The organism is Alkalihalobacillus phoenicis (assembly GCF_047302405.1).
Taxonomy (GTDB): Bacteria; Bacillota; Bacilli; order Bacillales; family Bacillaceae_D; genus Alkalihalobacillus.
This window is the reverse complement of the sequence record NZ_CP154853.1, coordinates 4,036,999-4,094,669: the sequence shown is the minus strand read 5'-3', so window position 1 is coordinate 4,094,669 and position 57,671 is coordinate 4,036,999. Positions and strand designations below refer to the sequence as shown.

At 41.0% G+C, this 57,671-nt stretch carries 40 protein-coding genes, 1 tRNA gene, 6 rRNA genes, 1 other RNA gene and 2 other annotated features (1 of these 50 running past the window's edge); of the genes, 42 read left to right on the top strand and 6 right to left on the bottom strand.

From position 1 onward, the window contains the following. The 6 genes from gyrA to AA0017_RS19265 all read left to right on the top strand — a co-directional run. A protein-coding gene (gyrA, locus tag AA0017_RS19290) for a DNA gyrase subunit A (protein WP_413377081.1) crosses the window boundary here: on the top strand, positions 1-1,511 show its 3' portion. The gene continues 1,033 nt to the left of window position 1, outside the view; only the last 1,511 of its 2,544 coding nucleotides appear in the window; its start codon lies beyond the left edge, outside the window; it ends in the stop codon at positions 1,509-1,511. Between the two features lie 251 nt (positions 1,512-1,762). Then, complete coding sequence (locus AA0017_RS19285) at positions 1,763-3,340, top strand: glutathione ABC transporter substrate-binding protein (protein WP_413377079.1); 1,578 nt, start codon at positions 1,763-1,765, stop codon at positions 3,338-3,340. 1,447 nt (positions 3,341-4,787) lie between these two features. After that, positions 4,788-6,338 (top strand): 16S ribosomal RNA (locus AA0017_RS19280). Between the two features lie 534 nt (positions 6,339-6,872). Beyond that, positions 6,873-9,813, top strand: a 23S ribosomal RNA gene (locus AA0017_RS19275). Between the two features lie 59 nt (positions 9,814-9,872). Beyond that, positions 9,873-9,988, top strand: a 5S ribosomal RNA gene (rrf, locus tag AA0017_RS19270). Together the 16S, 23S and 5S rRNA genes form the textbook arrangement of a ribosomal RNA operon. A 436-nt stretch (positions 9,989-10,424) precedes the next feature. After that, positions 10,425-10,556 carry a hypothetical protein gene (locus tag AA0017_RS19265; protein ID WP_413377077.1) on the top strand — a complete coding sequence of 44 codons (132 nt, stop codon included), beginning with the start codon at positions 10,425-10,427 and terminating at the stop codon, positions 10,554-10,556. A gap of 503 nt (positions 10,557-11,059) precedes the next feature. Here the strand turns inward: AA0017_RS19265 and AA0017_RS19260 are convergent. Then, positions 11,060-12,016, bottom strand: a complete 957-nt coding sequence (locus tag AA0017_RS19260) for a YaaC family protein (protein ID WP_413377075.1) — start codon at positions 12,014-12,016, stop codon at positions 11,060-11,062. Positions 12,017-12,146: 130 nt separating this feature from the next. On the opposite strand from AA0017_RS19260, the gene guaB reads away from it, so the two are divergent. From guaB to serS, 3 genes are all read left to right on the top strand, one after another. Continuing rightward, the gene (gene guaB / locus AA0017_RS19255) at positions 12,147-13,604 is read left to right on the top strand and encodes an IMP dehydrogenase (protein WP_413377073.1); all 1,458 of its coding nucleotides are present in this window, start codon (positions 12,147-12,149) and stop codon (positions 13,602-13,604) included. 161 nt (positions 13,605-13,765) lie between these two features. Continuing rightward, complete coding sequence (locus AA0017_RS19250) at positions 13,766-15,064, top strand: D-alanyl-D-alanine carboxypeptidase family protein (protein ID WP_413382723.1); 1,299 nt, start codon at positions 13,766-13,768, stop codon at positions 15,062-15,064. A 178-nt stretch (positions 15,065-15,242) separates the two neighbouring features. After that, positions 15,243-15,468 (top strand) — a binding site (T-box leader). A 104-nt stretch (positions 15,469-15,572) separates the two neighbouring features. Then, entirely contained in the window at positions 15,573-16,850 is a 1,278-nt protein-coding gene (gene serS / locus AA0017_RS19245; RefSeq protein ID WP_413377071.1) for a serine--tRNA ligase, read from the top strand. Between the two features lie 141 nt (positions 16,851-16,991). Here serS and AA0017_RS19240 read toward each other — a convergent pair whose 3' ends face one another. From AA0017_RS19240 to nikC, 4 genes are read right to left on the bottom strand one after another with little or no spacing between them, the layout of a single operon-like run. After that, positions 16,992-18,005: an ABC transporter ATP-binding protein gene (locus AA0017_RS19240; RefSeq protein WP_413377069.1), complete on the bottom strand. Its 1,014-nt coding sequence runs from the start codon at positions 18,003-18,005 to the stop codon at positions 16,992-16,994. Continuing rightward, complete coding sequence (locus tag AA0017_RS19235) at positions 17,986-19,008, bottom strand: ABC transporter ATP-binding protein (protein ID WP_413377067.1); 1,023 nt, start codon at positions 19,006-19,008, stop codon at positions 17,986-17,988. The genes AA0017_RS19240 and AA0017_RS19235 overlap by 20 nt, the downstream gene beginning before the upstream one ends. 28 nt (positions 19,009-19,036) lie before the next feature. Beyond that, a complete protein-coding gene (locus AA0017_RS19230) occupies positions 19,037-19,957 on the bottom strand; it encodes an ABC transporter permease (RefSeq protein ID WP_413377065.1) in 921 nt (306 codons plus the stop codon). Between the two features lie 15 nt (positions 19,958-19,972). Then, positions 19,973-20,869 carry a nickel transporter permease gene (gene nikC, locus AA0017_RS19225; RefSeq protein WP_413377063.1) on the bottom strand — a complete coding sequence of 299 codons (897 nt, stop codon included), beginning with the start codon at positions 20,867-20,869 and terminating at the stop codon, positions 19,973-19,975. Between the two features lie 330 nt (positions 20,870-21,199). Between nikC and AA0017_RS19220 the strand changes: the two genes are divergently transcribed. The 22 genes from AA0017_RS19220 to rsmI all read left to right on the top strand — a co-directional run bounded on the left by AA0017_RS19220 (position 21,200) and on the right by rsmI (position 41,659). After that, a complete protein-coding gene (locus AA0017_RS19220) occupies positions 21,200-22,804 on the top strand; it encodes a glutathione ABC transporter substrate-binding protein (RefSeq protein ID WP_413377061.1) in 1,605 nt (534 codons plus the stop codon). Between the two features lie 268 nt (positions 22,805-23,072). Further along, positions 23,073-23,165 (top strand) — tRNA-Ser (locus tag AA0017_RS19215). A 169-nt stretch (positions 23,166-23,334) separates the two neighbouring features. Continuing rightward, positions 23,335-23,817, top strand: coding sequence for a tRNA adenosine(34) deaminase TadA (gene tadA, locus AA0017_RS19210; protein WP_413377059.1), 483 nt, complete (start codon positions 23,335-23,337; stop codon positions 23,815-23,817). Between the two features lie 110 nt (positions 23,818-23,927). After that, an RNA gene (gene ffs / locus AA0017_RS19205) (signal recognition particle sRNA large type) lies at positions 23,928-24,193 on the top strand. 450 nt (positions 24,194-24,643) lie between these two features. Then, positions 24,644-26,326 carry a DNA polymerase III subunit gamma/tau gene (gene dnaX / locus AA0017_RS19200; RefSeq protein WP_413377057.1) on the top strand — a complete coding sequence of 561 codons (1,683 nt, stop codon included), beginning with the start codon at positions 24,644-24,646 and terminating at the stop codon, positions 26,324-26,326. Between the two features lie 24 nt (positions 26,327-26,350). Next, entirely contained in the window at positions 26,351-26,662 is a 312-nt protein-coding gene (locus AA0017_RS19195) for a YbaB/EbfC family nucleoid-associated protein (protein WP_413377055.1), read from the top strand. Between the two features lie 11 nt (positions 26,663-26,673). Beyond that, entirely contained in the window at positions 26,674-27,270 is a 597-nt protein-coding gene (recR, locus tag AA0017_RS19190; protein ID WP_003324331.1) for a recombination mediator RecR, read from the top strand. A gap of 15 nt (positions 27,271-27,285) precedes the next feature. Continuing rightward, positions 27,286-27,507 (top strand): YaaL family protein, encoded by a 222-nt coding sequence (locus AA0017_RS19185; RefSeq protein WP_413377052.1) that lies wholly within the window; start codon positions 27,286-27,288, stop codon positions 27,505-27,507. A gap of 66 nt (positions 27,508-27,573) precedes the next feature. Beyond that, the gene (locus AA0017_RS19180) at positions 27,574-27,837 is read left to right on the top strand and encodes a pro-sigmaK processing inhibitor BofA family protein (protein WP_413377050.1); all 264 of its coding nucleotides are present in this window, start codon (positions 27,574-27,576) and stop codon (positions 27,835-27,837) included. 386 nt (positions 27,838-28,223) lie between these two features. Then, positions 28,224-29,774, top strand: a 16S ribosomal RNA gene (locus AA0017_RS19175). 533 nt (positions 29,775-30,307) lie between these two features. Continuing rightward, positions 30,308-33,246, top strand: a 23S ribosomal RNA gene (locus AA0017_RS19170). A gap of 59 nt (positions 33,247-33,305) precedes the next feature. Then, positions 33,306-33,421: ribosomal RNA gene (gene rrf / locus AA0017_RS19165) — 5S ribosomal RNA — on the top strand. A gap of 949 nt (positions 33,422-34,370) precedes the next feature. Further along, on the top strand, positions 34,371-34,577 hold the full coding sequence (locus AA0017_RS19160; protein WP_413377048.1) for a sigma factor G inhibitor Gin: 207 nt from the start codon (positions 34,371-34,373) through the stop codon (positions 34,575-34,577). A gap of 392 nt (positions 34,578-34,969) precedes the next feature. Next, positions 34,970-36,400 (top strand): aminotransferase class I/II-fold pyridoxal phosphate-dependent enzyme, encoded by a 1,431-nt coding sequence (locus tag AA0017_RS19155; protein WP_413377046.1) that lies wholly within the window; start codon positions 34,970-34,972, stop codon positions 36,398-36,400. Then, complete coding sequence (gene tmk / locus AA0017_RS19150; RefSeq protein WP_413377044.1) at positions 36,400-37,053, top strand: dTMP kinase; 654 nt, start codon at positions 36,400-36,402, stop codon at positions 37,051-37,053. Before AA0017_RS19155 ends, tmk begins: the two co-directional genes overlap by 1 nt. Positions 37,054-37,055: 2 nt before the next feature. Beyond that, positions 37,056-37,385 (top strand): cyclic-di-AMP receptor, encoded by a 330-nt coding sequence (locus tag AA0017_RS19145; protein WP_413377042.1) that lies wholly within the window; start codon positions 37,056-37,058, stop codon positions 37,383-37,385. A gap of 11 nt (positions 37,386-37,396) precedes the next feature. Further along, entirely contained in the window at positions 37,397-38,392 is a 996-nt protein-coding gene (holB, locus tag AA0017_RS19140) for a DNA polymerase III subunit delta' (protein WP_413377040.1), read from the top strand. A gap of 4 nt (positions 38,393-38,396) precedes the next feature. Next, entirely contained in the window at positions 38,397-39,221 is an 825-nt protein-coding gene (locus AA0017_RS19135; protein ID WP_413377038.1) for a stage 0 sporulation family protein, read from the top strand. Between the two features lie 15 nt (positions 39,222-39,236). Further along, the gene (yabA, locus tag AA0017_RS19130) at positions 39,237-39,578 is read left to right on the top strand and encodes a DNA replication initiation control protein YabA (RefSeq protein ID WP_413377037.1); all 342 of its coding nucleotides are present in this window, start codon (positions 39,237-39,239) and stop codon (positions 39,576-39,578) included. 215 nt (positions 39,579-39,793) lie between these two features. Continuing rightward, complete coding sequence (locus AA0017_RS19125; protein ID WP_413377035.1) at positions 39,794-40,534, top strand: tRNA1(Val) (adenine(37)-N6)-methyltransferase; 741 nt, start codon at positions 39,794-39,796, stop codon at positions 40,532-40,534. Further along, positions 40,531-40,812 (top strand): GIY-YIG nuclease family protein, encoded by a 282-nt coding sequence (locus AA0017_RS19120; RefSeq protein ID WP_413377033.1) that lies wholly within the window; start codon positions 40,531-40,533, stop codon positions 40,810-40,812. Before AA0017_RS19125 ends, AA0017_RS19120 begins: the two co-directional genes overlap by 4 nt. After that, the gene (gene rsmI, locus AA0017_RS19115) at positions 40,790-41,659 is read left to right on the top strand and encodes a 16S rRNA (cytidine(1402)-2'-O)-methyltransferase (protein ID WP_413377031.1); all 870 of its coding nucleotides are present in this window, start codon (positions 40,790-40,792) and stop codon (positions 41,657-41,659) included. Before AA0017_RS19120 ends, rsmI begins: the two co-directional genes overlap by 23 nt. A 115-nt stretch (positions 41,660-41,774) precedes the next feature. Here the strand turns inward: rsmI and AA0017_RS19110 are convergent, their stop codons facing one another. After that, complete coding sequence (locus tag AA0017_RS19110; protein ID WP_003320844.1) at positions 41,775-42,062, bottom strand: AbrB/MazE/SpoVT family DNA-binding domain-containing protein; 288 nt, start codon at positions 42,060-42,062, stop codon at positions 41,775-41,777. 206 nt (positions 42,063-42,268) lie between these two features. Between AA0017_RS19110 and AA0017_RS19105 the strand changes: the two genes are divergently transcribed. The 11 genes from AA0017_RS19105 to AA0017_RS19055 all read left to right on the top strand — a co-directional run bounded on the left by AA0017_RS19105 (position 42,269) and on the right by AA0017_RS19055 (position 56,437). Next, the gene (locus AA0017_RS19105) at positions 42,269-43,234 is read left to right on the top strand and encodes a DNA double-strand break repair nuclease NurA (protein WP_413377028.1); all 966 of its coding nucleotides are present in this window, start codon (positions 42,269-42,271) and stop codon (positions 43,232-43,234) included. Between the two features lie 14 nt (positions 43,235-43,248). Further along, positions 43,249-45,081: an ATP-binding protein gene (locus tag AA0017_RS19100; protein ID WP_413377027.1), complete on the top strand. Its 1,833-nt coding sequence runs from the start codon at positions 43,249-43,251 to the stop codon at positions 45,079-45,081. Positions 45,082-45,496: 415 nt separating this feature from the next. Further along, positions 45,497-45,756, top strand: a binding site (T-box leader). 55 nt (positions 45,757-45,811) lie between these two features. Continuing rightward, entirely contained in the window at positions 45,812-47,806 is a 1,995-nt protein-coding gene (gene metG / locus AA0017_RS19095; protein WP_413377025.1) for a methionine--tRNA ligase, read from the top strand. Between the two features lie 99 nt (positions 47,807-47,905). Then, positions 47,906-48,673: a TatD family hydrolase gene (locus AA0017_RS19090; protein WP_413377023.1), complete on the top strand. Its 768-nt coding sequence runs from the start codon at positions 47,906-47,908 to the stop codon at positions 48,671-48,673. Between the two features lie 353 nt (positions 48,674-49,026). Beyond that, on the top strand, positions 49,027-50,286 hold the full coding sequence (locus AA0017_RS19085; protein ID WP_413377021.1) for a ubiquitin-like domain-containing protein: 1,260 nt from the start codon (positions 49,027-49,029) through the stop codon (positions 50,284-50,286). A gap of 192 nt (positions 50,287-50,478) precedes the next feature. Further along, positions 50,479-50,940: an IS200/IS605 family transposase gene (gene tnpA / locus AA0017_RS19080; protein ID WP_413382362.1), complete on the top strand. Its 462-nt coding sequence runs from the start codon at positions 50,479-50,481 to the stop codon at positions 50,938-50,940. A gap of 1,284 nt (positions 50,941-52,224) precedes the next feature. Then, positions 52,225-52,782, top strand: coding sequence for a ribonuclease M5 (gene rnmV / locus AA0017_RS19075; RefSeq protein WP_413377019.1), 558 nt, complete (start codon positions 52,225-52,227; stop codon positions 52,780-52,782). Then, entirely contained in the window at positions 52,779-53,654 is an 876-nt protein-coding gene (gene rsmA / locus AA0017_RS19070) for a 16S rRNA (adenine(1518)-N(6)/adenine(1519)-N(6))-dimethyltransferase RsmA (protein WP_413377017.1), read from the top strand. The genes rnmV and rsmA overlap by 4 nt, the downstream gene beginning before the upstream one ends. 941 nt (positions 53,655-54,595) lie before the next feature. Beyond that, positions 54,596-55,465 (top strand): sporulation peptidase YabG, encoded by an 870-nt coding sequence (gene yabG / locus AA0017_RS19065; protein ID WP_413377015.1) that lies wholly within the window; start codon positions 54,596-54,598, stop codon positions 55,463-55,465. 413 nt (positions 55,466-55,878) lie between these two features. Continuing rightward, positions 55,879-56,142 (top strand): biofilm formation stimulator Veg, encoded by a 264-nt coding sequence (gene veg / locus AA0017_RS19060; RefSeq protein ID WP_413377013.1) that lies wholly within the window; start codon positions 55,879-55,881, stop codon positions 56,140-56,142. A gap of 109 nt (positions 56,143-56,251) precedes the next feature. Then, on the top strand, positions 56,252-56,437 hold the full coding sequence (locus tag AA0017_RS19055) for a small, acid-soluble spore protein, alpha/beta type (protein WP_413377012.1): 186 nt from the start codon (positions 56,252-56,254) through the stop codon (positions 56,435-56,437). The last annotated feature ends 1,234 nt before the right edge of the window (positions 56,438-57,671 follow it).

Below are 57,671 nucleotides of genomic sequence, written 5' to 3'. Positions count from 1 at the left end.
ATTTAAAAGAGTGTTTGGAAGAGTATTTGAAGCATCAAGTTGAAGTTATTCGCCGCCGGACTTCGTTTGAATTAAGAAAAGCAGAAGCGAGAGCTCATATTCTTGAAGGTTTACGAATTGCTCTTGACCATATTGATGAGATTATTAGCTTAATTCGTGCTTCGCAAACAACTGATCTTGCCCGTAATGGTCTAATGGAGAATTTTCAATTAAGTTATGAGCAAGCTCAAGCGATTCTTGATATGAGACTTCAACGTTTAACAGGCTTAGAAAGAGATAAAATTGAAAGTGAATACCAAGAGTTATTAGCCCGAATTGCTGAATTAAAGGCGATTTTAGCTGATGGTGAAAAGGTATTAGAAATCATTCGTGAGGAGCTTTTAGAAATAAAAGCGAAATACAATGATGAGCGTCGTACAATTATCTCGATGAATGAGGACCAGTTTGAGGATGAAGACTTAATCCCACGTCAAAATATCGTGATTACACTCACTCATAACGGATATATTAAGAGATTACCGATTTCTACATATCGTAGTCAAAAACGTGGAGGTAAAGGGATTCAAGGGATGGGTACTAATGATAATGATTTCGTTTCCCATCTGTTCACAACGAATACCCACCATACGATTTTGTTCTTCTCTAATAAAGGGAAAGTGTATCGTTTGAAAGGATATGAAATTCCTGAATTAGGAAGAACGGCAAAAGGGATTCCGATTATTAATCTCCTGCAAATAGATTCTGATGAATATATTAGTACCGTTATTCCTATTGAAGAGTTTAAAGACGATGAGTTTTTATTCTTCTTAACAAAACATGGTATTGCGAAAAGAACCCAGCTATCATCATTTGCAAATATCCGTAAAGGTGGATTATTTGCAATCAACTTACGTGGTGAGGATGAACTTCATGGCGTTCGTTTAACAAATGGCGAAAGAGAAATCATTATCGGAACAAAAAATGGAATGGCGATTCGTTTCCATGAAGAAGATGTTCGATTAATGGGACGTACTGCTGGTGGAGTAAAAGGGATTTCTTTAAAAGATGATGATTATGTTGTTGGAATGGATATTATTGAAGAGGGACATCAAGTCTTAATTGTTACTGAAAAAGGATATGGTAAACGAACACCGATTGAGGAATACCGTATTCAAAACCGTGGTGGTAAAGGAATTAAGACTTCGAACATTACTGATAAAAATGGGTCGCTCGTCGCCTTAAAAATTGTATCTGATGACCATGATATTATGATTATTACGGTTAGTGGTGTCATTATCCGTACACAAGTCGAAGGGATTTCCATAACTGGACGTAATACTCAAGGGGTTAAAGTGATTCGAATTGATGAGGGTGAAGAGGTTGCAACTGTAGCCCGAGTTGAAATCGAAGACGAGGAAATTAATGATTTAGAAGATGAAGTTGAATCCAATGTGGAATCAATGGAGCAAGAAGAATTAAGTGAAGAAGTAGAGACTGTCAAGGAATCTGATGAAGAAACCGATGAGTCATAATGTAAGACACATATCTAAAGAAAAGTTGGATGGGAAACCATTCAGCTTTTTTTGATTCTATTAAATCAGTAAGCGACTTAGAATGCGTATGTAATAGTTAATAAAGCCGAGTATATTTCAAATAATCTAAGAAGCATAGAATATTGACCAATCTCAATAATGCACTTATACTATGTATGTAACTAAACATACCTTTTTACTAGGGATAAGAGATATATGTATAAACATTACAAAACCAATGGGAGGTTAAGATGAAAAAGTTAGCATTTATTTCATTTATATTTATTTTAATCACTTTAGTTGCTTGTTCAGGACAATCGAATGAGTCAGAGGGAAATACAGCGACAGAACAAGCAAGTGGAGGAGATTTAGTTGTTGATTTAACTTCTGCACCAGTCTCATTGGATCCACATGCCGCAAATGATGGGAACTCATTATATGTTATGAGTGCGATCTATGATACGCTTGTTTTTCTCGATAAAGATTTAACATTAAAACCAGGTTTAGCAGAAAGTTATGAACAAATTGAAGATACGGTATGGGAACTAAAGTTACGCCAAGGGATTGAGTTTCACGACGGAACACCATTTAATGCAGAAGTCGTAAAAGTGAACTTCGATCGTATATTCGACAAAGATGTCGCATCCCCTGTCGGTTTTCTTTTTGATATGGTAACAAATGTAGAAGTAATTGATGAGTATACTGTACACATTGAAACAGAATTTCCTTTTGTAGCGTTACCAGCTCATTTAGCACATCCGGCAGGACATATGATTAGTAAAGAAGCGATTGAAGCTGATTATGAGGCAATGGAAAATGGAGCACCGCCTTTTGCTTATGTAAATGAAAATCCAATTGGTACAGGTTATTTTAAATATGAATCAAGTGTTCCAGGAGAAAATGTTACGTTAACTAAAAATGAAGACTACTGGGATATTGAAGCGAATGTTGATAAGGTTACATTTAAAGTTGTTCCCGAGGATCTGACAAGAATTGCTGAATTACAAACAGAAGAGGCCGATATTATTTATCCGGTAAATCCAAATGATATCAATCAATTAGAGAATACGGATGGTACGGTGGTTCAGCAATCAGATAGTTCAAATTTAACGTATATTGGCTTTAATTTAGAGGTAGAACCATTTAATGATAAACGGGTAAGGCATGCCATCACAATGGCCATTGATAAAGAAGAATTAATTGATGGGATTGTAGATGGAGTGGCTTTACCGGCACAAGGGTTTTTAGCTCCGACCGTTTATGGATATTCAGATGACATTACTCCACTAACTTATAATGTTGAAGAAGCCAAAAGTTTATTAGAAGAAGCTGGTTATGCTGATGGTTTCCAAGCAACGATTTTAACAACTGATTTGCGTTCTAATATTAACATTGCTGAATATGCTCAAGCACAATTAGCTCCACTTGGCATTGATTTATCGATTCAAATTGCTGAACAAGGTGCTTATCTTGATGCAACAGCAAAAGGAAATCATCAATTATTTGTTGGAAGTTGGGGAACTGTTACTCTTGATGCGGATTATGGGCTATATGGGATGTTTCATTCGTCTAATGTTGGAGCACCAGGTAACCGCTCATTTATCCAAAATGATGATGTGGACGCTCTATTAGAAGCAGGGAGAAAGGAAATGGACGAAGCTACACGTTTAGAATTATATAAAGAAGTGCAACAGTTACTTGTGGATGAAGCACCACTTGTACCAGTGTACCACTCTATTTTATTAACTGGCTTACGTGACAATGTAGAAGGTTATTTCCAATATCCAAGTAGTTTCTTATTTTTACGTGATGTAGAATTAAAAGAATAGATAGTTGTTTTCGAAAAAGTCACCAGCCGATTTAAGAGGAGCTGGTGACTTTTTTATGTGACTAGACAATCGGTAGGGAGATTCTGAGCTGTTAAGATGAATACAAGTGGTTAATAGAAAGGGAGTTAGTCTCTTGCTAGGAGTAAGTATTTAAAGAAATAACTCTCCTTGTAAAAGCTCATTGAAGATGGAAAGTCCATTTAGTTTTTAGTCCTATACAACAGCTTGTGAAAATGAGATGGAGAATGGTTTTGATTTTTAATTACTCACCTTTCGCATCGAGAAAATCCGTTCAACTAGTTGGCAGAGCGAAAGGGAAGCTCTTAAACAAATGCCCTTGACACGTTTGAAAAGCGAGAACGCACTATTACACCAAACGGATAAACTGTGCATTAAGAAAAAATAGACAATGCTCTTCTTCGGCGGTCGCTCCCAAACAGACACTCCGCGTCCTGCAGGAACCTCATGAGCCTCCTCAGCACGCTTGCGGGGTCTCCGTGTCTGTTTGTCCGCTAGATACTGGAATCGAATCTAGGTTCCTTTTTCTCATTGAATAAAAAAACAGTCATGACTTCAACGTACATTAGCTTGAGAATGATTTTTCTCTTTCCATGACTAAATCCGTTACAGTTGTAAACAAATCATTGTTGATGCTCTGTACATTAGCTAGATGATCGAGCTTGTTTATCCTGTCTTTTGATGACTACAGACTTAGGAAAAAATAGGTGGCAACTACCTATTTAGTTCCATAACCAACAAAGTGAAGAAGAAGGTCCTTCTGCGTTAGAAATAGCTGATTTGGAAAAAGCAATATCATCAAGCCTCTCCCCTACACTTAGCGGACAAAACCATACGGAGACTCCCGCAGGAATAAACTGTGGAGCGAGACCCCACAGGTGTACCGAGGAGGCTCGCCAGGTTCCTGCAGGACGCGGAGTATGGTTTTGGTAGCGACTAGCCGAAGAGCTTCATTTTAGTGAACAGATTTCTTCAACAGCCTACGAAGAGATGTGTTCAGACTGTCAACGATTGAACCGTCCATGTAAAGTCAATTTGAGTATGGTATCGCCCTAAAATCAATCTCTATCAACGGTTAAGAGTCAATTATACGCTGCGAAAGTTGAGTTAATTATTTATTTTTAATAAAACTGTTGCAATGTAATAAGATACTATGGTATATTATTTCTTGTCGCTAAGACGCACAGCAAAAACAACTCATTAAACAAAATATTTTAATGAAAAAAAGTTGTTGACTTGAATGAGTCGAAGTGATATATTAGATAAGTCGCCAATGAGCGAAACAAGTTCTTTGAAAACTGAACAAAAGCCAAGCGAATTAAAGAGATACAAGGTATCTCGTCAATGTTAGTCATTGAGAAATCAATGCAAATGGAACTTCAGTGAAAACTGAAGCTAGCCAGCAAAAATGAGCGAATCAGCTTATCCTTTAACGGAGAGTTTGATCCTGGCTCAGGACGAACGCTGGCGGCGTGCCTAATACATGCAAGTCGAGCGAACCAAAGGGAGCTTGCTCCCAGAGGTTAGCGGCGGACGGGTGAGTAACACGTGGGCAACCTGCCCTGTAGACTGGGATAACATCGAGAAATCGGTGCTAATACCGGATAATCAAAGGAATCACATGGTTCCTTTGTAAAAGATGGCTCCGGCTATCACTACGGGATGGGCCCGCGGCGCATTAGCTAGTTGGTAAGGTAATGGCTTACCAAGGCGACGATGCGTAGCCGACCTGAGAGGGTGATCGGCCACACTGGGACTGAGACACGGCCCAGACTCCTACGGGAGGCAGCAGTAGGGAATCTTCCGCAATGGACGAAAGTCTGACGGAGCAACGCCGCGTGAGTGATGAAGGTTTTCGGATCGTAAAGCTCTGTTGTTAGGGAAGAACAAGTGCCGTTCGAATAGGTCGGCACCTTGACGGTACCTAACCAGAAAGCCACGGCTAACTACGTGCCAGCAGCCGCGGTAATACGTAGGTGGCAAGCGTTGTCCGGAATTATTGGGCGTAAAGCGCGCGCAGGCGGTCTTTTAAGTCTGATGTGAAATATCGGGGCTCAACCCCGAGGGGTCATTGGAAACTGGGAGACTTGAGTACAGAAGAGGAGAGTGGAATTCCACGTGTAGCGGTGAAATGCGTAGATATGTGGAGGAACACCAGTGGCGAAGGCGACTCTCTGGTCTGTAACTGACGCTGAGGCGCGAAAGCGTGGGGAGCAAACAGGATTAGATACCCTGGTAGTCCACGCCGTAAACGATGAGTGCTAGGTGTTAGGGGTTTCGATGCCCTTAGTGCCGAAGTTAACACATTAAGCACTCCGCCTGGGGAGTACGGCCGCAAGGCTGAAACTCAAAGGAATTGACGGGGGCCCGCACAAGCAGTGGAGCATGTGGTTTAATTCGAAGCAACGCGAAGAACCTTACCAGGTCTTGACATCCTTTGACCACTCTAGAGATAGAGCTTTCCCCTTCGGGGGACAAAGTGACAGGTGGTGCATGGTTGTCGTCAGCTCGTGTCGTGAGATGTTGGGTTAAGTCCCGCAACGAGCGCAACCCTTGATCTTAGTTGCCAGCATTAAGTTGGGCACTCTAAGGTGACTGCCGGTGACAAACCGGAGGAAGGTGGGGATGACGTCAAATCATCATGCCCCTTATGACCTGGGCTACACACGTGCTACAATGGATGGTACAAAGGGCAGCAAAACCGCGAGGTCGAGCCAATCCCATAAAGCCATTCTCAGTTCGGATTGTAGGCTGCAACTCGCCTACATGAAGCCGGAATTGCTAGTAATCGCGGATCAGCATGCCGCGGTGAATACGTTCCCGGGCCTTGTACACACCGCCCGTCACACCACGAGAGTTTGTAACACCCGAAGTCGGTGGGGTAACCTTTTGGAGCCAGCCGCCTAAGGTGGGACAGATGATTGGGGTGAAGTCGTAACAAGGTAGCCGTATCGGAAGGTGCGGCTGGATCACCTCCTTTCTATGGAGTATTTAACTCTAGTCGAACTTATACATCTTTGATGTGTAAGGCGCTTCGGTCTTTTTGTTCAGTTTTGAAAGAGCTAATCTTTCAAATTTAAAACAGCTAAGACGTTTGAGAATATCGAACATCTAAGTCTGTTGGCAAGAAGCAACAAGGAGTTCAAGGACATGAAATTCTGGTGACTCGGAGCGTGCTTTAGCACGTGAGAATCGGAAGAAGGAAATGGACGAAGAAATCCGCCGTTGATTCGCAGCCAAGTGGTTCTTTGAAAACTAGATAATAACGATAAACATGATTAATTCATCGGAGTCTATAACGATAGACGAACGAGAATGTCAAGAATTCATATCAAACCTTTGATAATACGACCAAAGAGATTCGAGCAATCGAAAATCGGAAGTCAAATTTGGTCAAAAGCAACAAGGAGATCGAGGAAACGAAGCTTCGAAAGAATGGAGCGTACATCCGTACGTGACATGACTGAGAAGGTGAAGTGGACGAAGAAATCCGCCGTTGATTTGCAGCCGAAATGGTTAAGTTAGAAAGGGCGCACGGTGAATGCCTTGGCACTAGGAGCCGAAGAAGGACGCGACGAACGGCGAAACGCCTCGGGGAGCTGTAAGTAAGCTTTGAACCGGGGATATCCGAATGGGGGAACCCACCATCTTTAATAGGATGGTATCCATATCTGAATACATAGGGTATGAGAAGGCAGACCTGGGGAACTGAAACATCTAAGTACCCAGAGGAAGAGAAAGCAAATGCGATTTCCTGAGTAGCGGCGAGCGAAACGGAAACAGCCCAAACCAAGAGGCTTGCCTCTTGGGGTTGTAGGACACTCTATACGGAGTCAAAAAGAAACGAAGTAGGTGAAGCGACCTGGAAAGGTCCGTCGAAGAGGGTAACAACCCCGTAGCCGAAACTTCGTTTCCTCCAGAGTGGATCCTGAGTACGGCGGGACACGTGAAACCCCGTCGGAATCCGGGAGGACCATCTCCCAAGGCTAAATACTCCCTAGTGACCGATAGTGAACCAGTACCGTGAGGGAAAGGTGAAAAGCACCCCGGAAGGGGAGTGAAAGAGATCCTGAAACCGTGTGCCTACAACTAGTTGGAGCCCGTTAATGGGTGACAGCGTGCCTTTTGTAGAATGAACCGGCGAGTTACGATGTCGTGCAAGGTTAAGCTGATAAAGCGGAGCCGTAGCGAAAGCGAGTCTGAATAGGGCGAATGAGTACGCCGTCGTAGACCCGAAACCGTGTGATCTACCCATGTCCAGGGTGAAGTTCAGGTAACACTGAATGGAGGCCCGAACCCACGCATGTTGAAAAATGCGGGGATGAGGTGTGGGTAGGGGTGAAATGCCAATCGAACTCGGAAATAGCTGGTTCTCCCCGAAATAGCTTTAGGGCTAGCCTCGAGGTGAGAGTATTGGAGGTAGAGCACTGATTGGACTAGGGGTCCCCACAGGATTACCGAATTCAGTCAAACTCCGAATGCCAATTACTTATCCTCGGGAGTCAGACTGCGAGTGCTAAGATCCGTAGTCAAGAGGGAAACAGCCCAGACCATCAGCTAAGGTCCCCAAGTATACGTTAAGTGGAAAAGGATGTGGAGTTGCTTAGACAACCAGGATGTTGGCTTAGAAGCAGCCACCATTTAAAGAGTGCGTAATAGCTCACTGGTCGAGTGACTCTGCGCCGAAAATGTACCGGGGCTAAACGTATCACCGAAGCTATGGATTTACACCTTCAGGTGTAAGTGGTAGGGGAGCGTTCTAAATGCAGCGAAGTCAGATCGTGAGGACTGGTGGAGCGTTTAGAAGTGAGAATGCCGGTATGAGTAGCGAAAAGAGGGGTGAGAATCCCCTCCGTCGAAAGCCCAAGGTTTCCTGAGGAAGGCTCGTCCGCTCAGGGTTAGTCGGGACCTAAGCCGAGGCTGAAAAGCGTAGGCGATGGACAACAGGTTGAAATTCCTGTACCACCTCCTCACCGTTTGAGTAATGGGGGGACGCAGAAAGATAGGGTAAGCGCACTGATGGATATGTGCGTCCAAGCAGTTAGGCTGAGAAGTAGGCAAATCCGCTTCTCGCGAAGGCTGAGCTGTGATGGCGAGGGAAATTTAGTACCGAAGTTCCTGATTCTACACTGCCAAGAAAAGCCTCTAGCGAGGTGAGAGGTGCCCGTACCGTAAACCGACACAGGTAGGCGAGAAGAGAATTCTAAGACGCTCGGGAGAACTCTCGTTAAGGAACTCGGCAAAATGACCCCGTAACTTCGGGAGAAGGGGTGCTCTATTAAGGTGAATAGCCTGAGAGAGCCGCAGTGAAAAGATCCAAGCGACTGTTTAGCAAAAACACAGGTCTCTGCGAAGCCGCAAGGCGAAGTATAGGGGCTGACACCTGCCCGGTGCTGGAAGGTTAAGAGGAGGGGTTATCCCTTACGGGAGAAGCTCTGAATTGAAGCCCCAGTAAACGGCGGCCGTAACTATAACGGTCCTAAGGTAGCGAAATTCCTTGTCGGGTAAGTTCCGACCCGCACGAATGGTGTAACGATTTGGATACTGTCTCAACGAGAGACCCGGTGAAATTATAGTACCTGTGAAGATGCAGGTTACCCGCGACAGGACGGAAAGACCCCATGGAGCTTTACTGTAGCTTGATATTGGATGTTGGTACAGTTTGTACAGGATAGGTAGGAGCCTTGGAAGCCGGAGCGCTAGCTTCGGTGGAGGCGTCGGTGGGATACTACCCTGACTGTGCTGACATTCTAACCTCGGACCGTGATCCGGTTCAGGGACAGTGTCAGGTGGGCAGTTTGACTGGGGCGGTCGCCTCCTAAACAGTAACGGAGGCGCCCAAAGGTTCCCTCAGAATGGTTGGAAATCATTCGTAGAGTGCAAAGGCAAAAGGGAGCTTGACTGCGAGACCTACAAGTCGAGCAGGGACGAAAGTCGGGCTTAGTGATCCGGTGGTTCCGCATGGAAGGGCCATCGCTCAACGGATAAAAGCTACCCTGGGGATAACAGGCTTATCTCCCCCAAGAGTCCACATCGACGGGGAGGTTTGGCACCTCGATGTCGGCTCATCGCATCCTGGGGCTGAAGTAGGTCCCAAGGGTTGGGCTGTTCGCCCATTAAAGCGGTACGCGAGCTGGGTTCAGAACGTCGTGAGACAGTTCGGTCCCTATCCGTCGCGGGCGCAGGAAATTTGAGAGGAGCTGTCCTTAGTACGAGAGGACCGGGATGGACACACCGCTGGTGTACCAGTTGTTCCGCCAGGAGCATCGCTGGGTAGCTACGTGTGGAAGGGATAAGTGCTGAAAGCATCTAAGCATGAAGCCCCCCTCAAGATGAGATTTCCCATGGAGTTAATCCAGTAAGACCCCTTAGAGATGATGAGGTTGATAGGTCTGGTGTGGAAGCGTGGCGACACGTGGAGCTGACAGATACTAATCGGTCGAGGACTTATCCATTATTATTCTTGACATCATGTTTTATCAATTATCTAGTTTTGAGAGAACCCTCTCAACAGTTTGGTGGCGATAGCGAAGAGGTCACACCCGTTCCCATGCCGAACACGGCCGTTAAGCTCTTCAGCGCCGATGGTAGTTGGGGGTTTCCCCCTGCAAGAGTAGGACGTTGCCAGGCGATAAAACACATTCCAGTAGGGATGTGTTTTTTAGTATGCATAAAGAGAACGCTCGGGCGCTGAAGAGCTCTGGCCCGAGAGGGCAGCATCTGCGGAGGATAGGCTTCTCAAAGAAACCCTCATGAAAACCATCATGGAAAAAGCCTCATGAATCAACCAGGAGTCGGGTGTGAGACGAATCGGTTGTCTTCGTGTCACCTCGTGAGAAGCCTCGAAGAAAAAGCGACATGTCCTGCTTCCCTGAAGAAGAGAATCGAAGAGACAGTAGGACGTTGCCAAGAGATAAAGCACATTCCAATTAGGGATGTGTTTTTTTAAGGTGATTAGGAATATATAATGTTTTATTGACTTGATAGGATAAAACCGTATTTGAATAAACATAAGATGAACAAAACAGGACAAACTGTATATGAAAAAAGAAAGGAGATGACTAATATGACAAAAAAATATAATAAAGGAAGCCGTAATCAAAATGCTCCACAATTACATGGGCAAACACCTATTAGTGGAGACAACAGTAAAGGAGTTAAAAGAAATAAAGATCAGAGTTCTAAAACCGAAGAGTAGTTTAAGTAATTGTTCAACGTGAAAGGTCTCAACAAATGGATAAGTAGAAATAAAACCGACTCGCTCTTCTTTATGCGGCACGTTAGCTTTAATTGAGAAGCTATTACGTGTCGCTTCTATATATTTACGGGGGCAGTTTATTATTTGCTACGGAAATAGACTTGCTTTCTGTGGCCCGGTGGTAAGCCTCCTCGAACTTACGAAAGACCACTGAAAAAATTTCATTACGATACGTGGATCCAGATGAAGTTTTGTTACCAATAAAAAACACTAAAACGGAGCCAGTGGAAGACTCGCAGAATGCTTAGGGTATGGAGGTGGTGGAGTAAGCCAAACCATCCAACCCAATTCTAAATAACAGGACTTTTCAGTACCTCTTTTTGTACTGCAGGTCTCACCTTTGCCTTTGATCAGTCTAAGCATAGTTCTTCCGCTAAGGTTGTACATTATTCGCATTTTTGTTGAACATTTTAGCTTTTTCCAACTCCTTTATTCATAAAAGGTTAAGGTAACAAAAGCTCTTGAAACAACTGTATCGATTTTTGAGGGACGATATCAAGGAAAGCTAAAATAAAGGGTAAGTCGTTTCCATCAAAGGTTGAGAGTAAATCACTCCACCATTCCGTTTCATATCGACAGATCATACTTAAATTATAAAGAAGTAAATAATGAGAAGCGATTTCGGGGAATGGAAGATACTTGTCCTTTTCTGTAAAAAGAAAATAATTCTTGTTTAAGTTTTTTAGAAATGGTGTTCGGCTTTTCTTTTTTATAACATTAGAAGGAATTTTTAAAAATTCTTTTGTTTCTGTCATGTTTATATGACGTATATTTCCGAAGGAATCTTTTATATTATTTTCAAGAAATTGAGTAAAACGATTTGCTGTCATATGGTAGGAGTCTAGTATATCAATTGGAATCAAAATATGAGCTTTGTCTTTTTTTAAAGGAAATGCTTCTTTTTTTTCGCTAAGTGTTTCAAAAAGGGGATGAAGATCGGCAATTTGTATTAAAAGATCTTTCATCAAAAGTTTCTCTCCTTCAACATGTTTCATGTGAAACAATTGAAAAAGAAAGTGGCTAAACAAGCCATTTCGTTGAATTTTGACTTCATCATCTAAAAAGCGGTAAGTTGTTTTCTTTCTTTTTCGTGTTGTGACTCCATGGGCTAATACTTGGCTATTCGCTGGGTATTGATCATCTTTTGTTAAAATAACGGCTTTCATCAATTGAATAAAACCGTAAAATAAGAGAAGGGGTTTTATTTCTAAAGGTGCAGCTTGAGCTTGTTGGTAGTATAAACAACCATGCTTTAAATGTGAAATAAAGGAATAGCAAGTAGAATAGCTTCTTTTATCAGGATAAGCAATGCCTGCCTTTTGATAATGTTTGGTTAAAATCTCACGTGAATATTCGGTAGAGAGATAGGGTAAAAAAGGATGAGTAGCTTCCATATTCATGACAAAACCTCTTTTGTTAGTAAATTCAGAAAAGTTATATTAATTTTCTGATCTTGACAGTAGTTTACCCAGTTGATAAGCTACTAATAATATTTTACGTAAAAACCTGTAGGGGAAGGGGAATTTAATCATGTGGGAGACTAAATTTGAAAAAGAAGGTTTAACTTTTGATGATGTATTGCTAACACCAGCGAAGTCGGAAATTTTACCTCGAGATGTTTCTGTTAAAACAAAACTATCAGATAATTTGCAATTAAATATTCCAATTATTAGTGCGGGTATGGACACTGTAACAGAGGCAAAAATGGCGATTGCAATCGCACGAGAAGGTGGACTTGGAATCATCCACAAAAATATGTCGATTGAAGAGCAAGCGGAACATGTTGATCGCGTAAAACGTTCAGAAAGTGGAGTTATTACAAATCCATTTTATCTTACTCCAGATCGCCAAGTTTTTGATGCAGAGCATTTAATGGGCAAATATCGTATTTCCGGTGTGCCTATTGTAGATGAAAATCAAAAGCTGGTAGGCATCCTGACGAATCGTGATTTACGTTTTATTGAAGATTATTCGATTCGAATTGATGAAGTAATGACGAAGGCAAATTTAGTGACTGCTCCTGTAGGAACGACTCTTCAAGAAGCGGAAAAAATTCTACAACAGTATAAAATTGAAAAACTTCCACTTGTTGATGATGATGGAATTTTAAAAGGACTTATTACGATTAAAGACATTGAAAAAGTTATCGAATTCCCTAACTCGGCTAAGGATGCTCAAGGACGACTTGTTGTGGGTGCAGCTATAGGCGTTAGTGCAGATGCTGATACACGGATTGCGGCATTAGTAGAAGCTGGCGTGGATGCCATTGTCATCGATACGGCTCACGGTCATTCTAAAGGGGTTTTAGATAAAGTACGAGCTGTACGTACCCAGTATCCTGATTTAACGATTATCGCTGGTAATGTGGCTACAGCGGAAGCGACAAAGGATTTAATTGAAGCAGGGGCAAGTGTTGTGAAAGTAGGAATTGGACCTGGTTCTATCTGTACGACACGTATTGTGGCTGGAATTGGAGTTCCACAAGTAACAGCTGTCTATGAGTGTGCAACGGAAGCACGAAAACATGGGATTCCAATTATCGCCGATGGTGGGATTAAATACTCTGGAGATATTTCAAAAGCACTAGCGGCTGGTGGGCATGCTGTTATGTTAGGAAGTCTTTTAGCGGGTGTTTCTGAAAGTCCTGGTGAAAGAGAAATCTACCAAGGACGTCAGTTTAAAGTATATCGTGGAATGGGGTCTCTTGGAGCAATGGAAAAGGGAAGTAAGGATCGTTATTTCCAAGAAGATGCTCAAAAGTTAGTTCCAGAAGGTATAGAAGGGCGTATTCCTTATAAAGGGCCATTAAGTGATACGATTCATCAGTTAATTGGTGGTTTAAGAGCAGGTATGGGTTATTGTGGAACTGCGACATTAAATGAACTACGTGACAATAGTCAATTCATTCGTATCACAGGGGCTGGTTTACGTGAAAGCCATCCACATGATGTTCAAATTACTAAAGAAGCACCAAACTATTCTTTATAATAGAAAAAATGGACTATAAAAAGTTATTAAATTGTAAAATAGATAGGGTGATCTCTATCTATTTTTTTATGCTTGGATATGGTAAGATTAAGTTTATGTGAAACGTTTGTGGAGGTGTAGTTGTGAACAAAAATGCAACAAGAAGATGGTTTACAGCATTAATGGCTGTAATCCTAGTCGTAACGATGTTTGGACAAGCAAAACCTGCGGAGGCTGCAGTAGATTTAGAGGCAGAGACCGCCATTTTAGTAGATGCGAAAACTGGAAAAATCCTATTCCAGAAAGATATAGATAAGGTTTTACCAATTGCTAGTATGACAAAAATGATGAGTGAATATCTCATTTTAGAAGCACTCGATGAAGGGAAAATTACAAAAGATCAAGAGGTACCAATTTCTGATCATGTACGTGCCCTTTCCTTACATGTTAATTTATCTAATGTTCCATTACGTCAGGATTATCATTATACGGTTGAACACTTGTATGAATCGGTTGCTATTTATTCAGCTAATGCTTCAACGATTGCTCTGGCTGAACTTATCGCTGGTTCAGAAACAGCTTTTGTTCAAATGATGAATGATAAGGCGGAAGAACTTGGTTTAGAAGATTATGAGTTTGTCAATTCATCAGGATTAAATAATCGAGACCTTGCAGGAAATCATCCAGAAGGAACGGATGCTGAGGCTGAGAATATGATGTCTGCTCGTGCAACTGCGCAGCTTGCTTATGCCTTAATTCGAGATTATCCAGAAGTATTAGAGACGGCGAGTATTCCTGTAAAAGAATTCGATGCAGGACCGGATGAATCAGTAACGATGCAAAATTGGAACTGGATGCTCCCATCAATTGTCCCACAGCATGATTATGAAGGTATTGATGGATTAAAAACAGGTTTTACGACTGCTGCAGGGAACTCCTTTACAGGGACGGCTAAACGAGGAGATATGCGTTTGATTTCAGTTGTCATGAGAACTGAAACGCGCGATGATCGTTTTAATGAAACGGCAAAATTATTAGATTATGGTTTTAATAATTTTAGTTATACAGAAGTAGTGCCAGCAGGCTTTATTCCTGAAGGGGAAGAGCTTGTACCTGTTGTATCAGGGAAAGAGAAGGAAGTAAAAGTATCAAGCACAGAAGCGTTAGAAATAGTTGTTCGTAATGGTGAGGAAGAATTGTACGAGCCTGTATTAAGTTTAAACGCTGAATATTTAAATGAAGATAACAAACTTGTTGCTCCATTTGAAGCGGGTGAAAAGGTAGGAGTGTTAACACTAAACTATGCAGGTGAGAATGAGGAAGACTATTTATTTGCAGATGAGAGTGTTTCTGTTCCAGTAACAACTGATGAAGCTGTTGAAAAGGCAGGATGGTTCTCAATGATGATGAGAAGTATCGGTGGATTTTTCTCAGGAATTTGGAACTCTGCTGTTGATATGGTCCAAGGTTGGTTAAGTTAAGCTTACTTACTGCAGTCAATTAAGATGACTTGAAGCGAACGGTGCAGTATTATATTGAAGGTAATTGGTTAGACTAGTTAATATTAAAGGGACAAATTAATTATTAACATGAATTGACATTTGTTCTGGTCTGCATTACTATCTTAATATGGTTTTAAAAAAATGATTTCATATATATGAAAAAACGTTGATAGGAAATAGTACAAGGATTATTTTGTTCAGAGAGTCGGTGGATGCTGTGAACCGATCAAAATGTCTTTGGAATCCATCCTGGAGTAAGCTGGTGGAAAGTGGAGTTTTAACTAAAACCAGTTCGGTTTATCCGTTATCATTACTTAAGCTGGCATTTTGATTAATTCTAAATGCAATCTGGGTGGCAACGCGGGTGTAAGCTCGTCCCTTCTTCTTTTATTAGAAGAAGGTTTTTTTTCGTTTATAAGGAAAGGTTTTTCATTTTTAAATTGTGCCTTTCACAAAATAAGAACCCATTAAAAGGAGGATATAAGAGATGTTAGATATTAAAAGATTGAGAAATGATTTTATTGTGATAAAAGAAAAGTTACAGACAAGAGGAGAAGATATTTCTGGACTTGATCAATTTGAAGAATTAGATGAAAAGCGCCGTGCTTTAATTGTAGAAGTTGAACAGTTAAAAAGTCGTCGTAATGAAGTATCAGAAGAGGTCGCAAAATTAAAGCGTGCCAAAGAAGACGCTGATCATTTAATAAAAGAAATGCGTGAAGTATCTGAGCGAGTAAAAGGATTAGATGAAGAATTACGTGCAGTTGAAGGACAACTGGAGCACTTATTACTAACGATTCCTAATGTTCCACATGACAGTGTTCCTACCGGTGAAACTGAAGAGGATAATGTCGAAATTCGGAAGTGGAAGGACGTTCCGCAATTTTCATTTGAAGCAAAAGCTCATTGGGATATTGCAACCGATTTGAAGTTAGCCGATTTTGAACGTGCCGCTAAAGTAACAGGCAGCCGTTTTACCTTTTATAAAGGAGTGGGTGCAAGGCTAGAGCGTGCATTAATTAACTTCATGATGGACTTACATCAAGATGAGCATGGATATGAGGAACTATTACCGCCATATTTGGTCAATCGTACAAGTATGACAGGAACAGGTCAATTGCCAAAGTTTGAAGAGGATGCTTTCAAAATTAGAGAAGAGGACTATTTCTTAATTCCAACTGCTGAGGTTCCTGTAACGAATATGCACCGTGATGAGATTTTAAATGTGAACGAGTTGCCGATGGGATATACGGCTTATAGTGCTTGTTTCCGCTCTGAAGCAGGTTCTGCTGGACGTGATACTCGTGGATTAATTCGACAACACCAGTTTAACAAAGTAGAGCTTGTTCGTTTTGTTAAACCAGAAGAATCTTATGAGCAGTTAGAATTATTAACCTCTCATGCTGAGAAGGTTTTACAGCTACTAGGTTTACCATATCGTGTTTTAAGCATGTGCAGTGCTGACTTAGGTTTTACGGCAGCAAAAAAATATGATATTGAAGTATGGTTACCAAGCTACGGAGAGTACAAGGAAATTTCATCTTGTAGTAATTTTGAAGATTTCCAAGCAAGACGGGCAAATATTAAATTCCGACGTGAAGCAAAAGGTAAGCCTGAGTTTGTTCACACGTTAAATGGTTCAGGTTTAGCAGTTGGTCGTACAGTTGCTGCGATTTTGGAGAATTATCAGCAGGAAGATGGTTCGGTTGTTATTCCAGAAGTATTAAGACCGTATATGGGGCAAAAAGAAGTCATAACAAAATAAATGTTAGGATGAAGACGAGTAAGGGGCCCCTTGCTCGTTTTTGTTTAGAACACTCAGTTTAGAAGGAATTTTGTCGAATTTATTTTTCGGGAAATAAAAATGGCCTTATTAAGATTGAACTTAACAAGGCCATTTGAAATATTATACGTACTTAGGTTCTCTAGTTCCAGCTTCAATCTCTTCCATATAATGACAGGCTGATTGATGACCTTCTTTCATGAAGTCTGTTGTCCGTAACTCAGGTGTGTCTGTTTTACATTTTTCGGTTGCAAATGGACAACGAGTATGAAAACGGCAGCCTGTAGGTGGATTAATCGGTGAAGGAACATCACCTTGTAAAATAATTCGTTCCTTTTTCTTTTCAGGGTCTGTTGAAGGAATCGCTGATAATAAAGCTTTTGTATATGGATGCTGCGGGTTTGTAAATAGAGACTTTTTGTCCGCAATTTCAACAATTCGACCAAGGTACATAACGATAACTCGATCCGAGATGTGACGAACAACACCAAGGTCATGTGAAATAAACAAATAAGTTAATTGAAACTCACGCTGCAATCTTTTTAATAAGTTAATGACTTGAGCTTGAATTGATACATCAAGAGCCGAGACCGCTTCATCACAAATGATTAGCTTTGGATCAACTGTCAAGGCACGGGCAATTCCGACACGTTGACGTTGGCCACCACTAAATTCATGAGGGAAACGGTCAATTTGGTGAGCACCAAGCCCAACTGTTTCCATTAACTCACGAATTCGTTCCCCACGTTCATCTTTAGGTAATACTTTTTGAATGATCATTGCTTCTTCTAACACCTGTCTGACGGTTTGACGTGGGTTAATGGAAGCGTAAGGATCTTGGAAAATGATTTGTAAGTCTTTTCTTTTTTTACGCATTTCGCTTTTATTTAATGAAAGTAAATCTTCCCCATCAAACTCCACTTTTCCAGCAGTAGGTTCGTCTAAACGAAGAATGGCTCGTCCTGTTGTTGACTTACCACAACCAGATTCCCCTACAATAGAAACCGTTTCGCCTTCATAGATGGTAAAGGAAATATCATCAACTGCTTTTACATGGTTAACAGTACGACCAAGAAGGCCGCCTTTAATTGGGAAATACTGTTTTAAATTTTCGACTTTAAGTAGTTCTTTTTTCATAGACGTTTACCTCCGGGTCGCCATCCCACTCTTCTGAGTAAATCCAACAGCGAATTTGATTTCCATTTTCGTCTTCTTCAAGTTGCGGAAGCTCTTTACAAATATCACTTGCATAAGCACAACGTGGAGCAAATCGACAACCGGTTGGCATTTCAGCGGGACTTGGTACAGAACCAGGAATGATTTCTAACTCGCCTTCTACATCTTCATCATGTCGTGGTAAGGAATTAAGAAGCCCTACTGTATAAGGATGTCTCGGGTTGTTAAATAAGTCTTTTACAGAAGCATATTCAACGACTTTTCCGCAATACATAACTGCTACATAATCACATGTTTCGGCTACAACACCTAGGTCATGGGTGATCATAATAATCGACATTCCTAGACGGTCTTGTAAATCTTTCATTAATTCAAGAATCTGAGCTTGAATTGTTACATCTAAAGCTGTTGTCGGTTCGTCCGCAATTAACAGCTTCGGGTTACAGGCTAGGGCCATTGCAATCATGACACGTTGACGCATTCCTCCAGATAATTCAAAAGGATATTGGTGGACACGCTTTTCAGGAGACGGAATTCCGACAAGTTTCAACATATCAATTGATTTTTTTATTGCTTCCTTTTTACCAAGCTTTTCGTGAATTTGAAAAGCTTCGCCAATTTGTTGACCAACTGTATAAACTGGGTTTAAAGATGTCATTGGTTCTTGGAAAATCATTGAGATGTCATTTCCACGAATTTTTCTCATTTGAGCTTCTGATTTTTTTAATATATTTTCACCGTTAAAGAGAACTTCTCCACCAACTACTTTTCCGGGATTTTGAATTAAACGTAAAATTGATAATGATGTAATACTTTTACCAGAACCAGATTCACCAACGATCCCAATCGTTTTCCCTTTTGGAACTTTAAAAGAAACACCATCAACCGCTTTTACTTCTAGTTCACTCGTAAAGAATGATGTTTGCAGGTTTCGAACATCAAGTATTGTTTCATTTGTGCTCATTGAATTTCACTCCCTTTCAACAAAAAAATCAATCTAAATCAATACGTTTATTTAAGACACGATAGGCAATATCTACAAGTAAGTTTACGAGTACAAAGAGTAAGGAAACGACAAGAACAGTTCCTTGAACGATCGGGAAATCCCTTGCTAATATGGCATCAATCATTAAACGTCCCATACCATTAATCGCAAAAACTTGCTCCGTAATAACAGTACCACCTAGTAGGGAACCAAAAGATAAACCAACAACGGTCACAACAGGAATTAAAGCGTTCTTTAAAGCATGTCGATAAATAACGATTTGTTCTTTTACCCCTTTAGCACGGGCTGTTCGAATATAATCTTGTCCAATAACTTCTAGCATACTTGAACGTGTCATCCTTGCGATAACCGCAGCACCAGATGTCCCAAGAGTAATAACTGGTAAGACCATTTGTCTAAATTCACCCCAACCAGAGGCTGAGAACATCCCAAAATCTACGGCAAAGTATTTAATTAACATAAGGCCAAGCCAGAAGTTTGGCATCGATAATCCTAAAAGGGCAACTAGCATAATCCCCGAATCGATATACGTATTATGTCTAGTTGCTGAAATAACTCCAGCAATTAATCCTAAAAAGACACTTAAAATCGTACTATATAAAGCTAACTCCACTGTGGTCCAAAAACGTAGCATAATTTCACTCGTAACATCACGACCACTCCGAATAGAGCTTCCTAGATCTCCTTGAACCGCGTTACTAACAAAGTTCCAATATTGAACAGGAACGGGATCATTTAAGCCTAAGCGCTCACGCATTTGTTCAATTTGTTGTTGTGAAGCACTTTCACCAGCGATAATTTGAGCTGGGTCACCTGGAATAAGGAACATTAAACCAAAAACTACAATAGATACCCCAATGAGGACAGGGATCGTTTGAATGAGTCGACGTATGATAAATTTAATCAAAATAGCTCCTCCTTTCTATGCTTTCATTTTTGGATCAAGTGCATCCCTTAATCCATCACCGAAGATATTAAAGGCAAGAACGACGATAACAATCATCATACCTGGGAAAAAAGCAACATGACCTGCTTGATATAAATAACTTCTTCCATCACTTAACATAGCTCCCCATTCAGGAGAAGGTGGCTGTGCTCCTAAACCAATAAACGATAAACCGCTTGCAGTTAAAATCGCGGTTGCGATACTTAATGTTGTTTGAACAATTAAAGGTGACGTAACATTTGGCAATATATGTTTAAAGATAATTCTGAAATCAGATGCTCCCAGAGCTTTGACCGCATCAATATATTCTAACTTTCTCACTGATAGTGTCGAACCACGAACTATACGGGCAAAAACAGGAATAGAGAAAATGGCCACGGCAATAATGACATTTTCAATACTTGGACCTAATACAGAAACAATCGCTAAAGCTAAAAGAATACCAGGGAAGGCAAGTAAAACATCCATAATACGCATAATAATCGCATCGGTTCTTTTGCCATAATAACCAGATATAATCCCAACAACTGTTCCAATAATCGCACTAACAAATACGGATACAAACCCAATTGATAAAGTAATTTTCATACCATGAATAATGCGGCTAAAAATATCACGACCATGATGATCTGTCCCGAACCAGTGATCGGCCGATGGTGGAGCTAGTTTCATCGAATAATTCACTTGGCTAGGTGAATAGGGAGCGATATATGGTCCGATGATTGCGACAATTATGAAGAATAAAATCAAAATTCCACCAAACATCGCGGCTTTATTTTTACGCAATTTTTTAAAGAAGGTTTTCCAGCTCTCTAATCTCGCATTTACAGGAGGTGGACTAGAAGTTGAAGGTGTATTCACTTCTTGACTCATAGATTGTTCATCCTTTCTTGTAAAAATTATAATTTTTCAACAATATTCTGTGAAAATAGATACCGAATGATTATATCACGATAAATAATATTAAAAAAATAAAAAAATTTTAAGAAAATAATAAATATACTAATAAATTTAGACTATTAAGTTAATTAGGTAGATTCTTGGGAGTCCTTTATTTATTAGTAAAAATAAGTAAAAACGTGGTTTTTTCTAAGGATAGTTGTATGAATTTTTTTGTATTTACTTGTCTTTTAGGATTTAATAAGTTATATTGATATTGTTAATTTCACAAAAAAATCTAACAATTGTAGGAGGAATACACAAATGAAAGTGTCAAAAAATTCATTTTTCTTGACGCTATTAGTAATGTTTTTGAGCATTGTCTTAGTAGCGTGTGGAGCAGGAAATGATACAAATGAGCCCGATGATTCTGCAACAGGCGAAGAAGGAACTGCGGGTGGAACTTTAATTATTAATCAAAATTCAGATGCGGTTTCATTAGACCCTCATGGTTCTAACGATACGCCTTCAAGTAATGTTGCCTATAATATTTATGAAGCTTTAGTTGTACAAGATCAAGATTTAAACTTAACACCTGGACTAGCTACAGAGTGGACTCAAGATGAAGAAGACCCAACTCGTTGGGAGTTTCAACTTCGTGAAGGAGTAACATTCCACGATGGTTCAGAGTTTAATGCTGAAGTAGTTAAAGCGAACATTGAACGTATTCTAGATGGAGATGTTGCCTCTCCACGTTCATTCTTATATGACATGATTACGGAAATTAATGTTATTGATGATTATACAATTGAGTTTATTACTGAATATCCATATGCTCCATTAGCAGCGAACTTAGCTCATAATGGTGGTGGTATGATTTCTAAAGAATTAATTGATGCAGATTATGCAGCTATGGAAGAAGGAAGAGATCCAGGTGCTGTTATTAATGAAGGTCCGATTGGAACAGGTTATTTCAAATTTGAAAACTGGAATCCAGGACAAGAAATTAATTTAACTCGTAATGAAGATTATTGGGGTGAAAAAGCGAAGTTAGATGGCGTTACATTCCGAGTGGTATCTGAGCCAGGTACACGTCTTGCGAACTTACAAACAGGTGATGCTCATATCTCTCACCCAATCATTCCATCTGATGTTGCTCAAGTAGAAGCAATTGATAATCTTGAAATTACACGAACACCATCTGTTTCATTATCTTATTTTGGTTTTAATGTAGAAAAAGAACCTTTTGATGATGTAAAAGTTCGTCAAGCGGTTTCAATGGCTATTAACAAAGACGATATTATTAATGGTGTGTATGATGGTGCTGGTATTCCAGCGATTGGACCTCTTGCTCCAGCTGTATTCGGATACAGTGAAAATGCAGAGCCAATTCCTTACGATGTAGAACGTGCGAAAGAATTATTAGCTGAAGCAGGTTATGAAGATGGTTTCTCAACAACCCTTTGGACAAATGACAGCCCAGAGCGTACAAACGCAGCAGTTGCTGTACAAGCTCAATTAGCTGAAATTGGGATTACAGTTAATATTGAAGTTCTTGAGTGGGGTGCGTACTTAGAGCAAACATCTAATGGTGAGCATGAGATGTTTATCCTTGGTTGGTCGACTGTAACGGGTGACGGAGACTACGGAATGTATGCGTTATTCCATTCTTCTCAACACGGTACTCCAGGTAACCGTACATTTATTGACAATGCTGAGTTAGATGATTTATTAGATCAAGCTCGTCGTAGTTCTGATGAACAAGAGCGTTTAGAATTATATGAGCAAGCTCAAGAAATCTTAATTGAAGAAGCACCAATGCTATATATCCATCACCAAGAGTTCTTATTAGGATATAGAAATGAAGTTCAAGGTCTTGTTCAAACACCAACTGATATTCTACTATTAAATGAAGTAACGATTCAGTAGTAAAGAATAAAGCTCACAGGAATTGGGTTATCTGTGAACTTCAAGCTTGTCGACAACGATAAACAGTCGACAAGCTCTTTTACATTGTGAGAGCTGTGAAATGATTTCTGTGAAAGTAAGGTGTTAATTAAATAGGAAAGGCTACTATCATAATAAGTTTTATGAAAGCATCCGTTTTAATTTGATAGCTCTTTATTTATTATTTTTTAAAATTGGCTTGATATTTTATTTTAGTCATGTTAAGATATTTCTTGTCAGTAATTGATACGGAGGAATACCCAAGTCCGGCTGAAGGGATCGGTCTTGAAAACCGACAGGCGGGTTAAACCGCGCGGGGGTTCGAATCCCTCTTCCTCCGCCATATTTTAATGATACAACACTGCCATCTCGGTAGTGTTTTTTGTTTTATTTACAATTAGCAAGCAAAATAGAGTAATCTGTCTTTCTCTTATTAATGGAAGATTCACTTTATAACAAAGATTTGATAGAGTATATAATAGAAGTTAAAGGGTAGTTAAGGTGGAGAGTGTATGTTATCTTCTGAAGATAATAAATGGATGAAACTTGCTTTAGAGGAAGCGGATAAAGCGGAAAAATTAGGTGAAGTACCGATAGGGGCGATCATCGTCAAAGGTGAAGAGGTTATTGCGACCGCTTATAATCGCAGAGAAATTGATTCGCAAGCGACCGCACATGCAGAATTACTTGCGATTCAAAAAGCTTGTCAGAATCTAGAGGCATGGAGACTTTCTGGTTGCACGCTATATGTCACTTTAGAGCCTTGTCCAATGTGTGCTGGGGCCATTATTCAATCGAGAATTGATCGGGTTGTTTTTGGTGCTTACGATCCGAAAGCAGGGTGTGCAGGATCGTTAATGGATTTATTACAAGAGCGGCGATTTAACCACCAAACAGAAGTCGATAGTGGGTGTTTAGCTGATGAGTGCGGGGGGAAGCTATCCAACTTCTTTAGAGCGTTGAGGCAAAAGAAAAAGGATTTAAAACAAAAGTAATCATTTTGTTTGTTAATGGATGATTTGTGATGCCCCTTGCATTTTTGGGTCAAACCATCTATACTTAATTATGCGTCGGATTGACGCAATGAATATTGTTATTCAATTTGCCGTGCTAGGCGGGGAGGTAGCGGTGCCCTGAACTCGCAATCCGCTGTAGCGAGGTTGAATCCCTTTTTGAGGTTTTATCATCGTTTGGTCTGACCTAAGTAAGTGGTGTTGACGCTTGGGTTCTGCGCAATGGAAACCCATGAACCCTGTCAGGTCCGGAAGGAAGCAGCAGTAAGTGGACCCTTCCGTGTGCCGCAGAGTCGCCTGGGCTGAGCTAACTGCTTAGGTAACGCTTAGGATGATATTATCGAGGAAAGGTGCACGGTATCAAATTTTATATAAAGAAAAAGAACACAGTTTTCTGCTGTGTTCTTTTTCTTATTCATAAGAAGAGGGCGTCGCAGTTTGGATGAGGAATAATATTTCTCTTCCTCGCTTGTGAGCGAACGGTCTCCGCTTTTCATGATCCAGCTATGGTTGGCAGGAACTCGGGAAAAATCCGCCCGTCTTTAGAAGTCAAAAAGCGACTTCTGCAGCCGTTCTAGATTTTTCGTCGTTCCTAACCGCCAACCTCCGCTTTTCATGATTTAGCTGCGACCGTTACAAGCTCGGGAAAAATCGGCCTGTCTATTAAAGTCAAAGAGCGACTTTTATAGCCATTCCTGTATTTTTCCTCGCTTGTGAGCGAACGGTCTCCGCTTTTCTTTTTGAATTGTGGTTGTGGGGAGGATATAATATTTATATAGAAGATTAGTGTAAGGGAGGAGGGTGTTAGGTGAGTTATCAGGCTTTATATCGGGTGTGGCGTCCACAGCTTCTTAAAGACGTGGTCGGTCAACAACATATTACGAAAACACTACAAAATGCTCTCGTACAAAATAAATTTTCGCATGCGTACTTATTTTCAGGTCCGCGAGGGACAGGGAAAACAAGTGCGGCTAAGATTATTGCAAAAGCGATCAATTGTGAACAAGCTCCAGTAGCAGAGCCTTGTAATGAGTGTAAGGCTTGTAAGGGAATAACGAGTGGGGCAATTGTTGATGTTATTGAGATTGATGCAGCATCCAACAATGGTGTCGATGAGATTAGAGATATACGAGATAAGGTGAAGTTCGCTCCAAATGAAGTTCGTTACAAAGTTTATATTATTGATGAGGTACATATGCTTTCCACTGGGGCTTTTAATGCTTTGTTAAAAACACTAGAAGAACCGCCTGCCCATGTTATCTTTATTTTAGCGACGACAGAACCACATAAAATTCCTTTGACGATCATATCTAGATGTCAGCGTTTTGACTTTAAAAGAATTTCAAATGAAGCGATGGTCGGTCGGATGAATGAAATTTTGACCCATGACGAAATTGAGGCAGAAGAAGAAGCGCTTATGATGATATCTCGAGCTGCAGAGGGTGGAATGAGGGATGCACTTAGTTTGCTCGATCAAGCGATCTCTTTTGCGGAAGAAAAGTTAGTTTTATCTGATGTCCTCACAATAACAGGGGCGGTTTCAGAACAAACCCTTTCAAGTTTAGTAGTGACGATTCAAGAAAAAGAAACAGCAAAAGCACTAGAGTTACTTGATCGGCTTATTCAGGACGGCAAGGATCCGCATCGTCTCTTAGAGGATTTAGTTTATTATTTTCGTGATATTCTTTTATTTAAAACAGCACCAAACGCAGAACATCTATTAGAACGTGCTAAAGTAGATGATAGGCTACGAACATTAAGTGAGCAATTTCAGCTCACTTGGTTATATGAAGCGATTGAATTGTTAAATACGAGTCAACAGGAAATGAAGTGGTCGATCCACCCAAAAATCTTTCTTGAAATGGCCCTCGTGAAGTTAATGAATCAACAAACAAAACAGCTGATGGAAAAAGAGGTAAATCAACCAATTTCTCCTCAAGTGGAAGAAAAAATAACTCAACTTGAAAATGCATTAAGAAAAATGCAAAATGGAGGTGGGGTAACACCATCTCAACAAGAAAAGTCAGAAGGTAGACAAAAAAGAGTGAGGAAACAGGCACCGCAAGCTAGGATCTCATTATCGAAGGCAACGGAAATGCTAAAGACAGCGAATAAGGTGAAGTTACAAGAAGTGACAAGTAGTTGGGGGAATATTATGGAGCGTGTTAAAGCTCAAAATATCCCTGCAAGTGCTTGGTTAAGTGACGGGCAACCAGTTGCTGCATCAGACTCAATGGTACTCTTGTCATTCCAAAATGAAATGCACCGTGATATGATGGATACAAAGTTTCGTGAATTTCTAGAGGTGGTCTTAAGTGAGCAGCTAGGAAAGCCTTTTGGTTATGTGACGCTGTTAAATAGCCATTGGGAAAAAGTGAAACAAGATTTTGTAAAAGGTCAAACAACTTCAAGTGAACAACCACAAGCAGACCCACTTATCGATGAAGCAATCAAAATGTTTGGCGATGAAATTGTTGAAGTGGTTGATTAATGAATATTTAAGGAGATGGATACGATGAAGAACATGGGAAATATGATGAAGCAAATGCAAAAAATGCAGAAGCAAATGTTAAAAGCTCAGGAAGAATTAAAAGAAAAGACGGTTGAAGCTACAGCTGGCGGTGGGATGGTAACCGTTATTGCGAGTGGAGATAAAAGAATCGTTGATGTGAAAATTGCTGAGGATGTAGTGGACCCGGAAGATGTTGAAATGTTACAAGATTTAATTTTAGCGGCTACAAATGAAGCATTAAAGCAAGTAGATGAATTAGTAGAACAAGATATGGGTAAATTCACAAAAGGGATGAATATTCCAGGAATGTTCTAGGAGGTTAGGCTTTGCAATATCCTGAACCGATAGCTAAACTAATTGAGGGTTTTATGAAATTGCCGGGTATCGGCCCAAAAACAGCTAGTCGTTTAGCTTTTTTTGTATTAGATATGAAGGAAGATGATGTTCTTGATTTTGCTAAATCATTAGTAAATGCGAAAAGGAATTTAACGTATTGTAGCGAATGTCATCATATTACGGATATTGATCCTTGTCGCATATGCGAAGATAAGGCACGCGATCGTTCAATAATTTGTGTGCTTCAAGAGTCGAAGGATGTTATTGCGATGGAGAAGATGAAGGAATATCATGGACTTTATCATGTGCTTCATGGAGCGATTTCACCGATGGATGGGATTGGTCCTGAAGACATTAAAGTACCTGAGTTGCTGAAAAGACTTCAAAGTGATGAAGTTCAAGAAATTATTATTGCAACAAATCCAACGATTGAAGGAGAAGCAACTGCTATGTACATTTCTAGGTTAGTTAAACCAACTGGAATTAAAGTAACGAGAATTGCTCACGGACTCCCAGTTGGAGGCGATTTGGAATATGCAGATGAAGTCACTCTTTCTAAAGCGATGGAAGGTAGAAGAGAATTATAAGGTGGTCGATTAGCCGTGTTTTTTCGAAAAAGAGGGAAGCTTCGTCGGGAAGAGGATGAACGTCTACTTCAAGCTATCGATCGAATGAAAATGAAGTATGATAATCATCGTCATTATTTGGAGCATAGTTTTGATCCATCTGATGATTCGATTAAACAAATGAAATTAGTAGAATCACTTTATTCATTTCTTATCCGAGAAGCAAGAATTCGTCAAGTAAGAAAGAACAAGCTTTAGGCTTGTTCTTTTTTTTCTTTTATTTCATATATATATCCATAAGACGAGCTCTTGTGAGGTGATATGATGGGTCCTGGTTGGGTTGTAGGTATTCTTTTAGGGGTAGTATTGTTATTGTTGTTAATAGGTGCTCCTTTAAAGCCGCTAAGGTTTATTGGACAGTTGTCAGTGAGGTTTATTATTGGTGCGTTATTGTTATTCTTTATCAACGTAGTAGGTGCTTCATTTAACTTCCATATTCCGATAAATGGGATTACAACTGCTGTTTCTGGAATTTTAGGTGTTCCAGGAGTCGTTTTACTTATAGTAGTAAAGCAATTAATTTTATAATAAACGGTGAGATAATTCTTTACTGGAGGTTAGTAGAAATCAGCGTTGAGGCGTTGATTTTTTTATTTTATAATATTTTTTAAAAAACTATTGCATGATATTAGATTACTATGGTATATTATTTCTTGTCGCTAAGACGCACAGCAAAAACAACTCATTAAACAAAATATTTTAATGAAAAAAAGTTGTTGACTTGAATGAGTCGAAGTGATATATTAGATAAGTCGCCAATGAGCGAAACAAGTTCTTTGAAAACTGAACAAAAGCCAAGCGAATTAAAGAGATACAAGGTATCTCGTCAATGTTAGTCATTGAGAAATCAATGCAAATGGAACTTCAGTGAAAACTGAAGCTAGCCAGCAAAAATGAGCGAATCAGCTTATCCTTTAACGGAGAGTTTGATCCTGGCTCAGGACGAACGCTGGCGGCGTGCCTAATACATGCAAGTCGAGCGAACCAAAGGGAGCTTGCTCCCAGAGGTTAGCGGCGGACGGGTGAGTAACACGTGGGCAACCTGCCCTGTAGACTGGGATAACATCGAGAAATCGGTGCTAATACCGGATAATCAAAGGAATCACATGGTTCTTTTGTAAAAGATGGCTCCGGCTATCACTACGGGATGGGCCCGCGGCGCATTAGCTAGTTGGTAAGGTAATGGCTTACCAAGGCGACGATGCGTAGCCGACCTGAGAGGGTGATCGGCCACACTGGGACTGAGACACGGCCCAGACTCCTACGGGAGGCAGCAGTAGGGAATCTTCCGCAATGGACGAAAGTCTGACGGAGCAACGCCGCGTGAGTGATGAAGGTTTTCGGATCGTAAAGCTCTGTTGTTAGGGAAGAACAAGTGCCGTTCGAATAGGTCGGCACCTTGACGGTACCTAACCAGAAAGCCACGGCTAACTACGTGCCAGCAGCCGCGGTAATACGTAGGTGGCAAGCGTTGTCCGGAATTATTGGGCGTAAAGCGCGCGCAGGCGGTCTTTTAAGTCTGATGTGAAATATCGGGGCTCAACCCCGAGGGGTCATTGGAAACTGGGAGACTTGAGTACAGAAGAGGAGAGTGGAATTCCACGTGTAGCGGTGAAATGCGTAGATATGTGGAGGAACACCAGTGGCGAAGGCGACTCTCTGGTCTGTAACTGACGCTGAGGCGCGAAAGCGTGGGGAGCAAACAGGATTAGATACCCTGGTAGTCCACGCCGTAAACGATGAGTGCTAGGTGTTAGGGGTTTCGATGCCCTTAGTGCCGAAGTTAACACATTAAGCACTCCGCCTGGGGAGTACGGCCGCAAGGCTGAAACTCAAAGGAATTGACGGGGGCCCGCACAAGCAGTGGAGCATGTGGTTTAATTCGAAGCAACGCGAAGAACCTTACCAGGTCTTGACATCCTTTGACCACTCTAGAGATAGAGCTTTCCCCTTCGGGGGACAAAGTGACAGGTGGTGCATGGTTGTCGTCAGCTCGTGTCGTGAGATGTTGGGTTAAGTCCCGCAACGAGCGCAACCCTTGATCTTAGTTGCCAGCATTAAGTTGGGCACTCTAAGGTGACTGCCGGTGACAAACCGGAGGAAGGTGGGGATGACGTCAAATCATCATGCCCCTTATGACCTGGGCTACACACGTGCTACAATGGATGGTACAAAGGGCAGCAAAACCGCGAGGTCGAGCCAATCCCATAAAGCCATTCTCAGTTCGGATTGTAGGCTGCAACTCGCCTACATGAAGCCGGAATTGCTAGTAATCGCGGATCAGCATGCCGCGGTGAATACGTTCCCGGGCCTTGTACACACCGCCCGTCACACCACGAGAGTTTGTAACACCCGAAGTCGGTGGGGTAACCTTTTGGAGCCAGCCGCCTAAGGTGGGACAGATGATTGGGGTGAAGTCGTAACAAGGTAGCCGTATCGGAAGGTGCGGCTGGATCACCTCCTTTCTATGGAGTATTTAACTCTAGTCGAACTTATACATCTTTGATGTGTAAGGCGCTTCGGTCTTTTTGTTCAGTTTTGAAAGAGCTAATCTTTCAAATTTAAAACAGCTAAGACGTTTGAGAATATCGAACATCTAAGTCTGTTGGCAAGAAGCAACAAGGAGTTCGAGGACATGAAATTCTGGAGACTCGGAGCGTGCTTTAGCACGTGAGAATCGGAAGAAGGAAATGGACGAAGAAATCCGCCGTTGATTCGCAGCCAAGTGGTTCTTTGAAAACTAGATAATAAGATAAACATGATTAATTCATCGGAGTCTATAACGATAGACGAACGAGAATGTCAAGAATTCATATCAAACCTTTGATAATACGACCAACGAGATTCGAGCAATCGAAAATCGGAAGTCAAATTTGGCAAAAAGCAACAAGGAGATCGAGGAAACGAAGCTTCGAAAGAATGGAGCGTACACCCGTACGTGACATGACTGAGAAGGTGAAGTGGACGAAGAAATCCGCCGTTGATTTGCAGCCGAAATGGTTAAGTTAGAAAGGGCGCACGGTGAATGCCTTGGCACTAGGAGCCGAAGAAGGACGCGACGAACGGCGAAACGCCTCGGGGAGCTGTAAGTAAGCTTTGAACCGGGGATATCCGAATGGGGGAACCCACCATCTTTAATAGGATGGTATCCATATCTGAATACATAGGGTATGAGAAGGCAGACCTGGGGAACTGAAACATCTAAGTACCCAGAGGAAGAGAAAGCAAATGCGATTTCCTGAGTAGCGGCGAGCGAAACGGAAACAGCCCAAACCAAGAGGCTTGCCTCTTGGGGTTGTAGGACACTCTATACGGAGTCAAAAAGAAACGAAGTAGGTGAAGCGACCTGGAAAGGTCCGTCGAAGAGGGTAACAACCCCGTAGCTGAAACTTCGTTTCCTCCAGAGTGGATCCTGAGTACGGCGGGACACGTGAAACCCCGTCGGAATCCGGGAGGACCATCTCCCAAGGCTAAATACTCCCTAGTGACCGATAGTGAACCAGTACCGTGAGGGAAAGGTGAAAAGCACCCCGGAAGGGGAGTGAAAGAGATCCTGAAACCGTGTGCCTACAACTAGTTGGAGCCCGTTAATGGGTGACAGCGTGCCTTTTGTAGAATGAACCGGCGAGTTACGATGTCGTGCAAGGTTAAGCTGATAAAGCGGAGCCGTAGCGAAAGCGAGTCTGAATAGGGCGAATGAGTACGCCGTCGTAGACCCGAAACCGTGTGATCTACCCATGTCCAGGGTGAAGTTCAGGTAACACTGAATGGAGGCCCGAACCCACGCATGTTGAAAAATGCGGGGATGAGGTGTGGGTAGGGGTGAAATGCCAATCGAACTCGGAAATAGCTGGTTCTCCCCGAAATAGCTTTAGGGCTAGCCTCGAGGTGAGAGTATTGGAGGTAGAGCACTGATTGGACTAGGGGTCCCCACAGGATTACCGAATTCAGTCAAACTCCGAATGCCAATTACTTATCCTCGGGAGTCAGACTGCGAGTGCTAAGATCCGTAGTCAAGAGGGAAACAGCCCAGACCATCAGCTAAGGTCCCCAAGTATACGTTAAGTGGAAAAGGATGTGGAGTTGCTTAGACAACCAGGATGTTGGCTTAGAAGCAGCCACCATTTAAAGAGTGCGTAATAGCTCACTGGTCGAGTGACTCTGCGCCGAAAATGTACCGGGGCTAAACGTATCACCGAAGCTATGGATTTACACCTTCAGGTGTAAGTGGTAGGGGAGCGTTCTAAATGCAGCGAAGTCAGATCGTGAGGACTGGTGGAGCGTTTAGAAGTGAGAATGCCGGTATGAGTAGCGAAAAGAGGGGTGAGAATCCCCTCCGTCGAAAGCCCAAGGTTTCCTGAGGAAGGCTCGTCCGCTCAGGGTTAGTCGGGACCTAAGCCGAGGCTGAAAAGCGTAGGCGATGGACAACAGGTTGAAATTCCTGTACCACCTCCTCACCGTTTGAGTAATGGGGGGACGCAGAAAGATAGGGTAAGCGCACTGATGGATATGTGCGTCCAAGCAGTTAGGCTGAGAAGTAGGCAAATCCGCTTCTCGCGAAGGCTGAGCTGTGATGGCGAGGGAAATTTAGTACCGAAGTTCCTGATTCTACACTGCCAAGAAAAGCCTCTAGCGAGGTGAGAGGTGCCCGTACCGTAAACCGACACAGGTAGGCGAGAAGAGAATTCTAAGACGCTCGGGAGAACTCTCGTTAAGGAACTCGGCAAAATGACCCCGTAACTTCGGGAGAAGGGGTGCTCTATTAAGGTGAATAGCCTGAGAGAGCCGCAGTGAAAAGATCCAAGCGACTGTTTAGCAAAAACACAGGTCTCTGCGAAGCCGCAAGGCGAAGTATAGGGGCTGACACCTGCCCGGTGCTGGAAGGTTAAGAGGAGGGGTTATCCTTCGGGAGAAGCTCTGAATTGAAGCCCCAGTAAACGGCGGCCGTAACTATAACGGTCCTAAGGTAGCGAAATTCCTTGTCGGGTAAGTTCCGACCCGCACGAATGGTGTAACGATTTGGATACTGTCTCAACGAGAGACCCGGTGAAATTATAGTACCTGTGAAGATGCAGGTTACCCGCGACAGGACGGAAAGACCCCATGGAGCTTTACTGTAGCTTGATATTGGATGTTGGTACAGTTTGTACAGGATAGGTAGGAGCCTTGGAAGCCGGAGCGCTAGCTTCGGTGGAGGCGTCGGTGGGATACTACCCTGACTGTGCTGACATTCTAACCTCGGACCGTGATCCGGTTCAGGGACAGTGTCAGGTGGGCAGTTTGACTGGGGCGGTCGCCTCCTAAACAGTAACGGAGGCGCCCAAAGGTTCCCTCAGAATGGTTGGAAATCATTCGTAGAGTGCAAAGGCAAAAGGGAGCTTGACTGCGAGACCTACAAGTCGAGCAGGGACGAAAGTCGGGCTTAGTGATCCGGTGGTTCCGCATGGAAGGGCCATCGCTCAACGGATAAAAGCTACCCTGGGGATAACAGGCTTATCTCCCCCAAGAGTCCACATCGACGGGGAGGTTTGGCACCTCGATGTCGGCTCATCGCATCCTGGGGCTGAAGTAGGTCCCAAGGGTTGGGCTGTTCGCCCATTAAAGCGGTACGCGAGCTGGGTTCAGAACGTCGTGAGACAGTTCGGTCCCTATCCGTCGCGGGCGCAGGAAATTTGAGAGGAGCTGTCCTTAGTACGAGAGGACCGGGATGGACACACCGCTGGTGTACCAGTTGTTCCGCCAGGAGCATCGCTGGGTAGCTACGTGTGGAAGGGATAAGTGCTGAAAGCATCTAAGCATGAAGCCCCCCTCAAGATGAGATTTCCCATGGAGTTAATCCAGTAAGACCCCTTAGAGATGATGAGGTTGATAGGTCTGGTGTGGAAGCGTGGCGACACGTGGAGCTGACAGATACTAATCGGTCGAGGACTTATCCATTATTATTCTTGACATCATGTTTTATCAATTATCTAGTTTTGAGAGAACCCTCTCAACAGTTTGGTGGCGATAGCGAAGAGGTCACACCCGTTCCCATGCCGAACACGGCCGTTAAGCTCTTCAGCGCCAATGGTAGTTGGGGGCTTCCCCCTGCAAGAGTAGGACGTTGCCAGGCGATAAAACACATTCCAGTAGGGATGTGTTTTTTAGTATGCATAAAGAGAACGCTCGGGCGCTGAAGAGCTCTGGCCCGAGAGGGCAGCATCTGCGGAGGATACGCTTCAAAAACGAGAACTTCATGAAAACCCTCATTTGAAAGGCCTCATGAATCAACTAGGAGTCGGGTGCAAGACGAATCGGTTGTCTTCGTGCTGCCTCATGAGAAACATCGAGGAAAAAGCGACGTGCCCCGCTTTCCCGAAGAAGAGAATCGAAGAGGCAGTAGGACGTTGCCAAGCGATAAAGCACATTCCAATAAGGAGTGTGCTTTATTGTGTTTACGGAGTAAGAAGGCGTATTTTAGTCGAACTTTGTATGGTTTATGGGAAAGAAAGACCAACGTCAGAAGTGGAATTATCCTATAAGCTTGCATTTGGGACAAAGGGTGGGCTATTCAGCTGTGATTTGTCCAATAAATAAGGTTTTTAAGACAAAACGGACCTGAACAGCACGAGTTTGTCCAATAAATGAAGCTTTTAAGACAAAGGGAGATCATTCAGCCCTAGTTTGTCCAATAAACCAAAGTTAGAATAGAAAAAAAGATACTAAGGAGATTATAGGTAAGCAACCTAAAGTAAATGGAAATATTAAGGGTGGGATGGAATTATATATAACTTCTCCTCATTGGTTAGGTGCTTCTACAGAAGGTAAAGGTAATTGTTACAGAAAAATTTGTGAATCAGACGATATTTTTTGATTTTCTAAATGATAATCAAATCGTTGCCATTATAGTCTGTGTCAAACAGCTTATTCCTTTTTTAAAGGGATAGGCACTTAATTGCAACTTTGTGAATAAGGTTAATCAAAGGGGAAAAAAGGAGAAAGAATGGTAAGAACGGAATTTTTCAAAAAAATTATGTATGAAAATTTAGAAATTTGCCGACAATGATGCTGGGGGTGTTTTAATGAAAAAAACCGGAGTCATTCAATTGCGGCTTGGTGAAGTTTGTATGATTTGCGAAAAGCCACAAAAAGCAGGAATACATGTCATTGATTCTTTTTTATGTGAGGCGTGTGAACGGAAGATTATAAACTCTAATACGAGTGATTTGGATTATAGTCATTACTTACATCAGATGAAAAAAATCCATTCTCATAGTGAATTAAACTAGAGACCATTTTCTTAACTGAAAGTGGTTTTTTCTTGTGTGCCCTGTATTTTTTCTCACTTCTGAGCAAACGCCCTTCGCTTTTCTAGGTCGAGTTGCGGTCAGCAGGAACTCGGGAAAAACCGCCCACCCTTAGAAAGTCAAAAAGCGACTTTCACGGCTGTTCTAATTTTTCCTCATTCCTAACCGCTGCCCTTCGCTTTTCTTTGTCCAGCTGCGGGCGTTAGAAGCTCGAGAAAAATCGGTCTGTCTATAAAGCCAAAAAGCGGCTTTTTAGCCAGCCCTATATTTTTTCTCACTTCTAAGCAAACGCCCTTCGCTTTTCTTTGTATATGCTCGGGGTGGGGGTTTCATATATAATAGTAGAAAAGAGAGTAAGGAAATGATGTGAATAGATGAGGACGCCATTAATTGATACGATACAGAAGCATCGTGAGAAACAGTCCGTTTCCTTTCATGTACCTGGACATAAAAATGGGGCGGTATATCCGAAAGAACTGTCAGATTTTCAGACGATGATGAGTTATGATGTAACCGAAATTGAAGGGTTGGATGATTTACATGATCCACAAGGTCCCATACTAGAAAGTGAAAAGCTGCTTGCTTCTTTCTATGGGACCAAAAAATCCTATTATCTTGTGAATGGTTCAACGGTTGGAAATTTAGCAATGGTTTATGCTTTTTTTCAAAAAGGGGATTATGTGTTTGTTCAACGTAATTGCCATAAATCCGTTCTAAATGCGATCAAAGTAAGAGAAGTCGTCCCTGTATTCCTTGAACCTGAGTATGATGAGCTGACGGGGCAAGCAGTCGGTATAGCTTCCTCAACCCTTGAGTCAGCGTTGAAAAAGTTTCCTGACTCAAAGGGAGTTATTTTTACATACCCTAATTATTATGGAGTCAGTTTATCGCTAAAACCGCTTATTCAAATAGCAAAAGAATCTGATTTAAAAGTAATAGTTGATGAAGCACATGGGGCTCATTTTATTTTGGGAGATCCTTTTCCACCATCGGCGATTACATTAGGGGCAGATATGGTTGTGCAATCAGCTCATAAAATGTTACCTGCATTGACGATGTCAGCCTATTTACATGTCTCTCATTCAGTGAATAATGAGGAAACGAAGAAACTTCAACAAGCGTTAGCTATTTTTCAATCAAGTAGCCCTTCCTATCTTCTGCTCGTTTCTTTAGAAGGGGCAAGAGCTTTTTTACAATCTTTAAAAAAGGAAGATGTTGAGACTGTTATAGCAGGGGTAGAGCGGTTAAAGGACGAATTAAATAGTATTCCGCAATTGGAAGTGGCTCAATATGAGAACTCAAGCTTACAAAGCGATCCATTAAAGGTTACAATAAGATCAAAGACTAACTTAACGGGTTTTGAATTGCAGCGCCTCTTTTCAGAATATAAGTTGGAGACAGAGTTAGCAGATGAGTATCACGTATTGCTCGTATGCGGATTTGTCGCTCCAGCGAATCAAGCGATAATGAATATTTCGTTATTAAGAGAGCGATTAAAGTCAAAGCCCGTCATTGAGAAACATAAAATGAAAGTCGAACAACGGGCAGAAAAGATTTCAACCCTACAGTTATTAGAGACAGAACGTTACGAAACAACGGTCTCAAAATGGAATGAGGCGGTAGGTAAAGTGGCAGCAGAGACGGTCATCCCTTATCCACCAGGAATTCCTATATTGTATCCAGGGGAAAAAATTCAAAAGTCCGTACTAGAACAAATAGAACGATTAGCAAAAGCAGGAGCAAGATTTCAAGGTTATGATGCTGAAAGAGATAGTATTTTGACAATAGATTTGGAGGAAGTGTGATGTTAAAAGGCTGGTTTATTACAGTCGAAGGAGGAGAAGGTGCTGGTAAAACAACAATTGTTGATAAAATTGAGCATTTTTTAACAGATGAAGGGTTAGATGTTGTGAGAACGAGAGAACCCGGTGGGATTAAAATCGCCGAAAAAATTCGTGAAGTCATTTTAGATGTAACTCATACAGAAATGGATGAGCGGACAGAGGCGTTATTGTATGCCGCCGCTAGAAGGCAGCATTTAGTGGAAAAGGTGTTGCCGGCATTAGAAGCGGGTAAAGTAGTCATATGTGATAGATTTATTGATAGCAGCTTAGCTTATCAAGGTTATGCGAGAGGAATTGGCGTCGACGAAGTACTCTCAATTAATGAGTTTGCAGTGGAAGGGCATCTACCAGAGTTAACGTTGTTTTTTAAAATTAATCCTGAGGTCGGGTTAGCGAGAATTTCACGTGATAAAAACCGAGAAGTCAATCGGTTGGATAAAGAGAAATTAGACTTTCACAAAAAAGTGAAAGAAGGATATGATAAAGTAAACGAAATGTATCGTTCACGAATAGCGGTAATTGATGCCGAGCAAACAGTAGAGCATGTGTATCAACAAGTGATTCATGTGATTACGGCTCATGAGAAATTTAAAACGTTAAAGGAGATGGGGTAAAGATGAAACTTGTGATGGCTGTTGTACAAGATAAGGATAGTAATCGTTTGTCAGATGCGTTAATAGAAGCGGACTTTAGAGCAACTAAGCTGGCGAGTACGGGCGGATTTTTAAAAGCGGGAAATACGACTTTTTTGATTGGGACTGAAGACGAAAAGGTTGAAGGTTTAATGGAAATTATTAAAGAAAATTGTAAGAGCAGAGAGCAGCTTGTCGCACCCATTTCTCCTATGGGTGGAAATGCCGATTCATATGTACCATACCCAGTTGAGGTGCAAGTAGGTGGAGCAACGGTTTTTGTGCTTCCTGTTGAGCAATTTGAACAGTTTTAAAGGGTGATTATATGAATAGAACTTGGGCGGACTTAGAAAAAACACAACCAAAAGTCGTTAAGATGTTAAAGCGTAGTTTGGAGAAGAACCGACTCGCTCATGCATATTTATTGGAAGGAAGTAAAGGGACGGGAAAATTAGCCGTAGCTCTTCAGTTAGCGAAGAGCTTCTTTTGTCAAAATAGACAAGCTACCGCAGCCGAGCCTTGTTTAACTTGTGTGGACTGCACCCGAATTGAGCATGGAAACCATCCTGATATTCATATGATCGAACCAGATGGTTTATCGATCAAAAAACAACAAGTAGAGCACTTACAAAAGGAATTCACTTATCGTGGGATGGAATCAAAAAAGAAGGTCTATTTAGTGCAGGATGCTGATAAAATGACTTCAAGTGCAGCAAATAGTTTACTTAAATTTCTTGAAGAGCCTGAGGCACCGACTCTTGCCTTGCTTTTAACAGAAAAAGGGCAAGCGATTTTACCAACGATCCAATCAAGAAGTCAGCAGCTGACGTTTTCGCCTTTACCTCGTGATGAGTTTGTTGCGAGGTTAAGAGAACAAGAGCTTTCAGAAGGGATTTCCAATATATTGGGAAGTCTGACAACAAGTTTTGATGAAGCGATTGAATTAACTAATGGTGATTGGATTGCACAAGCAAGGACCGTAGTGATACAATTAATGCAGGAGCTATATGATAGACCTAATCAAGCGTTTTTTACTGTTCAAGAGAAATGGGTTCCACTATTTAAAGAGAAAAAGGAGCAGGAGCTTGGTCTGGATATGATACTCTTATGGTTGAGAGACCTTTTATATACACAGGTCGGCAAGGAAGTGGAGACCTTCGTTGACCAAACTAATTTATTGCAACAACAAGCACTCTCTAGTTCGCAAGAGAAATTAAGTAAAAGCATGGCGGCTGTAATAGAGGCAAAACAGTACTTACATGCTAATGTTAATTCACAGCTTTTGATGGAGAAGCTGTTGCTTGACATACAGGAGGGATAACGGTTTGCATCAGGTTGTAGGTGTCCGTTTTAAAAAAGCAGGCAAAATCTATTATTTTTCCCCAGGGGAATTCGAACTGGAAAAAGGGGAAGCGGTTATTGTGGAGACTGCCCGTGGTATCGAGTACGGGCGTGTCGTTATTGGGGTAAAGACAGTAGGTACAGAAGATGTTGTTTTACCGTTAAAGCAAGTTATACGAATTGCAACAGCTAAAGATAAATTAACGGTTCAAGAGAATCGTGAAGCTGCACGTAATGCTTTAGGTGTCTGTACGGAAAAGATACAAGAGCATAAACTAGATATGAAGCTAGTAGATGTTGAATATACATTTGATCGAAATAAAGTTTTATTTTATTTTACAGCGGATGGAAGAATTGATTTCCGTGAGCTTGTTAAAGATTTGGCAGCGATCTTCCGGACGAGAATCGAATTAAGACAAATTGGGGTTCGAGACGAAGCTAAGATGCTTGGTGGAATTGGCCCTTGTGGTCGTGTGTTATGTTGCTCATCTTTTTTAGGTGATTTTGAACCCGTTTCAATTAAGATGGCAAAGGATCAAAACCTCTCGTTAAATCCTGCGAAAATATCGGGATTATGTGGAAGGCTTATGTGTTGCTTGAAATATGAGAATGATATGTATGAAACGGCTAAACAGGAGCTACCTGATGTCGGTAAAAAGATCTCGACCCCTGATGGTATCGGGAAGGTAATTGGCTTAAATATTCTGGAGCAAATAGTTCAAGTAGAACTATTTGAAGGTGAGAGAGTATTAGAGTTTACCTTGGATGAGCTAGTGAACCGAAAGGCAGCAGCTGAAGCCGCAGAATAATGAGGTGGAAAAGACGTGGACAAAAAGGCAATTTTTACTGAGGTGAGCAATATTGAGGTGCGAATTGGGGAGCTTCATCATGAAATGGGTGAATTGAAAAAACAGCTGGCCCATCTTTTAGAAGAAAATCAAGCATTAAAGATGGAAAATGAAAAATTGAGAGAGAGACTTGATTCTCAAACGGAACGAACAACAACGGCGAAAAAAGAGAAAAAGAAAACGGTTGTTGGTGAAGGATATGATAACTTAGCTCGCTTGTACCAGGAAGGCTTTCATATTTGTAATACTCATTATGGAAGTATTCGTTCTGATGGTGATGATTGCTTGTTTTGCCTGTCCTTTTTACATCAAAAATAAATCTATGTCTACCTCAAAGGGTCCTCCAATTATAAGGAGGACTTTTTTCCACTTTAAGATAGTTAAACCATACAAAAAAAGGAATGCTTTTGTTATGAGGTTAAACTAAAAATATGGTCTAAAATTATTTATGATATATAAGAAGTAATAGATAAGTTCCTATTATGAAAAGAATAAACGATGACAAAGATAGTAAAAAGTGAGGAAAAAGTAAGATGGAAAAAATAACAAAGGATGAACGACTTGATTATATTAGTGGAACGGACTTAAAAATTATTCAAAGCCCTTCTGTCTTTTCATTTTCAATCGATGCGATTCTTTTAGGGAAATTTGTACGAGTTCCTATTCAGAAGGGAGCTATTCTTGATCTTTGTACTGGCAATGGGGTCATTGCTCTTTTGTTAACAACTCGAACGAAGGCGACGATTGTTGGAGTTGAGCTCCAAGAACGACTAATTGATTATGCTCTCCGAAATCGACAGTTGAACGAAAGAGAGGAACAAGTACAATTTGTCCAGGCCGATTTAAACCATTTACCAGCTTCTCTTCAAAAAAAGAAATATGATGTGGTGACGTGTAATCCTCCTTATTTTGAGGCGGGACAAGCACTAGAAAAGAATCTGAATGAGCATCATGCCTTAGCAAGACATGAAATTGCTTGTACACTTGATGATGTTATTCGAGTGTGTAGTGAGCAAGTAAAGTATAAAGGGAAAGTGGCAATTGTTCACCGACCAGAGCGGTTAGCAGATATTTTGGAAAAGATGAGAGCGTATCGGCTTGAACCAAAAAGAATGCAGCTGATTCATCCGAAAGAAGGAAAACCAGCCAATATGGTCTTAATTGAAGCCATAAAGGAAGGACAGCCAGGCTTGGAAACGCTTTACCCGATTACGATTTTAAATCAGTCAGGTGGATACTCAGACGCTTTTAAAGAGGTGTATATCGAACAATGACATCTCATGTTGTATATGTGTTAGAATGTGCGGATGGTAGCTGGTATACAGGATATACAAATCATTTTGAGAAGCGATTAAAGAGACATGAAGAAGGAAAAGGAGCCAAATATACGCGAGGAAGAGGCCCTTTTAAAGTGATCCATGTAACGGAATACGAAACAAAATCAGAAGCATTAAAAGCAGAATATGCATTTAAGCGATTATCTAGAAAAGAGAAAGAACGATTGATTTATAGTGAAAAGGGTGATTTCTATGAAAGAACAGACGAGTTTTAAAGAGGAAGGCAAAATAGGAACGCTTTATCTTGTTCCGACACCGATTGGGAATTTGGAAGATATGACGTTTCGAGCGATTCGTATGTTGAAGGAAGCAAATGTGATTGCTTGTGAAGATACTCGCCAAACAAAGAAGTTATGTAATCATTATGAAATTGAAACAAGTTTATTTAGTTATCATGAACATAATAAAGCTAAAGCAGGCGAACAACTTTTGAAAAGGTTGCAATTAGGGGAAACAATCGCTTTAGTTAGTGATGCAGGGATGCCAGCCATATCTGATCCTGGTTATGATTTAGTGCAACTCGTATTGAAGGAAACGGATATTCCAGTCATCTCTTTACCGGGGGCAAATGCTGCTTTAACAAGTCTAATTGCTTCTGGTTTACCGTCCGAACAATTCCAGTTTGTCGGCTTTTTACCAAGACAAAAGAAACGAAGGCAGGAAGTATTAGAAGAAATTCAATATCACAAGGCGACCTTGCTTTTTTATGAAGCTCCGCACCGTTTAAAAGAAACCCTTCTTGCTTTATATGAACATTTGGGCAATCGGCGCTTGTCTATTTGCCGAGAATTAACGAAACGATTTGAAGAGTATCAAAGAGGGACGTTAGAGGAAGCCCTGCAATGGGTCGAGCAAGGAGTAGTGAAAGGGGAATTTTGTCTTGTTGTGGAAGGAGCAAATGAAGAAGCCGAACAGGAAAATAAATGGTGGGAGGCACTTTCATCGGTCCAACATGTCGACCATTATATTTCTTTAGGTATGACCTCAAAACAAGCGATAAAACAAGTGGCCGAAGAACGTGATGAGCCTAAAAGGGAGATTTATCAACAATATCATCAATAAATAGGTAAAACGAGAGGAGTAGAGGCTATGTGAATAACACCTCTTGTTTCACCTACCTCAAAAGAAAAAAGACTCTGATTTAAAAAATCGAGTCTTTGGGTGTCATCATAATAAATTAAGCTTCCGTTTTTGCAACGTAATCTTCAAGGCTTTTTAGGATTTCTTTTGCACCTTCGGGGCTTAAAATAATCTTTCCGCCACCGATAGATAGGTTATCATCAGATACTTCACCAGTAATTTGGCAAGTCATGTTTGGCTTGTACTTTTTAAGGATAATACGATCATTATCAACATAAATTTCTAAAGCGTCTTTTTCAGCAATATCAAGTGTACGACGTAGTTCAATTGGAATAACTACACGTCCTAATTCATCAACTTTACGAACGATACCTGTAGATTTCATTTAAATCGTCTCCTCTCAGACTATTAAAATTTATTTTTATTGTGTCATTATTCGACATTTTTCTATCTGAACTAAGAATACCAACGTTTCCAAAACAAGTCAATTAATATTTCTTGAATTCCGTATATTTTTTATGAAAACTTTATAAGGAAGGGTAAAAAAAACCTTTATATATAAGTATTTTCATAGTGAGAGGTTGGATAAAATTGTTAAAAATTAACCAAGACTTTTTAGATAAGATAAAGAAAGTGAACCTATCATTTCGACAAAAATATAAGTCTACTAATACAGATAAATTTAATATTCGACAAAAATTGACTGAATCAAATGTGGATATTCGACAAATATCAACATTTGACAACGAGTCTTTAAGTGTTTGGCTAGGTGGTGGATTGTTAGGAGCTGTAGATGGATCGGTTAATCAAACGAAAGGGGAACCGCCCCATCTAATTTATTTTTTCCAAGCACTGGCTAAAACGACGACTGGGTATGAATGTTTTGTATCGGATGTTTATTTTCCATTATTAGATGATGAAAGGATGGAGGAGGAGGAACTAGAAGATACGAAAAAGAAACGCTCGCATCTACTAGCCAAACAAGAACTAACTGCGGCCTATCAGTTAATAGAAGTGCAAAATTTGAAAGTATTAATGATGGATGGGGCTCTCTATCATTACCGGATTGATGCTCCATTAGAATGGGACAAATTAAAAGAAAAGGCATTAGCCGATCACGTCTTACTTGTTGGGGTCTCAGAGGAGATTACGACTAGTAACTTAGTTCGACTTGAGGCGTTTCAGTCGTTGAAGCAAGATGGTTATACATATGATCGTGATTTGCTTTTTGGCGTTCTTCATCAAGGAGAAGCTATTTATATAGAAGAAATCCAACATAAAGCTGGTTTACAATCCGTTTGGATGAGGTTAGGAGCAGACCCTCAAATAACGGGATTTGATATGTTGGATGAACAAGCTGAGCATAAATGGGAAATGGCTCGTCTATTAGCGACACTAACCCCTAAAAACGGGAGAGGGATTCCTTTTTGGCTTGATCATATTGACCGTGAAGTACGGGTAACCGATAAACTAGTTGAGGCCTTAGTCGAACAATATATTGATCCGGAATTGAAACAGCGATTTTTAAGTAAAAAAAGACAAGGAAGACCATATTAAAGGGGGATGAAAGGATGCAAGTTGTTGGTGTTACCACTCAGCATGAAGTGTATGTGGCTTCAAAAGAACATAAATTTCGAATGAATGAAATGGTTGTCATTGAAGATGACCATCTTAACCAACCAAAAGGAGAGGTTGTCGAAACATTTTCCTATAATCGTTATATTCCCATGGGGTTTGATAAAGGGTTAGTTGATGATCAAGTTTTAAAAACGCTTGAGCATATTGGGTATGATATTGGGGCTGATGATATTCATTTGGCTAAAGTCCGTTTGTTTGAAGAGGCGATTCAACCATTACAAACAGGGGCTCATGTGAGACATCCTGAGTTTTATGAGATTGAATCATTATTAGTGACAACAACAGCCAAAAAAGGCATGGTTTTAGGCGAAGTGAAGTCAACTGATTATGTCGCTGAGACGCTACCTGATCATTTACAAGGACTTGTGTCGATCCAAGAAAATGATATAAAGAGGGAGCAACAAGGGATTCCGTTTATATTTGATATTCGAGCGATGCAACAATATCCACATATTGGTGTATTTGGTGGCTCTGGTTCAGGGAAGTCTTTTGGATTACGTGTCATGTTAGAGGAACTCATGAAATTGCAAATTCCAACGCTTGTATTTGACCCGCATTTTGAAATGGATTTTTCCGTACAAACAGAAGGGATAGGAACGGTTCCAAACTATAAGCAACGTTATATGGTCGTGCAAATTGGACGTGATGTCGGCGTCGACTTCTCAGCGTTGTCAACGCGTGATGTGGAGCGTTTACTTGCTGCATCAGGAGCATTAACAGAATCGATGATTAATGTCATTCAATCTGTGCATAAACGTAAAGATAGTTACCAATCTTTTAGTGATCGCACCGCCAATTTAGCAGAGGCACTTGAGCTTGGCAAACAAAAACTTGAGTCGATTTTACATGATGGTGGAATGACAAGGGATGAGCTGCAACGATATCATACATTTAAAAAGCTTTTAGACCAATATGGCAGTTTGCCGCTCTCTTCTGTAAAGGGAATTCAATGGCGAATGAATCGCCTCTATCAGGCTGGGCTTTTTCAACATAATATTCGAGCGATTGAGCAAGGGATTCAGGCGGGACAGTTGGTTGTTGTACAAGGAGCGGTCTGGCTCTTGCAAGTTTTTTCAAGCTATGTCATTGGATCCTTGTACGGGAAGCGTCGCTCTTATAAAGATGCAAGGTTACAGCAACAACAAGGTGAGTTTTTTCCACCATTTGTAATAGTAACAGATGAGGCTCATAATTTTGCTCCTAAAGGCTATGAATCGCCTGCTAAGTCTGTCTTAAAAGAAATTGCTCAAGAAGGACGGAAATATGGGGTATTTCTGATTTTTGCGACACAAAGACCGACTTTATTAGATGAGACGATTACAGCACAGCTCAATTCTAAATTTGTCTTTCGAACGGTTCGTGGGACTGATATTCAGACAATCAAGGAAGAAACCGATTTAACGGCAGAAGAAGGCAAACGACTTCCCTACTTACGTTCGGGCGATGTTTTTGTTTCCTCAGCCATTATCGGGAGAACGATGGCGGTTCGGATTCGACTTGCCCACTCTTCAAGCCCACATACATTAAATCCTTTTGATGAGTTAAATGAAATGAAAGAAACGGATACGGAGAGTTTAATGGAAGCATTAGACGACTTTCTTCCATTAACTGAAATTCAACTTATGAATCAGCTGTCTGAGCTTAATCAAAAAACATCCAAGTCATGGGATGTGAAGGAATGGAAAAATAAGCTCAAGAGTTTAAGCATGGAAGGGCATTTAAAGGAAAACAAAACACCATTTGCCCATATTTATGATCGCCCTTGACCATCTCATTAGGTTCTCCGAATAAAAAGAAGTCTTCTCTGAGAAAATCAAAGGTAATTAGAATTCTATGTAAACAGTCATTCATAGGCACAAACTGTTTCTTTATGAACCAAAGCGGAGCGAGGAGGCTCCCGATTCACCCGCGGAACGCGTAGGGCATGCAGCTTATACTAACTAATCTAACCATATTTTAACGAGTGTAGACCGTTTTTCAGTGGCCACGTGAAGCTCGATTCCGTAAATTTGGATATGAGTGTTAAGTCGATTTGTCCAACGAATAGTGAATGCCTTTTAGCAAAGTATTTGATCGTTTGAGACAATAGAAATCGTGTGAATCTTTTAATCGATTATTTAGGATTACTTAATTGATTGTTAGGTATATTTTGGGTACAATTATGGAAAGATTGATTTATATAGGATTCCGATGAAGAGATGAGTATAATACCTAGATTTATGAGCAGGTGATGCACAGAGAGCCGGGGAAGCTGAAAACCGGTATAAATCAGTGTTAGAAGATGGTCTCGGGAGGAACTTACATTCGAGTGCCTCGTAAAAGGCATAAGGGTGTAACGTAGCTGGCGTTAACAGATTTGTCAAATGACATTTAGAGCCCTTTTTATGTTTTACGAAGGGGAAATTGGGTGGTACCACGTGAGAAACGCTCTCGTCCCATGTTGGATGAGGGCTTTTTGTATTGTTTTTAACTTGAAATTATGAGGAGGCGTCTATTTTGACAGCAGAAAAGAAAAGTTTTTATATTACAACCCCAATCTACTATCCAAGTGATAAGCTTCATATTGGCCATGCGTATACAACGGTTGCAGGGGATGCGATGGCAAGATATAAGCGTATTCGTGGTTATGATGTTCGTTATTTAACAGGGACAGATGAGCATGGACAAAAAATTGAACAAAAAGCCGAAGCAAAAGGGCAAACACCAAAAGAGTTTGTTGATGAAATTGTCGCAGGCATCCAGCAATTATGGAAAAAACTTGATATCTCTTACGATGATTTTATTCGAACAACCGAAGTGCGTCATAAGGAAATCGTCGCCCAAATTTTTGAGCGTTTCCTCGAGCAGGGAGATATTTATTTAGATGAGTATGAAGGCTGGTATTCAGTTCCAGATGAAACGTTCTATACAGAACTGCAATTAGTCGACCCAATTAAAGATGAGAATGGACAGATTATTGGCGGGAAAAGTCCTGATAGTGGTCACCCAGTTGAGAAAGTTCGGGAGGAATCTTATTTCTTCAGAATGAGTAAATACGCCGACCGTCTGCTAAAGTACTATGAAGACAATCCAACCTTTATTCAACCTGAATCGCGTAAAAAAGAAATGATTAATAATTTCATTAAACCAGGCTTAGAGGATTTAGCTGTATCGAGAACGTCCTATTCTTGGGGCGTTCAAGTGCCAAGCAATCCAAAACATGTGATTTACGTTTGGATTGATGCCCTTTGTAACTATATTACGGCCTTAGATTATGGAAAAGAAAATGATAGCTTGTATCAAAAATATTGGTCAGCAGATGTTCATTTAGTTGGAAAAGAAATTGTCCGTTTCCATACGATTTATTGGCCAATCATGTTAATGGCTCTTGATTTACCATTACCTAAAAAAGTATTTGGTCATGGGTGGTTATTAATGAAAGACGGAAAGATGTCTAAATCAAAAGGAAATGTGGTCGATCCGGTTCCATTAATCGATCGTTACGGCCTTGATGCTCTTCGTTATTATTTATTAAGAGAAGTTCCGTTTGGTTCAGATGGGACATTTACACCAGAAGGATTTGTGGACCGTGTTAATTTCGATTTAGCGAATGATTTAGGAAACCTTTTAAATCGTACGGTCGCGATGATTGATAAATATTTTGATGGAGAAATTCCAGCGTATGTTAAAGATGCGACGCCATTTGATGCCCCTCTTCTAGACCTTGTTGACGCTACCGTGAAAAAAGTGGAAGATTCAATGGAAGAGATGGAGTTTTCGGTCGCTTTAACGGCAATTTGGCAAATGGTGAGTCGAACAAATAAATATATTGATGAAACTCAACCATGGCTACTTGCAAAGGACGAGTCGAAAAAAGAAGAGCTTGGTTCTGTTATGAATCATTTGGCCGAGTCGCTTCGTTACATCTCGATTTTAATTCAACCGTTCTTAACGGAAACCCCTGCAAAAATTTGGTCTCAACTAGGGATTACAGAAGAGCAAACAACATGGGATTCCTTATCACAGTTTGGTCAATTAAACGCTGGGACAAAAGTAGAAAAAGGCAACCCAATTTTTCCTCGTTTAGATGTAAAAGAAGAAGTTGGTCATATTGTTTCCCAGATGGGGGGCGTTTTGTTATCAGAAGATGAACAGAAGGAAAAAGCAATTGAGCCAGTTGTAAAAGACAATGAAATTACAATTGATGATTTTACGAAGGTAGAACTTCATGTCGCTGAAGTATTAAAAGCGGAACAAGTTGAAGGAGCCGACCGTTTATTAAAAATTCAGCTTGATGTTGGGTTTGAACAAAGACAGGTTGTTTCTGGTATCGCAAAATATTATAAACCAGAAGAGCTAGTCGGTAAAAAAGTCATTTGTGTAACAAATTTAAAGCCAGTGAAATTACGTGGTGAACTCTCACAAGGGATGATTTTAGCTGGATCTAAAGGAAAGAAGCTCCAACTCGCTACAGTGGATGGATCATTACCAAATGGGGCAAAAGTAAAGTAATTGTAATCTAATTGTTATATAGAGAGAAGATCACTCTTCTCTCTATTGTTATTTCAGAATATTATTTTGGGGTGATAGTTTGTTAAAGGAGTGGTATGAATGTTTTTTGATACACATGTTCATCTGAATGCCGATCAATTTGATGATGATCTAGAGGAAGTCATTCAGAGGGCAGAAAGGGCCGGTGTGAAAGAGATGGTTGTCGTCGGCTTTGACGAGAAGACCATTAATCGAGCTCTTGACTTAATAGAAAAATACGATTATCTCTATGCCGCAGTTGGTTGGCACCCGGTTGATGCGATTGATATGACGGAGAAGCATTTAAAATGGTTGGAGGAACTTGCTGCTCATCCGAAAGTGGTCGCCCTAGGAGAAATGGGGTTAGATTATCATTGGGACAAGTCGCCAAAAGAGATTCAAAAAGAAGTCTTTCGTAAACAAATAGCATTAGCTAAAAAGGTTCAACTACCTATTATCATCCATAATCGAGATGCGGATCAAGATGTTGTTGATATTTTGAGAGAAGAAAAGGCTGAAGAAGTCGGTGGAATTATGCATTGCTTTGGTGGGAGTGTAGAAATAGCCACCCAATGCTTAGATATGAACTTTTACATTTCTTTAGGAGGGCCTGTAACATTTAAAAATGCGAAGCGTCCAAAGGTAATTGCAAAAGAAGTTCCACTAGAGCGTTTGTTAATTGAAACAGACTGCCCTTATCTTGCTCCTCATCCATTTCGTGGAAAAAGAAACGAACCTGCTTATGTGGAATTAGTTGCCAAAGAAATCGCTGAATTGCGCGAGATGAGTGTAGAAGAAGTTGCTTTGCAAACGAGAGAAAACGCAAAAAAAATATTTAAGATTAAATAAACGAGTAAATGGACCAAGGTCAGGTCCATTTTTTTGTTCGATTTTTGTTGTAATATAGATTACATCTTCATTACAATTTGACAAATGGTGTAGGATTTTAAAGGTGTGTGATGTATTAGTTTAATAGGGTTTTTGTCGTATTTTGTATATGCTTGTCCTCTTTTTGCTAAATTCGTTTTCGTTCTACAATTTCGACGTTATACATACAGTGGACGTGTCGATATTTTTTTATTTCCCTCGTTCGAAATTTGGTGGATAATGAACAGCATGCGGGAGAGATATGAAAATATAAAGTTGACAAAAGAGGAGGTCAGTGTTTATAATTCGGACGTTGAGAGAGAGGAGTTTATGACATGGTAGCAAACATACGTAATCTTCTACCAGGTAAGCTTACTGGAAAGGGATTATTCATCTCCGTCATTAGTCTCATTCTCTTCGTTGGCGTAATTATTTACGCTGTATACGAGGTGACAAAGGCCACGGTTGAAATTAGCATTGATGGCGAAGTAGAGAGATATGATACACACGCTAGCACACTTGCTAATTTCATGATGGAGCAAAACTGGAATGTCCAAGAGCATGATCTTATAGAACCAGCACTTGATACGGAAATTACTGGGAACATGGAAGTCGTTTGGAAGAAGGCGAAGGAAGTGTTTGTAACGATTGACGGGCAAGAAGAGACAGTATGGACGACCAGAGATACAATTGAACAACTTCTTGAAGATTTAGATATAGCATATAAGGAACATGATGTGATACAACCAGTCCTTACAACAACCATAACGGAAAATTTGGAGGTACAATATGAATCGGCCTTCCAAGTCGTGTTAACGAGTGACGGGGAACAACAAGAGTTTTGGACAACTTCGACGACTGTCGCTGACTTTTTAGAAAAAGAAGATGTGTCTTTAGGTGAACTTGATCGTGTGGAACCAGCACTCGAGGAAAAGCTAGAGCAAGAAGCACAAGTTAAAGTTGTGCGGGTAGAAAAAGTCACCGATGTAGTGGAAGAAACGGTCTCTTTTGGTACAGTGACTAAAAAAGACAATACACTTGAAAACGGAAAAGAGAAAGTCGTGGATGAAGGCGAAGAGGGAAAAGTTGAAAAACACTATGAAGTCGTGTTTGAAGACGGTGAAGAAGTATCCCGAGAGCTTGTGAAGGAAGAGACAGTGAAAGAAAGTGCCGATCGTGTGATTGCGGTTGGGACGAAACCAGAACCTGTCCAAGTTGCTAGAAGTTCCACACCATCATCTTCTAACCAATCAAGTAGTAATAATAAGAGTGAGTCCAGCCAATCAAGTAGTTCAGCATCTGATAACAAGACGTTTACGGTAACGGCTACGGCGTATACAGCTGGCTGTAACGGTTGTAGTGGCGTCACAGCAACAGGCATTAATTTAAAAAATAATCCTAATATGAAAGTCATTGCCGTTGATCCGAACGTCATCCCGTTAGGTAGCCGTGTTGAAGTGGAAGGCTATGGCGTGGCGATTGCTGGTGACACTGGTGGTTCCATTAGCGGAAATAAAATTGATGTTCACGTTCCAACAAAGGCAGAAGCCCAACGTTGGGGCCGCAAACAAGTGAAGATAACCATTCTGGATTAAGCTTATATGTAAAGTACAGGGCAGTAGCTCTGTGCTTTTCTTTTTTAGTGGTTTCGAAAACCCCTGGCTATGCCGGGGGTTCTAAAAAGCTTCAAGCGTGGTATTAAAAAAAAACCTCACTTCATGGTAGGATAAAGTTGGTTTCCCGACCGCTTCATCGCACCAAAGAAGGAGGTATGCCCTGTGAAGGACATGAATAGTTTAGCACACACAACATGGAATTGTAAGTATCACATCGTGTTTGCACCAAAATACAGAAGACAAATCATCTATGGAAAATACAAAAAAAGTATCGGACAGATCATAAGAGATTTATGTGAAAGAAAAGGGGTCGTGATTCATGAAGCAAATGCTTGTCCGGATCACATCCATATGTTAGTAAGTATTCCGCCGAAGTTAAGTGTGTCACAATTCATGGGGTACTTAAAAGGGAAAAGTAGTCTCATGATATTTGATCGACATGCCAATTTGAAGTATCGCTACGGGAACAGGAAGTTTTGGTGTAGAGGCTTCTATGTTGATACAGTGGGAAGAAACAAGAAGCAGATACAAGAATACATTAGGAATCAGCTAAAAGAAGACTATATGGGTGATCAGTTATCATTGTTCGAAGACTATGACCCGTTTACCGGAGAGAAAAATAAGAAGAGATAAAGAAATTCTTTAGAATTAGTGGGTGAATGTGGTGCAAAAGGGAAACCGGTTCAGTGGGCCTTTAAGGCCTAGGCCGGTAAGAAAGGCTTTCAGCCGCAGAGTAAACCACCAGTTCACACTGGTGGTTTTGATTGCTCTTTTGGAGTCTCTTTTGGCGATTATTACTTTGGATGTCGTTCACAGTTGTATGGACGGGGTTGATGTGTAAAAAGAGACGGAAAAACACCGACAAACAGAGAAAGTCTAGCTAAGTAACTCAACTTTCGCAGCATATAATTGACCCTTAACAGTTGATAGAGATTGACTTTAGGGCGATACAAGACTCAAATGGACTTTACATGAACGGTTCAATCGTTGACAGCCTGAACACATCTCTTCGTAGGCTGTTGAAGGAAACTGTTCAGTAAAATTAAGAGCTTCGGCTGTCGCTCCCAAAACCATACTCCGCGTCCTGCGGGAACCTTGCGAGCCTCCTCGGCAAGCCTTGCGGGGTCTCGCTCCACGGTTTATTCCCGCGGGAGTCTTCGTATGGTTTTGTCCGCTAAGTGTCGTGGAGAGGCTTGATGATAGGGCCATTCTCAATCAGCTATTTTTAACGCAGAAGGACCTTCTTCTTCACTTTGTTGGTTATGAAACTAAATAGGGAGTTGCCACCTATTTTTTCCTAAGTCTGTAGTCATGAAAAGACAGGATAAACAAGCTCGATCATCTAGCTAATGTACAGAGCATCAACACTGATTTGTTTACAACTGTAACGGAATTAGTCATGGAAGGAGAAAAATCATTCTCAAGCTACTGTACTTTGAAGTAAGGACTATTTTTTTATTCAATGAGAAAACTGAACCTAGATTCGATTCCATGATCTAGCGGACAAACAGACACGGAGACTCCCGCAGGAATAAACCGTCCAATGAGACCCCGCAAGCGTGAAACGCTGAGGAGGCTCATGAGGTTCCGGCAGGACGCGGAGTGTCTGTTTGGGAGCGACAGCCGGAGGGCAGCATATTATTTTTTTCTTGATGCACAGTTTATCCGTTTTGTGTGATAGTACGTTCTCGCTTTTCAAACGGGTCAAGGGCATATGTTTAAGAGCTTCCCTTTCGCTCTGCCAACTAGTTGGCAGAGCGAAAGTTGAGTAAGTAATATTCTGTATTTTTGCCGCTAGTAGGAACTTTTCATAAAAAATGATAAACTAAAGAAACTATTTTGTTGATTAATCAAGTACAATCTGGTGGCTTAATGTTTGGGAAGGCCATTTCGGTTTAAACTGTAAGGAGCAAACAAATGAAAATCAAAGAGGTAATCGTTGTCGAAGGTCGAGATGATACGGTAGCGATAAAAAGAGCGGTCGATGCTGATACGATTGAAACAAATGGTTCGGCTGTTAATGAGTCAGTGCTCATTAAGATCGAGCTAGCTCAGGAGCGTAGAGGTGTGATTATTCTAACAGATCCTGATTATCCAGGAGAGAGAATACGAAAAATTATTAGTGCGAGAGTAAGTGGGTGCAAACATGCTTTCCTCCCTAAAAAAGAAGCTCTTTCAAAAAAAGGAAATAATTTAGGGGTTGAAAATGCGACACCTGAAGCGATTCGTAAAGCACTTGAAATGGTAAGGGAAGAGTATGAAGAGCCGGCTGAACAAATATCAAAACAAGATTTATTACAAGCAGGTTTAATAGCAGGGGCGAAAGCTAAAAGTAGACGTGAGCGATTAGGAGAACGGCTCGGTATTGGTTATGCGAATGGAAAGCAGCTTTATAACAGATTACGTACGTTTCATATTAGTTCCCAAGAATTCGCCAAAGCTCTTAAGGATGTTTATTTAGAGGAGGAAAATTGATGAAAGACATTGCAACACCAGCAAGGACGCGCGAGATATTAGAAAAATATGGGTTTCATTTCAAAAAAAGTTTAGGACAAAATTTCTTAATTGATACGAACATTTTACATAATATCGTGGCAGCTGCTCAGTTAACACCGGATTCAGGTGTGATTGAGGTTGGTCCTGGTATCGGGGCTTTAACAGAACAAGTTGCCAAGAAGGCGAAAAAAGTTGTGTCTTTTGAAATTGACCAGCGTTTGTTACCTGTATTAAAAGAGACATTGGCTCCATATCCACACGCTGAAATTATTCATTCAGATGTATTAAAGGCCAATTTAAAAGAGACGATTGAAGAGAAGTTTGAGCAAGGGCAGGATCTAATGGTCGTTGCCAATTTACCGTATTATGTGACGACCCCAATTTTAATGAAATTGTTAGAAGAGAAGCTGCCTATCCGCGGAATCGTCGTCATGATCCAGTCAGAGGTTGCGGAGCGTATTTCAGCGAAGCCAGGAACAAAGGAGTATGGTTCATTATCAATAGCCGCTCAATTTTATGCGAAGGCTGAAAAAATGATGACTGTACCAGCTTCTGTTTTTGTGCCGAAACCAAAAGTGGATTCAGCCGTTTTGCGTCTGACAATTCGTGAAGAACCACCCGTTCAGGTTCAAGATGAAGAGTTCTTTTTTAAAGTTTTCCATTCGAGTTTTGCCAATCGCCGTAAAACGTTATTAAACAACCTCATTCATAATTTAGCCTCGAAGGAACAAAAACCTGAGGTGGAAAAAGCATTAGAACAAGCGGGAATTGACGGGAGACGTCGGGGCGAAACGTTATCGATGGAGGAGTTTGCCACATTAAGCGATGCTTTATTAGAGCACCTAAGATAAGGACGGCTAGATATTGTTAGCCATAAAGCGGTTTTTACGGGTGTACTCGTAGGAGACCGCTTTTTTGGTGTGCAGAGGAAATTATATAGTTTTTAATATGAGGAGAAGCCAAAGAGGTGGTAATGAATCCTAAAGTAGAAAAAAGCCGAGCTAGAGGGGATTCGGCGTGTAATGGATGGTAAAGCATGAAAAAAAGCCGAAATAGCGGGGATTCGGCGTGTAATGAATGGTAAAGCGTGAAAGAAAGCCGAGCTAGAGAGAATTCGGCATATAACGAATGGTAAAAGCATGAAAAAAGCCGAGCTAGCGGGAATTCGGCGTGTAACGAATGGTAAAGCGTGAAAAAAAGCCGAGCTAGTTTAAACACGGCGTTATATGAATCCTAAAGCACAAAAATAAGCTGAGGTTCCTTACTCAGCTTATCGCGATATCTTTCCAATTCTTTTCTTTTTGTCGAGCTTACGTTAAAATATGTGGTCGTATTTATATCTTATGTCATCATTTTTTATTGGGTGGTTCTTCTTACTTGATATACCTTAAGAATAACCGTCCATCTTTTTAGGGTCAGCCCTGCCCACAGGACGTCGCGAATTTAGCGTTGTTCATTAGTGTTCTCACTTGTGAACAAACGCCTTCCGCTTTTCGTTGTCCGGCTACAGTCAGCAGGAACTCGGGAAAAATCGCCCATCCTTAGGAAGTCAAAGAGCGACTTCCACGGCTGTTCTTATTTTTCCTCGTTCCTAACCGCTTCCTTTCGCTCTTCATTGTCTAGCTGCAGGCGTTACAAGTTCGAGAAAAATCGGTCTGCCTATAAAGTCAAAAAGCGACTTTTTAGTCAGCCCTGTATTTTTTCTCACTTGTGAACAAACGTCTTTCGCTCTTCTTTTCAATTCACAGTTTTGTTGTTTCTGTCATAGCCTATGGGAGAGGGAGGCGTATCGATGAAAATTAAAGTAGGCGATATTGTGGCTCGTCATTCCTATAAATGTGATGTGTTTTTTCGTGTGATAAAAATGGTAGATGGTCAGGCAGAATTGGCCGGAGAAGATATGCGCTTGCTAGCGGATGCTCCTCTAGAGGATTTAAAGCTTGTCTCTGCCGAGGAGCGTATTAAAAAAAGAGAGCAAGTAAAAGAAGTTGAGGAAAAGTCGTACCGTTTGTTTCGGCAAGATGCTAAGTTGATGAAGCAACGGAGTGAATATGAGGGAACAGACCACTATAATACTGAACCATCTTATTTTGAGCTTAGAGGTCGTGTTTTGCATATAGATGGGGATAGTTTTTATTTGAGAAAATGCACGGAGTTGTATCAGAAGTTAGGTATACCGGTTTATGGAGTCCACCTTCAGGAAAAGGAAATGCCTGAGCAATTGGAATCTTTGCTTGAAATGGTGCAACCAGATATCCTTGTCATTACAGGTCATGACGCTTATGTGAAATCAAAAGGAGAGGAAGAAGAAGTTCGAGCTTATCGCCATACGAAGTATTTTGCTGAATGTGTGAGGATTGCTCGGAAGTTCTGTCCGCATCGGGACCAGCTTGTTATTTTTGCTGGGGCTTGTCAGTCTCATTTTGAAACATTAATTAAGGCAGGAGCGAATTTTGCAAGCTCTCCAGAAAGAATTAATATTCATGCCTTAGATCCGGTTTATATCGTCGCTAAAGTGAGTTTAACGTCATTTATGGAACATGTAGGGTTATGGGATGTGATTCGCAATACGATTACGGGAGATAAAGGTCTCGGCGGAATTGAAACCCGTGGAGTCATGCGTATTGGTCTTCCATATATAAAAAACCAAAAAGATAAATAATAAGAACTGTCTCATATGGTCGATAACTTGGACCGATGTGACAGTTTTTTTGTAGGGAAGATAGTCAGACGAAGGTACTGTAGCTTTAGAGTTCAAGTAAAAAAGTTCACGCCCCCCTTAATTAATTACATTATTTGAAGAAATTATAAAAAAGGTTAAATATTAATATAAACCGGCACTAAGCGACTTTATTTTAACGAGGATATGATTTTCTAATAAATGGAAGCGTATTCATACATATTTTTCATGATATAGACCAAAATATAGAAATAATAGAAGCAAAATAAATTTTTAGGGGTCTTTCGGACGAAAGTTGTTGACAACATTCTTGTCCAATTGATATAATTTAAAATTTATTTGACTTTTTTTGTAGGATGGTGTAAAATAGTAATTGAGTGAGGTGGGGTGTACAAATGGGAAAAACGTTGGTAGACATCAAGCGAGCTTTAGATGCAAATGTTGGAAAACGAATTACAATTAAGGCGAACGGTGGGCGTCGTAAAACGATGGAACGGTCTGGTCTTCTTGAGGAAACATATCCTTCAGTGTTCATCGTCAAATTAGATGAACAACAAAATGCGTTTGAACGCGTTTCTTATAGTTATGCAGACGTTTTAACAGAATCTGTAGAATTAATGTTTTGTGAAGAAGGCGAAAATGGGGCTATAAGGGCATAAGTGCATCACACAACTTCTTGTATTTAGTAAATACAGGAAGTTTATTTTTTTTTTATGAAGACATACTAAAGGTGTCGTTGTTCCTTATTAAAAAAAGGGGTTGTTTTCCTTGAGTAGAAGAAGAGGAGTCATGTCTGAACCATTTAAAGAAGAATTGGCGAAAGAGCTTGGTTTCTATGATACCGTACAAAAGGAAGGTTGGGGCGGTATACGAGCAAGAGATGCAGGGAATATGGTTAAACGTGCCATAGAAATTGCTGAAGGGCAGTTAGCGAACCAACGACAGTCAAAATAATATAGGTCAACGACAAGAATCTATCTCAAAAGGGTTTCCTTTTGGGATAGGTTTTCTTTTTGAATAAAAACAGAAATATCATCGGCGATAAGTTTATAACTCAACTTCCGCATCGAGAAAATCCGTTCAACTAGTTGGCAGAGCGAAAGGGAAGCTCTTAAACAAATGCCTTTGACACGTTTGAAAAGCGAGAACGAACTATCACACAAAACGGATAAACTGTGCATCAAGAAAAAAATAATATGCTGCCCTCCGGCTGTCGCTCCCAAACAGACACTCCGCGTCCTGCCGGAACCTCATGAGCCTCCTCAGCGTTTCACGCTTGCGGGGTCTCATTGGACGGTTTATTCCGGCGGGAGTCTCCGTGTCTGTTTGTCCGCTAGATCATGGAATCGAATCTAGGTTCAGTTTTCTCATTGAATAAAAAATAGTCCTTACTTCAAAGTACAGTAGCTTGAGAATGATTTTTCTCCTTCCATGACTAATTCCGTTACAGTTGTAAACAAATCAGTGTGGATGCTCTGTACATTAGCTAGATGATCGAGCTTGTTTATCCTGTCTTTTCATGACTACAGACTTAGGAAAAAATAGGTGGCAACTCCCTATTTAGTTTCATAACCAACAAAGGGAAGAAGAAGGTCCTTCTGCGTTAAAAATAGCTGATTTGGAAAGAGCCCTATCATCAAGCATCTCCCCTACACTTAGCGGACAAAACCATACGGAGACTCCCGCAGGAATAAACCGAGCTTACTGAAAAAGTCTTATTCTCACCTTTACCGGGGAAGAATCTCAAATAATTAGGTGATTCATTAGATGATCTATTATGGCTCAGCTGGTTTTTCTTTGACCAAAACGGAGCCAGCGGAATACCCGGAGACTCCTGCGGGAGAAGTGAAACACGGGAGACCCCGCAGCGATGAGTGAGGAGGCTCCCGGTTCACCCGCGGAACGCGTAGGGTATGCAGCTGGCGGAGTAAGCCAAATCATCCAACCCTATTGTAACTCACAGAACTTTTTCAGTGGCCTCGAATAAACCGAGGAGGCTCGCCAGGTTCTCGGCAAGGACGCGGAGTATGGTTTTGGTAGCGACCGCCGAAGCTCTTCATTTTACTGCACAGTTTCCTTCAACAGCAAACGAAGAGATGTGTTCAGACTGTCAACGATTGAGTCGTTCATGTAAAGTCAATCTCTATCAACGGTTAAGGGTCAATCATACGCTGCGAAAGTTGAGTTT

Bases quoted from the DNA above. Each gene is read 5' to 3' on its own strand.
- AA0017_RS19090 (WP_413377023.1), top strand. From the start codon at position 47,906: ATGTTTTTTGATACACATGTTCATCTGAATGCCGATCAATTTGATGAT.
- rsmI (WP_413377031.1), top strand. From the start codon at position 40,790: ATGAAAGAACAGACGAGTTTTAAAGAGGAAGGCAAAATAGGAACGCTT.
- AA0017_RS19085 (WP_413377021.1), top strand. From the start codon at position 49,027: ATGGTAGCAAACATACGTAATCTTCTACCAGGTAAGCTTACTGGAAAG.
- guaB (WP_413377073.1), top strand. From the start codon at position 12,147: ATGTGGGAGACTAAATTTGAAAAAGAAGGTTTAACTTTTGATGATGTA.
- AA0017_RS19100 (WP_413377027.1), top strand. From the start codon at position 43,249: ATGCAAGTTGTTGGTGTTACCACTCAGCATGAAGTGTATGTGGCTTCA.
- holB (WP_413377040.1), top strand. From the start codon at position 37,397: ATGAATAGAACTTGGGCGGACTTAGAAAAAACACAACCAAAAGTCGTT.
- AA0017_RS19180 (WP_413377050.1), top strand. From the start codon at position 27,574: ATGGGTCCTGGTTGGGTTGTAGGTATTCTTTTAGGGGTAGTATTGTTA.
- AA0017_RS19110 (WP_003320844.1), bottom strand. From the start codon at position 42,062: ATGAAATCTACAGGTATCGTTCGTAAAGTTGATGAATTAGGACGTGTA.
- serS (WP_413377071.1), top strand. From the start codon at position 15,573: ATGTTAGATATTAAAAGATTGAGAAATGATTTTATTGTGATAAAAGAA.
- AA0017_RS19240 (WP_413377069.1), bottom strand. From the start codon at position 18,005: ATGAAAAAAGAACTACTTAAAGTCGAAAATTTAAAACAGTATTTCCCA.
- AA0017_RS19235 (WP_413377067.1), bottom strand. From the start codon at position 19,008: ATGAGCACAAATGAAACAATACTTGATGTTCGAAACCTGCAAACATCA.
- tadA (WP_413377059.1), top strand. From the start codon at position 23,335: ATGTTATCTTCTGAAGATAATAAATGGATGAAACTTGCTTTAGAGGAA.
- AA0017_RS19250 (WP_413382723.1), top strand. From the start codon at position 13,766: ATGGCTGTAATCCTAGTCGTAACGATGTTTGGACAAGCAAAACCTGCG.
- AA0017_RS19125 (WP_413377035.1), top strand. From the start codon at position 39,794: ATGGAAAAAATAACAAAGGATGAACGACTTGATTATATTAGTGGAACG.
- yabG (WP_413377015.1), top strand. From the start codon at position 54,596: ATGAAAATTAAAGTAGGCGATATTGTGGCTCGTCATTCCTATAAATGT.
- AA0017_RS19155 (WP_413377046.1), top strand. From the start codon at position 34,970: ATGAGGACGCCATTAATTGATACGATACAGAAGCATCGTGAGAAACAG.
- veg (WP_413377013.1), top strand. From the start codon at position 55,879: ATGGGAAAAACGTTGGTAGACATCAAGCGAGCTTTAGATGCAAATGTT.
- rnmV (WP_413377019.1), top strand. From the start codon at position 52,225: ATGAAAATCAAAGAGGTAATCGTTGTCGAAGGTCGAGATGATACGGTA.
- AA0017_RS19265 (WP_413377077.1), top strand. From the start codon at position 10,425: ATGACAAAAAAATATAATAAAGGAAGCCGTAATCAAAATGCTCCACAA.
- AA0017_RS19260 (WP_413377075.1), bottom strand. From the start codon at position 12,016: ATGAATATGGAAGCTACTCATCCTTTTTTACCCTATCTCTCTACCGAA.
- AA0017_RS19220 (WP_413377061.1), top strand. From the start codon at position 21,200: ATGAAAGTGTCAAAAAATTCATTTTTCTTGACGCTATTAGTAATGTTT.
- AA0017_RS19195 (WP_413377055.1), top strand. From the start codon at position 26,351: ATGAAGAACATGGGAAATATGATGAAGCAAATGCAAAAAATGCAGAAG.
- AA0017_RS19120 (WP_413377033.1), top strand. From the start codon at position 40,531: ATGACATCTCATGTTGTATATGTGTTAGAATGTGCGGATGGTAGCTGG.
- tnpA (WP_413382362.1), top strand. From the start codon at position 50,479: ATGAATAGTTTAGCACACACAACATGGAATTGTAAGTATCACATCGTG.
- tmk (WP_413377044.1), top strand. From the start codon at position 36,400: ATGTTAAAAGGCTGGTTTATTACAGTCGAAGGAGGAGAAGGTGCTGGT.
- AA0017_RS19160 (WP_413377048.1), top strand. From the start codon at position 34,371: ATGAAAAAAACCGGAGTCATTCAATTGCGGCTTGGTGAAGTTTGTATG.
- nikC (WP_413377063.1), bottom strand. From the start codon at position 20,869: ATGAGTCAAGAAGTGAATACACCTTCAACTTCTAGTCCACCTCCTGTA.
- AA0017_RS19145 (WP_413377042.1), top strand. From the start codon at position 37,056: ATGAAACTTGTGATGGCTGTTGTACAAGATAAGGATAGTAATCGTTTG.
- AA0017_RS19285 (WP_413377079.1), top strand. From the start codon at position 1,763: ATGAAAAAGTTAGCATTTATTTCATTTATATTTATTTTAATCACTTTA.